This is a genomic window from Pectinatus brassicae (assembly GCF_014201835.1).
In the GTDB taxonomy this organism is placed as follows: Bacteria; Bacillota; Negativicutes; order Selenomonadales; family Selenomonadaceae; genus Pectinatus; species Pectinatus brassicae.
This window is the reverse complement of sequence record NZ_JACHFH010000004.1, coordinates 1-57,671: the sequence shown is the minus strand read 5'-3', so window position 1 is coordinate 57,671 and position 57,671 is coordinate 1. Positions and strand designations below refer to the sequence as shown.

Annotated in this window: 55 protein-coding genes and 2 pseudogenes (1 of these 57 running past the window's edge); 32 read left to right on the top strand and 25 right to left on the bottom strand. The window is 36.8% G+C overall.

Annotated elements, in window-relative coordinates; genetic code table 11:
- On the bottom strand, positions 1 to 54 hold the 5' portion of the coding sequence (locus tag HNR32_RS02455) for an alcohol dehydrogenase catalytic domain-containing protein (protein ID WP_183859318.1). The gene continues 375 nt to the left of window position 1, outside the view; 54 of the gene's 429 nt are visible here — the first part of the coding sequence; it begins with the start codon at positions 52 to 54; the stop codon falls past the left edge of the window.
- Between the two features lie 96 nt (positions 55 to 150).
- Positions 151 to 1,665: a CoA-acylating methylmalonate-semialdehyde dehydrogenase gene (locus HNR32_RS02450; RefSeq protein WP_183859316.1), complete on the bottom strand. Its 1,515-nt coding sequence runs from the start codon at positions 1,663 to 1,665 to the stop codon at positions 151 to 153.
- 289 nt (positions 1,666 to 1,954) lie between these two features.
- Here HNR32_RS02450 and HNR32_RS02445 point away from each other — a divergent pair, with 289 nt between their 5' ends.
- The 3 genes from HNR32_RS02445 (at position 1,955) to gnd (ending at position 5,086) form a co-directional block, all read left to right on the top strand.
- The gene (locus HNR32_RS02445; RefSeq protein WP_183859314.1) at positions 1,955 to 2,266 is read left to right on the top strand and encodes a PTS lactose/cellobiose transporter subunit IIA; all 312 of its coding nucleotides are present in this window, start codon (positions 1,955 to 1,957) and stop codon (positions 2,264 to 2,266) included.
- 72 nt (positions 2,267 to 2,338) lie between these two features.
- Positions 2,339 to 3,364, top strand: coding sequence for an inositol 2-dehydrogenase (gene iolG, locus HNR32_RS02440; RefSeq protein ID WP_183859312.1), 1,026 nt, complete (start codon positions 2,339 to 2,341; stop codon positions 3,362 to 3,364).
- A 309-nt stretch (positions 3,365 to 3,673) separates the two neighbouring features.
- Positions 3,674 to 5,086 (top strand): decarboxylating NADP(+)-dependent phosphogluconate dehydrogenase, encoded by a 1,413-nt coding sequence (gene gnd, locus HNR32_RS02435; protein WP_183859310.1) that lies wholly within the window; start codon positions 3,674 to 3,676, stop codon positions 5,084 to 5,086.
- Between the two features lie 53 nt (positions 5,087 to 5,139).
- Here gnd and HNR32_RS02430 read toward each other — a convergent pair whose 3' ends face one another.
- Complete coding sequence (locus HNR32_RS02430; RefSeq protein ID WP_183859308.1) at positions 5,140 to 7,968, bottom strand: DEAD/DEAH box helicase; 2,829 nt, start codon at positions 7,966 to 7,968, stop codon at positions 5,140 to 5,142.
- Between the two features lie 251 nt (positions 7,969 to 8,219).
- On the opposite strand from HNR32_RS02430, the gene hrcA reads away from it, so the two are divergent.
- The 4 genes from hrcA to dnaJ all read left to right on the top strand — a co-directional run bounded on the left by hrcA (position 8,220) and on the right by dnaJ (position 13,085).
- Positions 8,220 to 9,248, top strand: coding sequence for a heat-inducible transcriptional repressor HrcA (hrcA, locus tag HNR32_RS02425; RefSeq protein WP_183859405.1), 1,029 nt, complete (start codon positions 8,220 to 8,222; stop codon positions 9,246 to 9,248).
- A gap of 32 nt (positions 9,249 to 9,280) precedes the next feature.
- A complete protein-coding gene (gene grpE, locus HNR32_RS02420; protein ID WP_183859306.1) occupies positions 9,281 to 9,880 on the top strand; it encodes a nucleotide exchange factor GrpE in 600 nt (199 codons plus the stop codon).
- A 115-nt stretch (positions 9,881 to 9,995) separates the two neighbouring features.
- On the top strand, positions 9,996 to 11,855 hold the full coding sequence (gene dnaK, locus HNR32_RS02415; protein WP_183859303.1) for a molecular chaperone DnaK: 1,860 nt from the start codon (positions 9,996 to 9,998) through the stop codon (positions 11,853 to 11,855).
- A 99-nt stretch (positions 11,856 to 11,954) separates the two neighbouring features.
- Complete coding sequence (gene dnaJ, locus HNR32_RS02410) at positions 11,955 to 13,085, top strand: molecular chaperone DnaJ (protein WP_183859301.1); 1,131 nt, start codon at positions 11,955 to 11,957, stop codon at positions 13,083 to 13,085.
- A 113-nt stretch (positions 13,086 to 13,198) separates the two neighbouring features.
- On the opposite strand, the gene HNR32_RS02405 is transcribed toward dnaJ, so the two are convergent.
- From HNR32_RS02405 to HNR32_RS02390, 4 genes are all read right to left on the bottom strand, one after another.
- Positions 13,199 to 14,884, bottom strand: coding sequence for a carbon starvation CstA family protein (locus tag HNR32_RS02405; RefSeq protein WP_183859299.1), 1,686 nt, complete (start codon positions 14,882 to 14,884; stop codon positions 13,199 to 13,201).
- 260 nt (positions 14,885 to 15,144) lie between these two features.
- Positions 15,145 to 16,008 (bottom strand): ferredoxin-like domain-containing protein, encoded by an 864-nt coding sequence (locus HNR32_RS02400; protein WP_183859297.1) that lies wholly within the window; start codon positions 16,006 to 16,008, stop codon positions 15,145 to 15,147.
- Complete coding sequence (locus tag HNR32_RS02395; protein ID WP_183859294.1) at positions 16,005 to 16,427, bottom strand: M67 family metallopeptidase; 423 nt, start codon at positions 16,425 to 16,427, stop codon at positions 16,005 to 16,007. Before HNR32_RS02395 ends, HNR32_RS02400 begins: the two co-directional genes overlap by 4 nt.
- A 16-nt stretch (positions 16,428 to 16,443) precedes the next feature.
- The gene (locus tag HNR32_RS02390) at positions 16,444 to 17,238 is read right to left on the bottom strand and encodes a HesA/MoeB/ThiF family protein (protein ID WP_183859292.1); all 795 of its coding nucleotides are present in this window, start codon (positions 17,236 to 17,238) and stop codon (positions 16,444 to 16,446) included.
- Between the two features lie 243 nt (positions 17,239 to 17,481).
- Between HNR32_RS02390 and HNR32_RS02385 the strand changes: the two genes are divergently transcribed.
- Positions 17,482 to 17,847 carry a YezD family protein gene (locus tag HNR32_RS02385; protein ID WP_183859290.1) on the top strand — a complete coding sequence of 122 codons (366 nt, stop codon included), beginning with the start codon at positions 17,482 to 17,484 and terminating at the stop codon, positions 17,845 to 17,847.
- 69 nt (positions 17,848 to 17,916) lie between these two features.
- Here the strand turns inward: HNR32_RS02385 and HNR32_RS02380 are convergent.
- The 5 genes and pseudogenes from HNR32_RS02380 to nadE all read right to left on the bottom strand — a co-directional run bounded on the left by HNR32_RS02380 (position 17,917) and on the right by nadE (position 24,189).
- Positions 17,917 to 20,477 (bottom strand): annotated as a pseudogene (locus tag HNR32_RS02380) (TIGR03960 family B12-binding radical SAM protein).
- A 119-nt stretch (positions 20,478 to 20,596) separates the two neighbouring features.
- Positions 20,597 to 21,085 carry an ATPase gene (locus tag HNR32_RS02375; protein ID WP_183859288.1) on the bottom strand — a complete coding sequence of 163 codons (489 nt, stop codon included), beginning with the start codon at positions 21,083 to 21,085 and terminating at the stop codon, positions 20,597 to 20,599.
- Between the two features lie 84 nt (positions 21,086 to 21,169).
- Entirely contained in the window at positions 21,170 to 21,658 is a 489-nt protein-coding gene (gene coaD, locus HNR32_RS02370) for a pantetheine-phosphate adenylyltransferase (protein ID WP_183859286.1), read from the bottom strand.
- On the bottom strand, positions 21,655 to 22,224 hold the full coding sequence (gene rsmD, locus HNR32_RS02365; protein WP_183859284.1) for a 16S rRNA (guanine(966)-N(2))-methyltransferase RsmD: 570 nt from the start codon (positions 22,222 to 22,224) through the stop codon (positions 21,655 to 21,657). The genes coaD and rsmD overlap by 4 nt, the downstream gene beginning before the upstream one ends.
- 66 nt (positions 22,225 to 22,290) lie before the next feature.
- On the bottom strand, positions 22,291 to 24,189 hold the full coding sequence (nadE, locus tag HNR32_RS02360; RefSeq protein WP_183859281.1) for an NAD(+) synthase: 1,899 nt from the start codon (positions 24,187 to 24,189) through the stop codon (positions 22,291 to 22,293).
- A gap of 401 nt (positions 24,190 to 24,590) precedes the next feature.
- Between nadE and HNR32_RS02355 the strand changes: the two genes are divergently transcribed.
- From HNR32_RS02355 to HNR32_RS02315, 9 genes are all read left to right on the top strand, one after another.
- Entirely contained in the window at positions 24,591 to 25,562 is a 972-nt protein-coding gene (locus tag HNR32_RS02355; protein WP_231038144.1) for a polyprenyl synthetase family protein, read from the top strand.
- Between the two features lie 94 nt (positions 25,563 to 25,656).
- A complete protein-coding gene (locus HNR32_RS02350) occupies positions 25,657 to 25,962 on the top strand; it encodes a Sec-independent protein translocase subunit TatA/TatB (protein WP_183859279.1) in 306 nt (101 codons plus the stop codon).
- Positions 25,963 to 26,026: 64 nt separating this feature from the next.
- Positions 26,027 to 26,239, top strand: coding sequence for a twin-arginine translocase TatA/TatE family subunit (gene tatA / locus HNR32_RS02345; protein WP_183859277.1), 213 nt, complete (start codon positions 26,027 to 26,029; stop codon positions 26,237 to 26,239).
- A 10-nt stretch (positions 26,240 to 26,249) separates the two neighbouring features.
- Positions 26,250 to 27,014, top strand: coding sequence for a twin-arginine translocase subunit TatC (gene tatC / locus HNR32_RS02340; RefSeq protein WP_183859275.1), 765 nt, complete (start codon positions 26,250 to 26,252; stop codon positions 27,012 to 27,014).
- Positions 27,015 to 27,045: 31 nt separating this feature from the next.
- The gene (locus HNR32_RS02335) at positions 27,046 to 28,509 is read left to right on the top strand and encodes a menaquinone biosynthesis decarboxylase (RefSeq protein WP_183859273.1); all 1,464 of its coding nucleotides are present in this window, start codon (positions 27,046 to 27,048) and stop codon (positions 28,507 to 28,509) included.
- A complete protein-coding gene (locus HNR32_RS02330) occupies positions 28,502 to 29,350 on the top strand; it encodes a UbiA-like polyprenyltransferase (RefSeq protein ID WP_183859271.1) in 849 nt (282 codons plus the stop codon). The genes HNR32_RS02335 and HNR32_RS02330 overlap by 8 nt, the downstream gene beginning before the upstream one ends.
- A gap of 20 nt (positions 29,351 to 29,370) precedes the next feature.
- Positions 29,371 to 30,237 carry a bifunctional methylenetetrahydrofolate dehydrogenase/methenyltetrahydrofolate cyclohydrolase FolD gene (gene folD, locus HNR32_RS02325; RefSeq protein ID WP_183859269.1) on the top strand — a complete coding sequence of 289 codons (867 nt, stop codon included), beginning with the start codon at positions 29,371 to 29,373 and terminating at the stop codon, positions 30,235 to 30,237.
- 25 nt (positions 30,238 to 30,262) lie between these two features.
- A complete protein-coding gene (locus HNR32_RS02320) occupies positions 30,263 to 31,930 on the top strand; it encodes a formate--tetrahydrofolate ligase (RefSeq protein WP_183859267.1) in 1,668 nt (555 codons plus the stop codon).
- Positions 31,931 to 32,036: 106 nt separating this feature from the next.
- Complete coding sequence (locus HNR32_RS02315; protein WP_183859265.1) at positions 32,037 to 33,293, top strand: HD-GYP domain-containing protein; 1,257 nt, start codon at positions 32,037 to 32,039, stop codon at positions 33,291 to 33,293.
- A 53-nt stretch (positions 33,294 to 33,346) separates the two neighbouring features.
- On the opposite strand, the gene HNR32_RS02310 is transcribed toward HNR32_RS02315, so the two are convergent.
- The 5 genes from HNR32_RS02310 to rny all read right to left on the bottom strand — a co-directional run bounded on the left by HNR32_RS02310 (position 33,347) and on the right by rny (position 37,734).
- Positions 33,347 to 34,180 carry an Asp23/Gls24 family envelope stress response protein gene (locus HNR32_RS02310; protein WP_183859262.1) on the bottom strand — a complete coding sequence of 278 codons (834 nt, stop codon included), beginning with the start codon at positions 34,178 to 34,180 and terminating at the stop codon, positions 33,347 to 33,349.
- A gap of 125 nt (positions 34,181 to 34,305) precedes the next feature.
- On the bottom strand, positions 34,306 to 34,566 hold the full coding sequence (locus HNR32_RS02305) for a stage V sporulation protein S (protein ID WP_183859260.1): 261 nt from the start codon (positions 34,564 to 34,566) through the stop codon (positions 34,306 to 34,308).
- A gap of 144 nt (positions 34,567 to 34,710) precedes the next feature.
- A complete protein-coding gene (locus HNR32_RS02300) occupies positions 34,711 to 35,493 on the bottom strand; it encodes a TIGR00282 family metallophosphoesterase (RefSeq protein WP_183859258.1) in 783 nt (260 codons plus the stop codon).
- A gap of 119 nt (positions 35,494 to 35,612) precedes the next feature.
- The gene (locus tag HNR32_RS02295) at positions 35,613 to 36,125 is read right to left on the bottom strand and encodes a hypothetical protein (protein WP_221300540.1); all 513 of its coding nucleotides are present in this window, start codon (positions 36,123 to 36,125) and stop codon (positions 35,613 to 35,615) included.
- A 136-nt stretch (positions 36,126 to 36,261) separates the two neighbouring features.
- Complete coding sequence (gene rny / locus HNR32_RS02290) at positions 36,262 to 37,734, bottom strand: ribonuclease Y (protein WP_231038145.1); 1,473 nt, start codon at positions 37,732 to 37,734, stop codon at positions 36,262 to 36,264.
- Between the two features lie 601 nt (positions 37,735 to 38,335).
- On the opposite strand from rny, the gene HNR32_RS02285 reads away from it, so the two are divergent.
- The 6 genes from HNR32_RS02285 to rlmD all read left to right on the top strand — a co-directional run bounded on the left by HNR32_RS02285 (position 38,336) and on the right by rlmD (position 44,351).
- On the top strand, positions 38,336 to 40,555 hold the full coding sequence (locus HNR32_RS02285) for a RelA/SpoT family protein (protein WP_183859256.1): 2,220 nt from the start codon (positions 38,336 to 38,338) through the stop codon (positions 40,553 to 40,555).
- Positions 40,556 to 40,566: 11 nt separating this feature from the next.
- Complete coding sequence (locus HNR32_RS02280; protein WP_183859254.1) at positions 40,567 to 41,184, top strand: MBL fold metallo-hydrolase; 618 nt, start codon at positions 40,567 to 40,569, stop codon at positions 41,182 to 41,184.
- 10 nt (positions 41,185 to 41,194) lie between these two features.
- The gene (locus HNR32_RS02275; protein WP_183859252.1) at positions 41,195 to 41,539 is read left to right on the top strand and encodes a dihydropteroate synthase; all 345 of its coding nucleotides are present in this window, start codon (positions 41,195 to 41,197) and stop codon (positions 41,537 to 41,539) included.
- A gap of 29 nt (positions 41,540 to 41,568) precedes the next feature.
- Positions 41,569 to 42,057, top strand: coding sequence for a methylated-DNA--[protein]-cysteine S-methyltransferase (locus tag HNR32_RS02270; protein ID WP_183859250.1), 489 nt, complete (start codon positions 41,569 to 41,571; stop codon positions 42,055 to 42,057).
- Entirely contained in the window at positions 42,047 to 42,709 is a 663-nt protein-coding gene (locus HNR32_RS02265) for an HAD family hydrolase (RefSeq protein ID WP_183859248.1), read from the top strand. The genes HNR32_RS02270 and HNR32_RS02265 overlap by 11 nt, the downstream gene beginning before the upstream one ends.
- 262 nt (positions 42,710 to 42,971) lie before the next feature.
- Positions 42,972 to 44,351 carry a 23S rRNA (uracil(1939)-C(5))-methyltransferase RlmD gene (rlmD, locus tag HNR32_RS02260; RefSeq protein WP_183859246.1) on the top strand — a complete coding sequence of 460 codons (1,380 nt, stop codon included), beginning with the start codon at positions 42,972 to 42,974 and terminating at the stop codon, positions 44,349 to 44,351.
- 221 nt (positions 44,352 to 44,572) lie between these two features.
- Here rlmD and HNR32_RS02255 read toward each other — a convergent pair whose 3' ends face one another.
- Entirely contained in the window at positions 44,573 to 44,764 is a 192-nt protein-coding gene (locus tag HNR32_RS02255; RefSeq protein WP_512698935.1) for an integrase core domain-containing protein, read from the bottom strand.
- 139 nt (positions 44,765 to 44,903) lie between these two features.
- The gene (locus tag HNR32_RS02250) at positions 44,904 to 45,059 is read right to left on the bottom strand and encodes a hypothetical protein (protein WP_183859241.1); all 156 of its coding nucleotides are present in this window, start codon (positions 45,057 to 45,059) and stop codon (positions 44,904 to 44,906) included.
- 264 nt (positions 45,060 to 45,323) lie between these two features.
- Here HNR32_RS02250 and dcm point away from each other — a divergent pair, with 264 nt between their 5' ends.
- Both dcm and HNR32_RS02240 read left to right on the top strand, forming a co-directional pair.
- Positions 45,324 to 46,541: a DNA (cytosine-5-)-methyltransferase gene (dcm, locus tag HNR32_RS02245; protein WP_183859239.1), complete on the top strand. Its 1,218-nt coding sequence runs from the start codon at positions 45,324 to 45,326 to the stop codon at positions 46,539 to 46,541.
- A 51-nt stretch (positions 46,542 to 46,592) separates the two neighbouring features.
- Positions 46,593 to 46,757, top strand: a complete 165-nt coding sequence (locus HNR32_RS02240; RefSeq protein WP_183859237.1) for a hypothetical protein — start codon at positions 46,593 to 46,595, stop codon at positions 46,755 to 46,757.
- Between the two features lie 225 nt (positions 46,758 to 46,982).
- Here HNR32_RS02240 and HNR32_RS02235 read toward each other — a convergent pair whose 3' ends face one another.
- The 6 genes from HNR32_RS02235 to HNR32_RS02210 all read right to left on the bottom strand — a co-directional run bounded on the left by HNR32_RS02235 (position 46,983) and on the right by HNR32_RS02210 (position 51,781).
- The gene (locus tag HNR32_RS02235) at positions 46,983 to 48,449 is read right to left on the bottom strand and encodes a Sau3AI family type II restriction endonuclease (RefSeq protein WP_183859235.1); all 1,467 of its coding nucleotides are present in this window, start codon (positions 48,447 to 48,449) and stop codon (positions 46,983 to 46,985) included.
- Between the two features lie 224 nt (positions 48,450 to 48,673).
- Entirely contained in the window at positions 48,674 to 48,886 is a 213-nt protein-coding gene (locus tag HNR32_RS02230; protein ID WP_183859233.1) for an IS3 family transposase, read from the bottom strand.
- 100 nt (positions 48,887 to 48,986) lie between these two features.
- Positions 48,987 to 49,283: an IS3 family transposase gene (locus HNR32_RS02225; RefSeq protein WP_311636335.1), complete on the bottom strand. Its 297-nt coding sequence runs from the start codon at positions 49,281 to 49,283 to the stop codon at positions 48,987 to 48,989.
- A gap of 241 nt (positions 49,284 to 49,524) precedes the next feature.
- Positions 49,525 to 50,646: a hypothetical protein gene (locus HNR32_RS02220; RefSeq protein ID WP_221300539.1), complete on the bottom strand. Its 1,122-nt coding sequence runs from the start codon at positions 50,644 to 50,646 to the stop codon at positions 49,525 to 49,527.
- Positions 50,647 to 50,740: 94 nt separating this feature from the next.
- Positions 50,741 to 51,301: a hypothetical protein gene (locus HNR32_RS02215; RefSeq protein WP_183859231.1), complete on the bottom strand. Its 561-nt coding sequence runs from the start codon at positions 51,299 to 51,301 to the stop codon at positions 50,741 to 50,743.
- A 39-nt stretch (positions 51,302 to 51,340) separates the two neighbouring features.
- Positions 51,341 to 51,781: a MarR family winged helix-turn-helix transcriptional regulator gene (locus HNR32_RS02210; RefSeq protein ID WP_183859229.1), complete on the bottom strand. Its 441-nt coding sequence runs from the start codon at positions 51,779 to 51,781 to the stop codon at positions 51,341 to 51,343.
- A 332-nt stretch (positions 51,782 to 52,113) separates the two neighbouring features.
- On the opposite strand from HNR32_RS02210, the gene HNR32_RS14045 reads away from it, so the two are divergent.
- The 7 genes and pseudogenes from HNR32_RS14045 to HNR32_RS14425 all read left to right on the top strand — a co-directional run bounded on the left by HNR32_RS14045 (position 52,114) and on the right by HNR32_RS14425 (position 57,384).
- On the top strand, positions 52,114 to 52,239 hold the full coding sequence (locus tag HNR32_RS14045; protein ID WP_260162430.1) for a hypothetical protein: 126 nt from the start codon (positions 52,114 to 52,116) through the stop codon (positions 52,237 to 52,239).
- 136 nt (positions 52,240 to 52,375) lie between these two features.
- A complete protein-coding gene (locus HNR32_RS02205) occupies positions 52,376 to 53,236 on the top strand; it encodes a MurR/RpiR family transcriptional regulator (RefSeq protein ID WP_196611148.1) in 861 nt (286 codons plus the stop codon).
- Positions 53,237 to 53,432: 196 nt separating this feature from the next.
- Positions 53,433 to 54,821 (top strand): 6-phospho-beta-glucosidase, encoded by a 1,389-nt coding sequence (locus HNR32_RS02200; RefSeq protein ID WP_183859227.1) that lies wholly within the window; start codon positions 53,433 to 53,435, stop codon positions 54,819 to 54,821.
- A 21-nt stretch (positions 54,822 to 54,842) separates the two neighbouring features.
- Positions 54,843 to 55,328 (top strand): aldose epimerase family protein, encoded by a 486-nt coding sequence (locus HNR32_RS02195; RefSeq protein WP_183859225.1) that lies wholly within the window; start codon positions 54,843 to 54,845, stop codon positions 55,326 to 55,328.
- Between the two features lie 28 nt (positions 55,329 to 55,356).
- Positions 55,357 to 55,716: an aldose epimerase family protein gene (locus HNR32_RS02190; protein ID WP_183859223.1), complete on the top strand. Its 360-nt coding sequence runs from the start codon at positions 55,357 to 55,359 to the stop codon at positions 55,714 to 55,716.
- Positions 55,717 to 55,738: 22 nt separating this feature from the next.
- Positions 55,739 to 56,769, top strand: a pseudogene (locus tag HNR32_RS13815) (PTS transporter subunit EIIC); the annotation flags it as partial.
- A gap of 75 nt (positions 56,770 to 56,844) precedes the next feature.
- Positions 56,845 to 57,384 carry a glucose PTS transporter subunit EIIB gene (locus HNR32_RS14425; RefSeq protein WP_375782627.1) on the top strand — a complete coding sequence of 180 codons (540 nt, stop codon included), beginning with the start codon at positions 56,845 to 56,847 and terminating at the stop codon, positions 57,382 to 57,384.
- Positions 57,385 to 57,671: the final 287 nt, after the last annotated feature.

Below are 57,671 nucleotides of genomic sequence, written 5' to 3'. Positions count from 1 at the left end.
GGGAATTTCTTTTTTTATTATGCCTTGTGTAGAATTGAAAATAACAGCTTTCAAAATAATTCTCCTAAAATAGATAAAATCATTGTTATGCTGGAATCATATGTTAAAGGATATGTGATTCCAGCGTAACACAGTTCGCTTATCTAATAATTAGATAGTGCCATCCCAGGTAGAAACTTCTTTTTCTTTTTTTGCTTCTTCATCAAACCAGCGTGAAGTAACAACCTTGCTTTCAGTATAGAAGCGAACACCATCACGACCAAGGCAATGCAGGTCACCAAAGAAGGATTGTTTGTGTCCGTTAAAAGGGAACATGCCGATTGGTACAGGTATGCCTACATTTATGCCGACCATTCCGCCATCGGTGCGACGGGCAAATTCCCGGGCATAGTGACCATTTTGTGTAAAAATAGCAGAGCCATTGGCAAATGGATTGGCATTCATCATATTTAAACCGTCTTCAAAATCTTTGCAGCGTTTTATACATAAAACAGGACCAAAAATTTCTCTTTGTCCGACAGTCATGTCAGAAGTAACATGATCTAAAATTGTAGGCCCAAGGTAAAAGCCGTTTTCATAGCCGTCAACGATAATATTGCGTCCATCTAATACTAGTTTGGCCCCTTCACTTATACCTTTTTCAATCCAAGCAATAATGCGTTGGCGATGCTTATCATCTATTACTGGGCCGAGTTTGCTGTTTTTATCATAGGCAGGACCTATTTTCATGTTTTTGGCTTGGTCAACAATGGCAGCAACTAATTTGTCGGCAATACTGTCTTGAACAACAATTACAGGCAGAGCCATGCAGCGTTCGCCAGCACAGCCATAAGATGCATTGATTATACTGGCAGCAGTCCTATCGATAGGGGCATCCTCAAGAATTAAAGCGTGGTTTTTAGCTTCGCATAAAGCCTGGACTCTTTTGCCGGTTTTAGCAGCTTCAGAATAAATATGTAAGCCGACAGTTGTTGTTCCAACAAAAGTTATACCTTTTATATCAGGGTGTGATAAGAGCATTTCAGCTTCGTTGCGAGTGCAGGGCACTATATTTACAACACCATCTGGAACGCCGGCTTCTTTATAGAGCTCAGCAATACGCAGTGAGGTCATAGGTGTATTGCTGGATACCTTTAAGACAATAGTATTACCACAGGCAATGCACATTGGGGTCATCCAACCCATTGGTATCATTGCAGGAAAGTTAAAAGGAGCAATACCGGCAAAAACACCAAGTGGCTCACGATAACGGATGGTATCATAGCCGCGCGAGGCATCAAATAAAGCTTCTCCTTCGCTGGCAAGCAGGGAGGGAATACCGCAGGCAAGTTCTGTTGGTTCAATGGCTTTTAAAACATCGCCTTTAGCTTCTTCCCAACATTTACCATTTTCTTTAGCAACCATCATCGTGAGTTCATCTAAATGAGTATCAAGAAGTTCTTTGACTTTAAACATTATTGCAGCTCTTTTACTGGGTGCAGTAGTAGACCAGGATTTAAAAGCGTTTTTAGCAGCAGCTACTGCTTCGTTTACTTCATCTTCCGTGCAGCAAGGCATTTCAGCAATTATGCTGCCAGTACTAGGATCATAAACATTTACAATTTTGGTTGATTTTGAATCCTTAAATGTTCCATTTACGAAATACTGTAGTTTTTTTATTGCCATTGTGTTACCCCCATTAAATAATATTATTATCTATTGAACCTATTAAATAGGCAAATAGCAAACTTACTTACTATTAATTATAATATGGTTTTGTTTTAGTAATAAAATGAGTATGTATTTGTTACAAGTTTAGTATATTTAGTATAAATAGTCAATTGATAATAAAAATAAATTTTCTTTTTTTTATTATTGACATTGCATAAAAAAATGATATTTTATAATCAATAGTTGATCAATAAATAACCACAATATAATCAATTAAAGGTAAAGTTTAGAAAGGGGCATTAAAATGGAAAATTTAGATCAAATTGCTTACAGTATGATTGCAGGGGCAGGAGATGCACAGGCATTACAGTTTAAAGCGCTGGAAGATGTAAAAAAAGCTGATTTTGCAGCAGCAGAGAAGAAGCTGCAAGAAGCTGATGAACTTTTGATAAAGGCACATCAGCTACAAACAAACCTTATTAAAAATGAGGCAAATGGCGAGAAACATGAGTATTCAGTACTATTAGTACACGCTCAGGATTATGTTAGTTCTACAGTTTTAAATAAAAAGATTGTTGAACAAATGATTGATATATATAAGGAACTTCGTCAATAATTTGTTTTACATAAATAAAATAATCTGATTATATATATTTGTTTAAATAGTATTAATATAAAGGTGATATAAATGATAAATGTTGGAATTATTGGAATTGGTCGTATTGGCAGAGTACATGGTGAAAGTATTACAAAATTCGTAAAGAATGCAAAAATTAAGGCAGTAGCCGATCCGTATTTAAACGATGACGGAAAAAAATGGGCAGCTTCATTGGGAATTGAAAATGCATATACTGACTATAAGAAAATATTGGAAGATAAAGATATCTCAGCAGTATTAATATGTTCATCAACAGATACTCACTCTTCCATATCAATGGAAGCTATTAAAGCTGGTAAAAATGTATTTTGTGAAAAGCCAATTGATCATGATGTAAAGAAAATAAAAGAAGTACTGGATGTTGTTGAAAAATCTGGTCTAAAATATCAAGTAGGTTTTAATCGTCGTTTTGATCATAATTTTAAAGCAATAAAAGATGCAGTTCAGGCTGGAAAAATTGGAAAACAGCAGATAATAAAAATTACTTCACGTGATCCTGAAGCTCCGCCAATCGAATATGTTAAAGTATCAGGTGGTATTTTCCTTGACATGACAATTCACGATTTTGATATGGTGCGCTATTTATCTGACAGTGAAGTAGAAGAAGTTTATGCAGTGGGATCAGTGACAGTTGATCCTGAAATTGGAAAAGCTGGCGATATTGATACCGCGGTTATAACAATGAAATTAGCAAATGGTGCAACAGCTGTAATAGATAATTGCCGTAAAGCTGTTTATGGTTATGACCAAAGAGCTGAAGTGTTTGGAAGTAAAGGATCTATAGCCATTGGTAATGATAGCGATTCGTTGGCTGTACTGAGTAATGAAAATGGTGTTACTGGAGAAAAACCAATGTATTTCTTCCTGCAGCGCTATATGATGGCATATGCAGCTGAAATAGACTCATTTGTTGAAGCTATTGTGAACGATACTGCTACAATAGTAAATGCAAATGATGGGTTACAGCCAGTACTTATTGGATTGGCCGCTAAAAAATCAGTAGCGAAAAATCGTCCTGTAACTATTGCAGAAATAAAAAAAGATGCAGGATTATAAAAAGCTCTCCTAAGGTAACTTTTCTAATTATAATTTGCTTGACCACTCCCCTTGTACTATTTAGTTTAAAGTAAATTAATTTTTAGATGGAATGGTTGTGAAGTTTCTACGGAAATAGTAACCATTTATTGCCTATATTATAAATTATCCTCTTTATAAAAAAGCAGCGCAGGGATTAATTAATCCCTGTGCTGCTTTTTTTAGGTGTATATTATTGTTACAAATAGTGTTTAATGGTAAAATTTAACTAAAAAGAATGAATCTTTCCATATTTATAAATAAATGTCATTTGTAGAAAGGATTGATAATATGTCACAAATGGATATTGGTGTTATAGGCATGGCAGTGATGGGCAGTAATTTAGCACTCAATATGGCTGACCATGGTTTCAAGGTAGCAGCTTATAATCGTACAGCTGAAATTACTAAAACGGTTATAGAAAAAAATACGCATGAAAATATGCGGGGATTTTATAATTTGCCCGAATTTTTAGGATCATTACAAAGACCGCGGAAAGTAATGCTGATGATTAAAGCCGGCAAACCGGTTGATTTATTAATTGAAGAATTATTACCGCAGCTTAATAATGGTGACATTATTATTGACGGTGGCAATTCTTTTTTTCAAGATACCATAAGAAGATTCAATTATTTGAAGGAAAAAGGCATAAATTATTTTGGCGTTGGTATATCGGGCGGTGAAAAAGGGGCTAGGTTTGGGCCGTCGATAATGCCTGGGGGGAGTAAAGAAATATATCCCCATATACAGTCTATATTAGAAGCAATATCAGCTCATGTAGATAATGAACCATGCTGTACTTATATTGGTGAAAATGGTGCCGGCCATTATGTGAAAATGGTTCATAATGGCATAGAGTATGCCGATATGCAGCTTATCAGCGAGACGTATTTATTGCTTCGTCATGTTGGCGGATATGATAATAAAAAAATTGCGGAAATATTTAATGATTGGAATCAGGGAGAACTGCATAGTTACCTTATTGGCATAACAGCAGATATTTTTGCAGAAGATGATACAGCTGGTGGACAGATTATTGATAAAATTGTCGATAGTGCCGGGCAAAAAGGAACTGGTCGCTGGACAAGCATTGAAGCATTAAAGCAGGGGATAGATATTTCCATGATTACAGCGGCCTGTAATACAAGAGTACTTTCTAATTTACGAGCAGAACGGAAATTAGCCCAGCAGCAAATTGATACGCCTGTATATAAAAAAGAATTAGATAATGATTTTATAGAAGCTGTGCGAAAAAGCCTGTATGCTGCTAAAATAATTGCGTATGCTCAGGGGTTTTCCTTATATCGGTCGGCTGGTAAAGAATATAATTGGCAGCTTGACTATGGTAAAATAGCTGCAATATTTAGGGCGGGTTGTATTATTCAGGCCGAATTCTTAAGTAAAATTACAAAGGCATATAGTCAAAATAAAAATCTTGAAAATCTAATGTTTGATAAATTTTTCATGGAAAATATAAATAATAATCAGTCTGATTTGCGTAAAATCATATGTACGGCGGTGAATACAGGGCTTCCTGTGCCAGCATTTTCTAATGCACTGCAGTATATTGATGCGCATCGCAGTCCGCAGATCGGAGCCAACCTTATACAGGCACAGCGTGATTATTTCGGAGCGCATACCTTTGAGCGGGTGGATAAAGGTGGTGTGTTCCACCATGAATGGTCAGAGCATTATAAAAAATAATATTTGTTTAATTTCGTATGAATACTAAAGAAAAAATAGGATTAAAGGAATATTTATGATGTTAAGTAATTAAATATATCATCTCGTACAGGGTCAGCCAATTCATAAGTTGTTTTAAAGCCGTTAAACTCTGGAGCTGAAACAGGCTGCCCAACAGCTGTTATTTCGCCAAGAAAATAAAATTCTTTGCTGTTTTTATCTTCATATGGTTTACGTATAAACAGATAGATTTTATTTTTTTCAGTGGTAGCGTTATAAATATGCTGGGCATCAGTGGAGTCGAGTTTACGATTGAGTTTGGAATAAGCTGTTATCTGTTGATTCGATAAAAATTCATTGGTATAGGCAACACGTTTTTTATCAGCGGGGATATAGTTGATAAAGACAGGCATGGTATGGGTAGTTTTTTCATAAAAATAGCCGGCCATGGCATTGGGATTTATTTTATGCGGCCAATTTAAGAGATAGCAAACTTCTTCATAGGTGTATTTTTGATATAAGCATAAACAGGTATTGTTATAATGCTGCTGATAATTGTTGGTATAGCGTTCTTGGGCAAAATTTAATAAAGATAAAAGTTTATGTTTAAATAAAGGATTTTGCAGGCACTGCTGAAATTGCTCGCTGCTAGAGTAATCAGTGCCTGCATTTTTTATAAAAATACAATGCTGATATTTTTCCTGTTCATTTTTAATGGTGAATTTATTGGTAAGATTATTTATCAATGATGTTTTGGCTGCAACAGGTAAAATAAGCTGATAGTTTTGCTGTAAAAAATTTTCCAATCGGATGAATAAATTATTGGGATTGTTAATAAGCAAAATTAAAGCAGCTGTTTCTAAGATGCGTTTACCAGCAGCAAAACGTTTGCTGATATATAATAAAATTTCTTCTTCAATCTCATTTAATTTAATATTATACGCAGGTTCGTATTTTTGCAAAAAAGTATGATAAGAACCAAATTTTTCGATATATTTTAAGATATCAATGCTGCCAAAGTTAGAAAAATCATTAAATGATGGAATATGGTTCAATTTATGTTTTAAATCTTCATAACTTCTTTTTAATAGAGCAGTATCACTTAAACGGGCGGTATCAATTGCGTCATAAATACGTTTTTGGGCAATGGCATCAAAACTTACGGTAGAGGCACCATATAAAGTTTGCTTACCTTCTGTTAGGACACGGCGTAAATTATCCTTATTGTAGGAAGTATCACCAAATAAGGCTATGGGAATCATAAAGTTATTATTGTAATTGCCGATAAAATCAAGAATTACAACATAGTCTTTATTGTTATATTTGCGTAGTCCGCGTCCCAGTTGCTGGGTAAATATGATCGGTGAAATTGTGGGACGCAGCATAATTATCTGGTTAACAGCCGGAATATCAATGCCTTCATTAAAAATATCGACGGAAAATATATAATCAAGACCATTAATGCGGGGGACCTGTTCCAGTTTTTTTATAGCAGTATTGCGGGCAGCGGGAGTGTCAGTGGCAGATAAGGCAGTAGTAAAGAATCCCTGCTGATTAAAGTCTAGAGATAAAGCCGCTGCTTCAGCAACACTGCGGCAAAAAACAAGACCGCGTACCCGTTCAGAAGAATGTCCGTAAAATCTGGCTTTATCAATTATATGATTTACGCGTGCTGTTGCAGTTAGATCAGTAAAGGCGCTATTATCATCAATCGTTTTATTATTGATTTTAATATCAGCAATACCAAAATAATGGAAAGGGCAAAGGAGATTTTCCTGCATAGCCTCCTGCAGCCTGATTTCATAAGCAATATTATAATCAAATAATTTATTGATTATAAAGTTATCGGTCCTATTTGGTGTTGCGGTCATGCCCAAAATAAACTGCGGCTTAAAATATGCAATAAGCTGCTGATAGGTAGGAGCACCTGAGCGATGTGATTCATCGATGATAATATAATCAAAATGTGTCGGGGTAAAATGTTTTAAAACATCAGCCCGTCCGAGCATATTTATGGAAGCAAACAGATAATTGGCAGAATAATTTTTTTGCTGTCCTGTTAAAAAGCCGCTGTTAATATTATTACCAAGAACAAGTTTAAAACTTGTTTCGGCTTGCTTTAAGAGCTGTTCCCGATGGGCAATGAAAAGCAGTCGCTGTGGTTTAAATGATTTCACATCTAAAGCACTTAATATTGTTTTGCCGGTACCAGTGGCTGATATTAATAAAGCTTTATTTTCCTTATTATGCCGCAGGTTTTTTAGGGCGGTTAAAGCTTTTTGCTGCATAATATTGGGATGAAAAACAGCAGTATTTGTGAAAATATTTCCTTTATTTGTTGATGTGATAACTTTTTTATAGTGTTTTTTATATTCTTCCAGCCAATCAATAGTAAGTATTTGGGAATTTTGCCAAAGTTTTTCAAATTCTTTATATGTTTTTTGATGAAAAGATGAAGTGGTTTGGCAATTTAATTTTACATTCCATTCTTTATTGGCTTTTAAGGCATTTTGTGTAAGGTTAGAGCTGCCAATAAGATAGGTGAAACTATTGTCATACTCAAAAATATAGCCTTTTATATGGAAGTTTTCCTTATTGTAAATTCGTATTTTGATATTAGAAAATTGCTGCAGTTCCTCCAGCGCCTCCGGCTCGCTGAAGCAGAGATAGTCTGTTGTTAAAATACAGCCGGAAATATGCTTTTGTTCGAGGGCTTTAAGACAATCTTTTAATAGTAATACACCGCTTCTGGTGATAAAAGCAACGATAAAGTAAAATTTAGTACAGCTATAAAGAGATTTTTCAAGAATGGCGATAACACTTTTTTTGTCAACAGCATCATTATAAATAAGTTCTGAATGCATAGTGTCATTATTATTAGAAAGAAACTTATTTAAGTTCATATAATCCTCCAGAAATTTGTAATGTGTTCAATATATGTTATTATATAACATAGGATGTGATGTTTGTCACCTTGATAAAGATCACAGAGAAAAATTTAATATTTTATTAGAGAAAATATCAATAATTTTACGATGCTTTCTTGACATTTTGATTAAATGGTTGTATATTTTTAATTAGAAATTAGCACTCACTTATTGAGAGTGCTAATAAAGTAAAAAGGGCATTTCGTTCAATGTGAGGTGATGTCATGATGCTCAACGAAAGAAAACGACGTATACTGCAAGCGATTATAGATGATTATATATCAACAGCTGAACCTATAGGTTCGAGGACTATTGCCAGAAAGTATGATTTGGGAGTAAGTCCAGCTACTATTCGCAATGAAATGGCTGATTTGGAATTTTTGGGGTATATCGAGCATCTGCATACTTCTTCAGGACGCATCCCGTTATATAAGGGCTATCGTCTCTATGTTGATGATCTATTAACACCGACAAGACTTAGCAGTAATGAAATGGAATTGATTGGACAGTGGTATGATACCAAGGTAGAGAGTCTTGATGAGGTTTTTCGCGAGACAGCAAAAATTATTTCTCATTTGACGAATAATATATCCATGGTTATAACACCACAGCTGGCTGAATCAGTTTTTCATTATATAAAATTTGTGCCGCTTGATGATGAGCATGTTATTGCAGCCATTATGAGTGATACCGGCTATGTAGAAAATAAAATAATAAAGATACCAAATGGTGCGTCTGTTACAGATTTTGTTCAGATGGCGCAAGTGCTCAACGAATATTTATCGGGCAAGAAATTAAATGAGATAAGCATTGGTGCATTGCATTCCATGCGCACTGAAATGGTTGATACAGCTGCTTTTAATAAGATAATGGATGTAGTAGAGCAGTCACTGGCGGGTGAAAAGCGCAACCAGATATATAGAGAAGGAATGCCGCAGCTGCTTGATCAGCCGGAATTCCATGATATAAATAAAGTAAAAAATATCTTAAAGATGTTAGAAGAGGAACCTATACTGAGGGATATATTGTATAGTACAGCGCAGGGGACTGCAGGGCTCACCGTTACGATAGGAGAAGAGAATAAATATAGTACGATGCAGGACTGTAGCATTATTAAGGCTACTTATCATATCGATGGACAGCCCTTAGGTACAATAGCAGTTTTAGGTCCGACTCGTATGGAATATAGTAAGATAATGACATTACTGGAATTCATGAATGAAAATATGGCGCAAATGCTTAAAAAGTATTTGTAGCTGCTAATATTTAGAGAAAAGATGAGGTAAATATGCCGTATATGAAAGATGAAATGAAGAAAAAAGACAGTGATAGACTGGATGAAATGAAACAGGAAATCAATGAAGCGATATCTGCCGAAGATGAGTCTAAAGCTGCTGAGTCATCTGATAACGACACTGATACAAAGTCTTCGGATGAAAATAACGATGCAGTTGCAGATGCTGATAAGGCTTTAGCTGATGCGCAGGAGCAATTTAAGCGTTTACAGGCTGATTTTGTTAACTTCCGTCGTCGCAGTAATCAGGAAAAAGCAGAAATTTCTAATGTTATATTGCAGGGATTTGTTAAGGATATGTTGCCAATTCTCGATAATTTTGAGAGGGCAGTAGCAGCCGAGGGTGATGATAATGCCTTAAAAGAGGGCGTTAAAATGATTTTTACACAATTTAATGAAGTATTAGTGAAAAATGGCCTTGAAGTAATAAAAACTGAAGGCGAAAAATTCGATCCTAATTTCCATCAGGCTGTCATGCGTGTAGAAGATGCAGAAAAAGAAGATAATACCATTGACCAGGAATTGCAAAAAGGATATATGGTAAAAGGTCGTGTTGTTCGTCCAGCAATGGTAAAAGTAGTTTCTAATAATTAAAGATGAATATATTCCCTGCTAAGGGTAGAAATTTATTATAAATTGACTTAATAGGGGATATTAATAAGTAATCTATTATTTTTATAACACATAAAGATATAGGAGGAGTTTTATAATGTCAAAAATAATTGGTATCGATTTAGGTACAACTAACTCTGTAGTTTCCGTTATGGAAGGCGGCGAACCTACAGTTATCACAAATCCAGAAGGTAGCCGCATTACACCATCCGTAGTAGGTTTTACTAAGGATAACGAACGTCTTGTAGGACAGCTTGCTAAAAGACAGGCAGTATCCAATCCAGATAGAACAATTGCTTCTATTAAACGTCATATGGGTGAAAATTATAAAGTAAATATTGATGATAAAAGCTATACACCACCAGAAATTTCTGCAATGATTCTGCAGAAATTAAAAGCTGATGCTGAAGCATATCTTGGTGAAACCGTAACTCAGGCTGTTATAACAGTACCTGCTTACTTTAATGACAGCCAGCGTCAGGCTACAAAAGATGCTGGTAAAATTGCTGGTCTTGAAGTACTTCGTATTATCAATGAACCAACAGCAGCTTCCCTGGCTTATGGTCTTGATAAAGATCAGGATGAAACTATCCTTGTATTTGACCTTGGCGGTGGTACATTTGATGTATCTATCCTTGAACTTGGCGATGGTGTATTTGAAGTTAAAGCAACCAATGGTGATACCCGTTTAGGCGGTGATGACTTTGATATTGCTGTAATGAACTGGATGGTAGCTGAATTCAAAAAATCCAATGGTATTGACTTATCACAGGATAAAATGAGTGCACAACGCCTTATTGAAGCTGCCGAAAAAGCTAAAATCGAACTTTCCAGCATGACTTCTACCAATGTTAATCTGCCATTTATCACAGCTGATGCCAGCGGTCCTAAACATCTTGATTTAACACTTACTCGTGCTAAATTTGATGAAATTACCGGTGATTTGGTAGCGAGAACTATTGAACCTACCAGAAAAGCATTGCAGGATGCTGACCTTTCTATAAACGATATTGATAAAATCATTCTTGTTGGTGGTTCCACCCGTATTCCGGCTGTTCAGGACATCATCAAAAACGAACTTGGTAAAGAAGCAAACCGTGGTGTAAATCCAGATGAATGCGTATCCATCGGTGCTGCTATCCAGGGTGGTATTCTAGCTGGTGATGTAAAAGATGTACTTCTTCTTGATGTAACACCATTATCCTTGGGGATTGAAACTCTTGGCGGTGTATGTACTAAAATTATTGAAAGAAATACAACTATTCCTACATCAAAAAGCCAGACTTTCTCCACTGCTGCTGATAATCAGCCTTCCGTTGATATCCATGTATTACAGGGTGAACGCGAAATGGCTGCTGGCAATAAAACCCTTGGGCGTTTTGAATTATCCGATATTCCACCAGCTCCAAGAGGTGTGCCTCGTATCGAAGTTACCTTTAGTATTGATGCTAATGGTATTGTTAATGTATCTGCTAAAGATCTTGGTACTGGTAAAGAACAAAAAATTACAATTCAGTCCGACAGTGGTATGAGCAAAGATGACATTGACCGCATGGTAAAAGAAGCTGAAGCACATGCAGCTGATGATAAAAAACAAAAAGAACAAATCGAAACAAGAAATACTGCTGAAAGCATGGTATACCAGGCTGAAAAAGCAATTAAAGATCTTGGTGATAAAGCCGATAAAGCTGCAGTAGAGAAAATTCAGGCTGCCTGCGATAAAGTAAAAGAAGCATTAAAAGGCACTGATACTGAAGCTATTAAAAAAGCTACTGAAGAATTGCAAAAACCGCTTTATGAAATGAGTCAGGCTGCTTATCAGCAGGCACAACAGGCTCAAGGTGCTGCTGGTGCTGACGCCGCTGGAGCAGCTCAACAAAATGCTGGTTCTGATGCTAAGGCTGATGACGATGTTGTTGATGCTGATTATAAAGTTGTCGATGATGATAAAAAATAATTGACTGTTATTAATTTATAAATGTATTAATAAAATAAGTGACCTGATGACTTTAGTATAAAGTCATCAGGTTAGTCTATATATAACAAGGTGGATAAAGTGAGCGAAAAAAGAGATTATTATGAGGTCCTCGGTGTAAGTAAAAGTGCTGCTGAGGCTGAAATAAAAAAAGCATTTAGAAAATTAGCCCGCCAATACCATCCTGACCTCAATAAAGACAATCCTGAAGCGGAAAAGAAATTTAAAGAGGCTAATGAAGCTTATGAGGTTTTATCTGACCCCCAGAAAAAGGCTCAATATGACCAATTTGGTCATGCTGCTTTTGAAAATGGCGGCGGTGGTGGTGGCGCCGGCGGTTTCGGTGGCTTTGGCGGTTTTGGCGGCTTTAGTGATTCAGGCGATTTTGGCGATATTTTCGATGCATTCTTTGGCGGTGGTGGCGGACGTTCCAGCAGACGCCAAGGTCCGCAACGTGGTAATGATCTGCGCTATAATTTGGAAATTGAATTTGAAGAAGCGGCTTTTGGCAAGGAAATTGAACTGGAAATTCCTCGCACCGAAGATTGCAAAACCTGCCATGGGACAGGGGCAAAACCTGGGACACAGCCAGAAGAATGTCCTAAATGTCATGGTACAGGGCAGGTGCAGGATGTCCATAATACACCATTTGGCCGCATGGTAAATGCCCGTACTTGTGACAGATGTAATGGTACAGGCAAGATTATTAAAGATCCATGCCCAGATTGCAATGGACAGGGCAGTGTTCGTGTACGTCGTAAAATTAAGGTGAAAATTCCTGCCGGAGTTGATAATAACTCGCGCATCCGTGTATCTGGTGGTGGTGAAGCAGGCACACGCGGCGGTGAAACCGGCGATCTATATGTTTATATAACAGTTCGCCCTCATAAAATATTCCGTCGTTCTGGTGATGATGTCATTTGTGAAGTATCTGTTTCTTTTGTTCAGGCAGCACTTGGTGATAAAATTGAGGTTCCGACACTTGATGGCAAAGTTGAAATAACTGTGCCTGCTGGTGTGCAGTATGGTACTGTTCTGCGCTTAAAAGGCAAGGGAATTACTCATTTGCGCGGCATCGGCCGTGGTGATCAGCATGTAAAAATAAAAATTAAGACACCGGAAAAATTAACCAATCGTCAAAAAGAATTATTGGAAGAATTTGCTGCTGAAAGTGGTAATTCTCCTAAAAAAGAAACAAAAAAAAAACACTGACCGATAAAATAAAAGATTTTTTTAAATAAAAAGAGAGCCGTTTTAGCGAATGAGTGAAATTAAGTGAATTCGCATAAGTGGCTCTCTTTTTTTATTTTTTTTAGGGCGAAATACTATTTACTTAATATGGCATTAGAAGATTTTTTCTTATCACCAAAAAGCTCACCACGGCAGTGATTAACAACAGAAGCTGCCAGGAACATAAGGGCTAAAGTGATAATAAGCTGTAATCCGTCAGTTAAAAAGATAAAGTGTCCATCGAGCATATGAATAAATATATGGTATACTGCCTGGATTAAAGCAGTGAATGTTACAATAAACATTACAATGGTTGGAACAAACAGCATCCAGCCTTTGCGATTAGTCATGCGCAGGAACACTGCCATACAGATTAAGACTAAAGCACTTAAAAGCTGATTGGCTGAGCCGAATAATGGCCATATATTCATATAACCGATACGGCAGAGCAGATAACCAATACCAATGGTTAGTAAGGTAGCAATATATTTATTAGCACCAGCTTTTTGGACGATATTCATAGAAGCAGCATCATCCGATTGACAGAGTTCCTGTAAAGATAAGCGGCCGACTCTGACAACGGTATCAAGAGTTGTGAAAGCTAAGGCGGAAACACACATGGTTATTATACATACGGCATAAATTCTGGGCATACCCAGCATGCTTAAAAAGCCCGCAACGGAGCCGGAGAAAATTTGAAAAGGCGTGCCATGGGGCATTTGTCCATTTTTAGCAGCAGCACAAACAATTATTAGAGCCGCAACACCTAAAATACATTCCACAAGCATTGAACCATAACCGATAAACAACATGTCTTTTTCATTGGCAACGGTTTTAGAGGAAGTACCAGATGATACGAGGCTGTGAAAACCGGAAACAGCACCGCAGGCAATTGTTATAAATAAAATTGGGAATAAACTTTTGCCATGTACTTCAAAACCAACGAAGGCAGGCATATTTATAGAAGGATTAGCGATGATAATACCGATAATAGCACTGGCAATCATAGCAATTAATAAAAATGTACTTAAATAATCACGTGGCTGCATTAAAAGCCACATAGGCAGGACAGAAGCTATAAAAGAGTAGGTAAGTGCAACTATAATCCAAATATCACGGGAAAAATACATAGGAAAGGCGATACCTAGGCTTATCATGGCAAGTATTAAAATTATGGCAACGATAAAACGTACTGATTCCTTAGGATGGGATTTTTTTACAAAGATGCCAAACAGCAGTGAACCAATAATATAAATCATTGAGATTGAGGCAGCCGAAGCACCAGGCAAAAGTTTGCTGCCGTCAGCAGCAAAACCATTAAAGGTATTGGCAACAATATCAGCAAAGGCAGCAATTACCAGTAACGTTAAAAGCCAGGAAAATAACAAAAATAATTTTCGGCCGGTTTTACCGATATATTGTTCGATGAGAACACCCATCGATTTTCCTTCGTTTTTAACCGAGGCATAAAGGGCCACGAAATCCTGTACACCGCCAAAAAAAATACCGCCGATAACAATCCATAAAAAGGCGGGCAGCCAGCCAAACATCGCAGCAATAATAGGACCAGTAACAGGTCCGGCACCGGCAACAGAAGAAAACTGATGGGAAAAAGCCATAAACTTTGAAGTTGGTGTATAATCTTGCCCATCTTCGTGTTTATAGGCAGGGGTCAAGGCCTGGGCATCTATTCCCCAGGTACGGGCCAGCCATTTGCCATAAATAAAATAGCCAGCTAAAAAAATAATAATTGCAATACTGAGCATTGTTATACCATTCACGGAAATTAACTCCTTTATAAATAAATATATACCGCTATTGCGGTATGTGATTGATAATATAACACTTATATAAAATAAAGTCAATTATTATTTGTTAAGTTGTAAATGAAAGATACGCCGTAAAAATTAATATATTACGGCGGTATAAATAGTAAAGAGAATAAAATTAAATTAAAGTAAAACAACGAAAATTTAGGTTACTATTTTAATAATGACAAAAATAAAAACAGCGCATCATTTTGATACGCTGTTTTTAGAATTCATAATATTTGTTGCAAATCTTTTTCCAGTTTTTCCCAGCCTACTCGGTTTAAAGTATTGGCAAAACGTTCACCTTTATTGGCATTCTTGGCAAAAAAGTTTAAGGCAGTATCAACTGCTTTATATAAAATTTCCTGAGAAAGAATAATTGGCAGCAGATGCTTACCGACAGTTATGCGATTGCCATATAATCCGCCAAAGGATAGCAAAAAGCCTTGTTCGCCGGTCCAAGCTGAGGTAGGGCAGACTTTATTGCATTTACCGCAGTTTATGCATTTTTCTTCATCTAAGGTTAATGTTTTTGCTGATTTATCAACAGTAATCGCTTTACCTGGGCAGGCTGCAGCACACAGACCGCAGAAACAGCATTTATCTTCCAGCCAGAGTGGTTTTAATGCGCCCTTGATGCCGATATCATTTTGTTCGGCTTTTAGACAGTTATTAGGACAGCCGGTTACGCCCATTTTGAATTTATGCGGCAGTTCTTTGCCGCCGTAACGAATATCAAGCTCTTGGGCAACTTCAGCAGTATTTATAAGACCGCAGCGGCAAATGCTGTTGCCATGGCAGGCGGTTATGGTGCGAACTCTTGGACCGCAGGCACCCACTTCCATATCATTTTTATGCAGATAATCAATTACCGTTTCAATGTCAGCAAGTTTTATAAAAGGGATTTCCACACCCTGACGCGAGGTTAGATGAACAGTGCCATTGCCATATTTTTCTGCCACTTCCTGTATTGTTTGCAGCTGGGCAGCCGTCAAATGACCGCCAACTGATTTTAAGCGCATGGAAAAATTATCCGTTTGGATCTGCTGCATAAAGCCATTTTTCTTCAATTCTTTGTAGTTTACATTTGTCATCTTTTTTCCTCCGGTATAATATGTATGATTTCTTTTGTTATAAAGCCATTTTTTATTTTAAAACTATTTAATAGCGGGGTAGAATATTGTAATGATAATATTAGATAGCTTAGAGCAGGATCATAAGCCAATTTTATATCTTCAGTCGAGGGAACTGCCGCAGAAGATGGATGGCTATGCCAATTGCCTAATAATATATAATTGTTTTGCCGCATATCTTTAATGGCTTGAAACTGTTCCTGCGGGGCAAGGGAAAAATGTCTTACACTCTTATCAACATTATTTAGAAAATAAATTTTTTTTACTATAATATTTTCATTTTCTTTGATGCCGGCAATAAGGCCGCAGGCTTCAAGCGGCAATTGCTGGCGGGCATAGGCTGCTATTTGCGAAAAATAATTTTGTTGTAATATAAGCATAATTATTATCCTTGAATTAGATATTATGGCAGGTCATTATCTTAGTGATACTGGGATTTGTACCGCAGATAGCACAGTCATCATTGGCAGAAATTTTTATTTTCCTGAACTGCATGGATAGGGCATTATAGGTTAAAAGACTGCCAGTCAGTAAATTGCCAATGCCCAATATATATTTGATGGCTTCAGTGGCCTGAATACTGCCTATAATGCCGCCCATGACTCCTAATACACCTGTTTGGCGTGCAGGTGGGACTACCTCAGGTGGTGGTGGATTCTTAAAAATACAGCGATAGCATGGACCTTTTCCCGGTACATAAGTCATACTCTGCCCCTCAAAACGACGAATACCAGCATGGGAAAATGGTTTGTGCAATAAAACACAGGCATCATTAATTAAGAATTTTGTTGGGAAATTATCAGTGCAGTCAATGATAAAGTCATAATTTTTGTTATTGATTATGTCAGTAATATTATTTGCTGTTATCATTTCATTGTAGGTTATAATGTCGGCAGCAGGAGTCATTTCATTTAGGGTTTCTTTGGCTGATAGTACTTTGGCTTTGCCAATATCTTTGGTAAGATGGACTATTTGCCGCTGTAGATTGGAAAGTTCTACACAATCAGAATCGACCAGACCAATGTGACCAATACCAGCAGCTGTTAAATACATTGCTGTGGGTGAACCAAGTCCACCAGTGCCTATAATCAAAATATTGCTGTTTAATAATTTTTCCTGCCCGGCAATGCCTATTTCCGGCAATAAAATATGTCGGGAATAGCGTTTTGACTGCTCATCTGTCAGAGACATAATTATTCACCACTCATCATATATTTATAATAAATAAAAAAGACCAAGGTAAATAGATACAAAATACCTACTTGCCCCGGCCTTTAGTTTTCTAATAAGCCATTACATAAAATTTTACTAAACTGTATATAGAATAACATCATATGCTTATACTGTCAATATTATGTTGACATACAATGAAATGATTAATATAATTATGATACATTATAAATAATATAATATATCATAATATGAGGGATGAAAATGGCTGGGGAAAAAATTATCAATAAAAATAATAAACTAAGTTCTGCTGCATTAAAAATAATAACTTCGTTAATGCAGGAAATATTTCACGGAGAAATAAATTTAATAGTGCAAAATTCCTGTCTGATACAAATTGAACGCAATGAGAAAATGCGGTTGGTTGATATATCTAAATATGCTGCATATCACAAAAAAACGCAGCATATAGACTATACACCTGTTTGCGAAAAAATACAGCAGGAATTTTCTGATTTAGCTTTTGGCAATATTGCCATCATAATAAAGTCTGGCAAGGTAACACAAGTAGAAAAAACTGAAAAATATCGGTTTAGTGATTTTACCGGTATGGATGGCGAAGGAATATAAAAACTGGGACTGGCATATATTGTTATTAATGTGCGATAGGCCCAGTTTTTTATTTGTATATTATATTGTTTAGCGCGGGCTGATATTGATAAGCGGCTGTCCCTGTGATAATAAAGCTTTGCGGTTTATTAATACAGCAAAAATATCTAAATCAGCAATATGATCATTTTTTATTGATTCTAAAACTTCAATAGGTTTGATACTGCCATTAGGTGATACTTTTAATTTTAATAATAGACAGTGAGTTTCATCATTATATTGCAAAGGTACAGCAACATAATTCTTAATATCAATATCTTTTTTTACAATGCGTCCCTTTTGTGCTTTTTTGCCGCGACGCTGGCGGGTAAAAGTAATGGAAGAAGCAGCATTGAATTTAGTGATAGCGTCATTTATTAATTCTGATGAAATATCTTCCGGCATAATGAGCTCATAAACAGCCGTATCAGCCAAGGCGTTCATAGATTTAGGATGTTCGGTATTTAGTTTTTTTGCCTGTAATAACTGAATTCCCTCAGGCAAGGCACTGCTTAACTTATCAAAGAATTCCGGTTGACACATGTCACGGGTAAGCTCAATATCAGCATATTCGGCATCAGTAGTAACACCGAGAGCCAATGCCGAAGCAAATGATACTTTCATATGAGGATTAAAGCCTTCAGAATAAGCGGCTGGCAATTTGGCCCGGCGTATACAGCGCTGCAGCAGATTAGCATAATCAAGATGGGAAATATAACGTAACGATTCTTTTTTGCTGATTTCTATGCGAAAGATTGTCATTATTTTTCCCCCCAGTCGGTGACAGCAACATCGAGTTCCTGACAAATTCCGCAGCCTGTACAGCTGCCGCGGCGGCAGTCTGGTGTGAGCTGTTCGGCAGCAGCTTTTTTATATTCATTTATTAGAAATTGTTTATTTACGCCGGGACTGGTATGGTCCCAAGGTAGATTTTCCGCGAATTCACGTTGGCGCAGATTATATGGAGCTGTTTCAATATTGGCATCAGCAAAGGCCTGCATCCAAATATCATTATTGAACATTTCACTCCAGCCATCGAATTTTGCACCATTTTTATAGGCATTATAGATGACTTTTGCTAAACGGCGGTCACCGCGGGCAATAATGCCTTCCAGGCTGCTGGTAGCTGAATCATGATAGTTAAAATTAATAGCTTTATCTTTTATAGTGTCTTTTAATAAACGCTGTTTACGCTTAAATTCCTCCTGGGTATTTTGACCAAACCATTGAAATGGTGTATAGGGTTTTGGTACAAAACAGGATACGCTGACAGTGACCTTTACATCGCGGCGGTTTTTTATATTTTTATATAAATTTACTACTTTTTGGGCTAAATCAGCGATGCCGATAATATCTTCATCGGTTTCGGTAGGCAGGCCCATCATAAAGTATAATTTAACGGTTTTCCAGCCATGCTTAAAAGCAGCAGAGCAGGAATCCAGCAGATTTTCTTCAGTTACGCCTTTGTTAATAACATCACGCAGCCTTTGGGTACCTGCTTCCGGAGCAAAAGTAAGGCCGCTTTTGCGGGTCGCCTGTAATTTATGGGCAATATCAATGGAAAAGCTGTCAATGCGCAGGGACGGCAGTGAAAAACTCATTTTTTGCCCAGCGTATTTATCAGTCAGGTCATCAATAAGTGTTGGCAGACAGGAATAATCAGCTGAGCTTAAGGAGGTTAAGGACATTTCGTCATAACCGGTATTATCAATCATTTTTTCAGCTAGTTTAAATAATGTTTCTGAGCGGCGTTCTCTTACAGGGCGGTAAATTATACCCGCCTGGCAAAAACGACAGCCACGGCTGCAGCCACGAAACAGTTCGAGCATAAGACGATCATGGACAATATCTATAAATGGCACAATCGGTTTTTCTATGCTGGGAATACTATCTAAATCGGCTAAAACACGTTTATGGATAACAGCAGGAATATCGTCATATTTAGGTGTGATTTTTACAAAATTATTATTTTCATCATAATGCGGTTCATAAAAAGCTGGAACATAGATACCAGGGATTTTAGCAGCAATACGTAAAAATTCATGACGGTCACAGGTTGAGGTTTCTTTTTTCCAGGCAATAAAAGCGGAAATTACATCATTTATTACTTCTTCACCTTCGCCTAAAATAAAGAAATCAAAAAAGTCAGCGATAGGCTCAACATTATAAACGCAGGGACCACCACCAACAATAAATGGCATGTCGTTGCTGCGATCATTAGCAAATAATGGAATACCGGCAAGATCAAGCATATTTAATATATTGGTATAGCTTAATTCATACTGCAAAGTAAAGCCGATAAAGTTGAATTCATTAAGTGGGGTATAAGATTCAAGGCTATATAGTGGAATCTTATTTTCCCGCATTTTTCCTTCCATATCCGGCCATGGCGTATAAACACGCTCGGCAGCAGTATCAGTACGATTGTTGATAATTTCGTATAAAATTTTAAGACCGAGATTGGACATGCCGACTTCATAAACATCGGGCATAGATAATGCAAACTTACAATCTACAGTATTCAAATCTTTATGGATGGCATTTACTTCGCCACCAGTATAACGAGCAGGTTTACTAACCGTCTGTAAGATAGACGGTGAAAGCTTATTCATATAAAATTCATTCCTATCATTTCATTAAAAAAGCTGCTGCCAAAATCTGCATAGGCAGTAGCTTATAAAAAATACATATTTATTAGATAGCCAATAAATATTTTATTGACCTAGATAAGTTATTTTTGATTTTCCTTAACGGGAGTAATTGTCGGAGCAGCCTGAACATTTTCGTTAAGACCTGTTTGCGCTTCCTGGACAGCCTGCAGGGCACTGTTTAAATTGCCTAAAGCATATTCAAATACATCATTGGCATATTTAAGTGAATCTGTTCGTAATTGAGTAGAATTTTCAATGGTTTTATCCATGATTTCTTTGGCTTGGGTGCGGGCCTGTTCCATTATCTGGTCTTCGGCAGTTATTTTAGTAGCATATTCTTTAGCCTGATCCAGCATATTATCAGCATCTTTTTTGGCTTGATCAAGAATTTGCTGCTTATTGCGAATAACATCTTCAGCACTCTTTATGGTTTGTGGCAATTCTTTGCGCAGTCCTTCAACTAAACGCATTAAGTTGTCTTCTTCAATAACGCATTTATTGGTAAATGGAACACGATTGGAACCAACTACTAATTCTTCCAATTCATCAAGCAGTTCATTTATAGCCATTTATATTTCCTACCTTTACTTTATATTTATAATAATAAAATAAAAACTTACCTTTAATTATATCATATAACCTTAGCAATATCTCTAGTTATTGCTAAGGTTATATTTACTTCGTATGACATTTTCTACACAATCAGGCACAAGTCCTTTAATATCACCATGAAAATTAGCAAGTTCCCTGATAGCTGAAGAACTAACATAAGAGTACTGATGCTCACTCATAAGGTACATCATTTCAACATTTGGTGCCATACGTTTTACCATCAGCATCTGCGAAGTTTCATAAAAAAAATCATTTTGGTCGCGCAGTCCGCGAACAACAACATTAGCTTTTTTTTGGTTTATATAATCAGATAAAAGACCGTCAAAAGCATCAACGGTAACATTATCAATATGAGCGGTTGCCTGCTGTAATAATTGTACACGTTCTTCAATTGATAAAAAGGGTGTTTTGCGTACATTGTTAAAAACGGCAATTACTAGATGATCAAACATTTTGGCAGTGCGCTCAAAGATATTTATATGTCCATTAGTCACCGGGTCAAAACTGCCTGGGCATAATGCAAGTGTCATGATTTAATCCCCTTGATATATTTGTAAATATTGATTTTGGTTGTAGCACCATAGGTCTTGCTGCGTAATAATTCAAAATTACTGTTATCACTATTTAATTCTTCATCTTTGCCAATTTCAGCAATAAAAAGACAGTTATCGGCTAGGATATTACTGGTATTAAGTGTATCCAGCAGTTTCTGGCAAAGTCCTTTATGATAAGGTGGGTCGCAAAATATAATATCAAATGTATAATTCTTTTGTTCCAGTAATTTTACGGCATCAACGGCATCTAATCGCTTGATAACAGCTTTATCCTGCAAACGAGTATGCTGGACATTGTATTCAATAGCAGCAATGCTGTCAGCAGATTTATCAATAAAGACTGCGCTGGCGGCACCACGGCTCAAGGTCTCAAGGCCTAAAGCACCGCTGCCGGCAAAAATATCTAAAACATTGGTGTCAATGATATCATTTTGCAAAATATTAAAAAGCGATTCTTTTATGCGATCTGCTGTTGGGCGGGTATTCATTCCAGATGGAGTTTTTAATTTTGTTCCGCGGGCACAGCCGGTTATTATTCTCATTAAGTCACCTTTTTAAACTATTTTATCATCCTATAGTATAGCAGAAAAAATATATACTGCCAAAATTTATTTGCTTAATAATTCCTGCTTTAATTTTTTATATCTTCTTGTATAATAGGGACCGTTTTGTGCTTCACGCTGATCAAAACCGTAGGCACGCCGGCTTACAGCCATGATTGGCGGAGCTTGAATTCTTTTAGCAATGGCCATACCGGAAAAAAGATTCCACCAGCGTTCTAAGTCATTGATAAAGTCATTGGCTGTGGGGAAATATTTATTTATTAAACCATCAGCGCAGCCAATTTCTTTTTCAATGGTACCATCTTTATACCATTGCAGTATATCTTCCGGAGTGGCCTTATCCCAGCGCTCCACAAAAGAGCGGAAGAGATAATCGTGATAAAGATATTTAATTGGGTCGCCTTTTCCTTCATTGACATTTTGTTCGGCCGAAAGTTCTGCACTGGGAACAATATCAATTACAGCTTGGGGAATGACCTGCTTATGATAAATTTCATTATTTAGATATTCGGCTAATTCATATATCTGGTATTTCCATAAATCAGCCAGTGCAGCTAAAAAGCCGGATTGATCACCATAAAGTGTGGAATAGCCTACTGTAGTTTCGGCTTTATTGGCATTACAGGTAAAACCAGCGCCAATAGCAGCGGCTAAACCAGCTAAGATGCGGGCAGAACGGTCACGTGCCTGAATGTTTTCGGCAACAAATGATGAAATTTTTATTTTTTCGGGGATATTTTGCGAAAAATTTTGTATTGGTGTATTTTCAAATTGATTTATTGTAAAATCAATGACTTCCTGAATAGGCATAACGGCATAAGCACAATTAAGATTTTGGGCCATTTCTTTTGATAAGTCTTTGGTTGTAGCAGAATTGTAGATGCTGGGCATATTTACCAGAAGAACATTTTCTGGTCCAATAATCTGGCAGTATAGGGCAGCAGCAACAGCTGAATCAATACCGCCGGAAATGCCGATGACAACTTTTTTCATATGTATTTTTTGCAGAAATTTGCTGATGCCGTATGATAAGGCTTTATAGATGCAGCTTATATCGTTAGTCTCAATATCACTGTTAATGGGTTGCACAGCTGTAGTTTCATTATTGAGGGCAATATAGCTGGCAGCTTCGCTATAAGCGGGGGTATAAGAGGCAATTGAGCCGTCGACAGCATATACGGTGCTTGAACCATCAAAGGTATATACTGTTTTGCCATTGTTTTGGATACCAATTTTATTTACATAAAAGACAGGAATATTGTTTTTTTTAGCATGCTGCGAAAATACACGATGACGTTTATTGTTTTTACCGAGTGTATAAGGGGAGGCCGATATATTGATAATGGCATCCAGATTATTATTGGCACACAAAATATCAAGCGGCGATATGGGATAATCATCACTCCAGCCGTCTTCACATAATATACAGCCAAGCTTTAACTTTTGGTCATTTATTGTTACAGTAAATGGTTTTATAAGATTAGCTGTTTCAGTGTGTAGTTCAGTGGCCAGCATAGCAGTACTGTAAAAATAGCGGCTGTCATCAAATTCACGATAATTGGGATGCAGTGTTTTTATGGCAAAGGGGTATACGGAATCCATAGGAGCAACAATATGTCCATTTTGTGCCATGAATAAGGCATTATATTTGCGGCAGCGCCCATCACGATTTTTCTTTTTCCAATCGATAGCAATATTACCAAAGATGATAACAATATCAGTAGCAGCAGCAACAAGTTCCTGTCCACATTCTTCACATTCATGCAGGAATGCTGATGAATCCCAGGTATCACCAATAAAATAGCCGGGAATAGACATTTCCGGAAAAATAATTATATCGGCATTATTTCCTTTGGCTTCTTTAACAAAGCTGAGCATTTTTACCAAATTATCACTGGGTCGCCCTGCTTCAACTTCAAATTGACATGAACAAACTTTAATCATAATACGCCGCCTTTTGTATAAATATATAGTAAAGATATTATTTAAGTTATAAAACTTATATTTATTGAAATAAAAGTAAATTTTTGGTAAAAATTTTACCAATAGATAAATATAAAAATAGCATGAAATAGCTGTATTGACAAGTAAAAATGCAATTATTGCCGATATTAACTGTATATAATTTTTATTGTAAGTAAGAAGTTAGGAAATAAATAAAGTGATTACTTTATAAAAATGTTGCTAATTGTATTAAAAGTAACTTAATATATAATAAGAAGTTTATAAGTAAAATTTTACAAAAAATTTACAAAAAAAATTTTTTTATGGTTATGCTGGTTTACTAAAGGGCATGTTTTGTAGTAAACTTAATTAGTTATGAAATTACTTGTAGGTGATTAAATTTGTTAATAAACAAAATGTTATATGTTATAAAAAAAGATTTACAGGCTTTAGAGCAAGGGTTATACCACGAAGTTCATTCTGATGTTGATCTTATAACCGATATCGGTACACATCTGGTTAAGTCTGGTGGAAAGAGACTGCGTCCAGCACTTTGTATTTTGGCGGCCCGCAGCAAAAAAGACTATGAGCTAGAATATGTATTGCCATTGGCAATAACAATTGAGCTTATTCATATGGCTTCATTGGTGCATGATGATGTTCTTGATAATGCGTCAACCAGACGGGGGGCTGCAACGGCCAATGCTAAATGGGGGAATAATGTTTCCATACTAAGCGGTGATTTTTTATTTGCCAGAGCTTTTGCTCTAATAGCAGATAAGGATTATGATAAGCGTGTACTATTGCGTTTGGCGAAGATTATCTGTGGGCTTAGTGAGGGTGAGATACATCAAAATGAAAAACATTTTCGTTTGAGAACGGAAGAAGAATATTATGATGCTATAGCCAAAAAAACAGCTGATTTTATTGCTGCCAGCTGTGAAATCGGTGGCATATTGGCAGGACTAGGACGTGAGGATACTGATAAGCTGTATAAATATGGATTGTATTTAGGGATGGCTTTTCAGATAACTGACGATATACTAGATATTACATCCAATGATGAAAAAATTGGCAAACCCGCCGGCAATGATATACTGCAGGGGATAATTACGCTGCCGGTTATTCAGGCAACTAAAACAAGTCCCGTTAGGGAAGAACTTATAAATATTATAACAGATGAAAATTTAGATAAGGCTATGGTAAAAAGAGCTGTTGCCATAACAAGAGATAGTGATGGTCTTGATTATACCCGTAAAAAAGTTTATGATTATCTTGAAATGGCCAAAGAAAGTTTGCCGGCAGCATTACCAAAAGAAATTCGACAGTCATTTATAGAAATAGCTGAATTTGTGGGAAAACGTGATTTTTAAAAAACAGTATGCTATAATACGAATAGAATTTATGACTAGTTATATAGTTAATAATTTTTGTTTATAATCTTTTGTTTAAAAGGAGCGAATGAAAATGTTTGGCATTGGTGTTCCAGAGCTTATCGTCATTTTAATTATTGGTTTAGTGTTATTCGGACCAGGTAAATTACCAGAAGTAGGGCGTGCCGTCGGCAAAAGTATTAATGAACTGAAAAAAGCAACATCGGGTATAAATGATGTTGCCCAGCAGCCACAACAAAATGAGCAGCAGGTTCAACAGCAGCAAATGCAGGAACAGATGAAACAAATGCAGCAGCAGATGCAGCAAATGCAGGAACAGACTAAAAATGTACAGCCTCAACCAGCACAAACAAAGCAGGATACGACAAACGATAAATAAGCAAAAAGCGTCTTTGGATTTTAAAGACGCTTTTTAATATACAGTATTGTATGGGAGGTCAAAAATGTTTGATATAGGTGTGCCTGAATTATTACTTATATTGGTAATTGGTCTTATATTTTTTGGTCCAGGGAAATTGCCTGAATTGGGAAGAGCTATCGGCAAAAGCATTAATGAATTTAAAAAAGAAACTAATAAAGAAAAAGATGTAACTGATGAAAATAAATCTTTTGCAGAGACGACGATAATTGATGTAAAAGAAGAAAAGAAAAAGTGAGTAATTAACAATGCAAGAAAAATATCCTGCTGAAATAACAACTGAAGAAAATTTACCAGCTGAAGAATTGGCTGATATTCCTCAAGGCAATATGACATTGATACAGCATTTAGAGGAACTGCGTAAAAGAATTATACGCAGTCTTATTGCTGTCTGCGTAGGCGGCGGTATTTGTTATTATTATGTCCAAGACATAATGCATTATTTGACTTTACCGGCGGGAAAACTTTATTACATGCAGCCGACAGAGGCTTTTTTCACGTACATCAAGGTAGCGATATTCGCTGGGTTTATATTGGCATTGCCAATAGTTTTATATCAAATATGGTGCTTTGTACTGCCAGCATTGACAATAAGGGAAAAAAAGGTTTTGCTGCTGGTGGTACCAATGTCATTGATTTTATTTTTGGGTGGTTTGGCCTTTGCCTTTTTCCTGGTATTGCCTGCGGCAATGAAGTTTTTTATTGGATTTACTGACAGCACGCTTTTACCCATGTTTTCAGTCAGTCGATATTTTGGCTTTGTTATCGCATTTATTCTGCCTTTTGGCATTGTATTTGAACTGCCGCTTATTGTGGTTATTTTAGCGAAAATCGGCTTGGTTACTTCTAAATTTCTTATAAAGAAATGGCGGCTGGTAATTTTTTTGACATTTGTAGTGGGAGCTGTAATATCACCAACACCAGATATTTTTACACAGTGTATGATAGCTTTTCCCATGATATTTTTATATTTTTCCAGTTATTTTATTGTACGTTTTGCATTAAAGAAATAAATAGTTTTGCTTGAAATGTGAGGTTTAAATAATGGCTTTTAATGATTTACGTGAATTTATAGATCTGTTAGAACAAAAAAACCTGTTAAAAAGGATAAAGACACCGGTCGACTGTCATTTGGAAATAACAGAAATAACTGATCGCGTCTGTAAGATGGAAGGCAATAAAAATGTTGCTTTATTATTTGAAAACGTAAAGGGCTATGATATACCCGTTTTGATTAATGCCTTTGGTTCAATGGAAAGAATGGCTATGGCATTAGGTGTGGAAAAACTGGAAGATGTGCCTAATGATTTAAGAGAAATATTAAAACTGCCTTATATTTCTTTGCAGAAAAAGATGGATTTAATACATATTCTGCCTATGGCTAAACGGGCAATAAATTTTCCTAAATATGTAAAAAAAGCCTCCTGCCAGGAAGTTGTTCTTAAAGGGGACGATGTATCTTTGGATAAATTCCCTATTTTAACTTGCTGGCCGCAGGACGGCGGTCCTTTTGTAACTTTGCCGCTCGTGTTTACGAAAAATCCTGTTACAGGTAAACGGAATGTCGGAATGTATCGCTTGCAAAAATATGATAGCAAGACAACGGGAATGCATTGGCATATTCATAAAAATGGTGCTGAAAATTACCGTGAATATAAACGCTTGGGGAAAAATCGGTTGGAAGTGGCCGTTGCTATTGGTACAGATCCTGTTTTGACCTATGCAGCGACAGCACCATTGCCGCGCGATGTTGATGAAATGGTTTTTGCAGGATTTTTGCGGAAAAAATCAGTGGAAATGACAAAATGTGTAACGGTTGATGTTGAGGTTCCGGCAACCAGTGAAATAGTGCTGGAAGGCTATGTGGATATCGATGAAAAACGGCGTGAAGGTCCATTCGGTGATCACACTGGTTATTATTCATTGGCGGATGATTATCCGGTTTTTCATGTGACTTGTATCACTCATCGCAAAAATCCGATTTATTTTACGACCATTGTCGGCAAACCACCGATGGAAGACTGCTATTTGGCAAAAGCAACGGAACGAATCTTTTTGCCATTAATGCAGCAGATGCTGCCGGAAATTGTCGATATAAATTGTCCGCTTGAAGGTGTATTTCATAACTGCATGATGGTATCCATTAAAAAGACTTATCCGCAGCAGGCTAAACGAGTAATGAACGCTATCTGGGGTATGGGACAGGCTATGTTTACCAAGATGATTATTGTTGTTGACGAACATGTCGATGTGCAGAATCATAAAGAAGTATGGTGGCGTGTCTATAACAATATCGATGCGAAGCAGGATATTATTACAGTTGATGGACCTTTAGATGTGCTTGACCACTCTTCACCAATGGCTAAGTGGGGAACTAAAGTGGGGATTGATGCTACCAAAACATGGCCGGAGGAAGGTCATACCCGTGAATGGCCTGATGAAATAAATATGAGTGATGAAGTTAAAATGGCTGTAGACCAGAAATGGCAGGAACTTGGTCTTGAATAAAATAGCAGCTCATATTAATAACATAGCGTTGCACCATACGGTATTTGCCTTGCCTTTCGCCTATATGGGAATGTTTTTGGCAACGCTGGCTTTGCCAAGCTTATCTGATTTTATTTTTATAACCTTAGCCATGGTAGGCGCCAGAAGCAGTGCGCTTGTACTTGATAATTTTATCGATTTAAAATATGACCGATTGCAGCCGCGTTTGGCGAAAAGGCCAATGGTTACAGGTGATGTTAAGCCCGCAGAAGCAATAGTATTATTATGTATTAGTCTGGCAATATTTATCTATGCGGCATTGCAATTAGCTCCGATTTGCATTTATCTAGTGCCGGTTGCAGTAATTGTATTAGTTTTGTATCCTTATACTAAAAGATTTACATATTTATGCCATTTTGTTTTAGGTGGCGCTTTGGCTATGGCACCGATTGGCAGCTATATAGCAATAGAGGGAACAATCAATATACCGATTGTAGTACTTGGTATTGGTGTATGCTTGTGGATTGGCGGTTTTGATGCTCTTTATGGCAGTCAGGATGAGCAGTTTGATAAAGAACATAAGCTTCATTCATTAGCAACTAAATTTACGGCGCGTCGTGTTTTTACCATAATATGGTTTGTTCACGCCGCTAGTATAATTTGTTTTATAGTAGTTGGACTTTGGTATCAGCTAAGTTTTTGGTATTATATTGGTATAGCTGTGGCTATAGCAACACTTATCTATCAGCATTCGATTGTTTCATATAAAGACTATAGCCGATTGACGCAGGTTTATTTTATGCGCAATGGCATAGTGTCCATAGTAATATTTATATTTACGCTTATAAGTATTTTAGTATAATAATTTTTAGGAGGCTGTCGATGTCAGCTGTAATTTTATCAGGAAAAGTATATGCAGAAAAATTAAAAGCCGAAGCTAAAGTTAAATTAGATGCTTTGGTGGCAAAAACCGGCATAAAGCCAGGTCTTACCGTAATAATTGTGGGAGAAGATCCTGCTTCACAGGTTTATGTAAGAAATAAACATCGTACTTGTGAAGAAATGGGTATAAATTCTCAGGTTGTGAATTTACCTCAAGATATATCAAAAGAGGAACTTATTGCCAATATAGAAAAACTGAATAATGATACTGCTGTGCATGGTATTTTACTGCAGCTGCCATTGCCTAAAGCATTGCAGCAATATGAAAGTGAAATACTCTATAAGATTATACCAGAAAAGGATGTTGATGGTTTTCATCCAGTAAATGTCGGTAAATTATCCATTGGCGAAAAATGCATGGTACCATGTACTCCGTTGGGCTGCATTAAAATGCTGGAACTTGCCGGTATTGATATTGATGGCAAAAACGCAGTGGTAATCGGCCGCAGCAATATTGTTGGCAAACCGATGGCCAATTTACTGTTAGCACGTAATGCTACTGTCACCGTATGTCATTCCCATACTAAAAATTTGGCGCAAATAGCAGCAAGCGCTGATATTCTTATAGCTGCTGTTGGCAGACCGGAATTTGTTACAGCTGACATGGTAAAAGAAGGCGCTGCCGTAATTGATGTTGGCATAAATCGTATTGCACCAAAAAAATTAGTCGGTGATGTTGATTTTGCCAGTGTATCAGAAAAGGCTGGTTTTATAACCCCGGTTCCTGGCGGTGTAGGATTACTTACAATTGCCATGCTCATGCAAAATACTGTAGAAGCAGCACAGGCACAATTGATAAAAGAATAAGTTAAATATGTGGAGGGATTAGCAGATGAAAACTGATGTGGAAATTGCTCAGGCAGCAAAAATGGAGCATATTGAAAAGATTGCAGCACAGCTTGATCTTGATGCTGATGACTTGGAATTATATGGAAAGTATAAGGCAAAATTATCAATAAATACATGGAATAAGATTAAAGATAATAAAAATGGTAAATTGATTTTAGTTACGGCTATTAATCCGACTCCGGCAGGGGAAGGTAAAACTACTACCAGTATCGGACTTGGCGATGCCCTTCATTCCTTAGGTAAAAAAGCAGCATTGGCTTTGCGTGAACCTTCTTTAGGCCCATGTTTCGGCATTAAAGGCGGTGCAGCTGGCGGTGGTTATGCTCAGGTTGTTCCGATGGAAGATATTAATCTTCATTTTACCGGTGATTTTCATGCTATAACATCAGCACATAATTTGCTGGCAGCAGTTCTCGATAACCATTTACAGCAGGGCAATCAGCTTGACATTGATGTTCGTCGCGTTACCTGGAAACGTGTTGTAGATTTAAATGACAGAGCACTGCGCAATATTATCTGCGGGCTTGGCGGTAAAGCGCATGGCGTACCGCGCGAAACCGGTTTTGACATTACTGTAGCTTCAGAGCTCATGGCTATTTTATGTTTAGCCAGTGATTTGCAGGATGCTAAAGAACGTATTGGTCGTATTGTTGTTGCCTATAATCATGCTGGACAGCCTGTTCATGCCGATGATTTAAATGTAACAGGTGCGTTGACATTACTGCTCAAGGATGCGATAAAACCAAATCTTGTGCAGTCTTTGGAAAAAACACCAGCATTTATTCATGGCGGTCCATTTGCTAATATTGCACATGGCTGCAACAGTGTCATGGCTACTAAACATGCCCTGAAATTAGCTGATTATGTTGTTACGGAGGCTGGCTTTGGTGCTGACCTTGGTGCCGAAAAGTTTATGGATATCAAATGCCGTTTTGCTGGACTTGAACCTGATGCTGTAGTTATTGTAGCAACCGTACGTGCCCTTAAAATGCATGGCGGTCTTTCCAAACAGGAGCTGGCAAAACAAGACCTTAAAGCTTTAGCGGCTGGTATGGAAAACTTGGCTAAGCATATTGAAAATATCAATCAGTTTGGCTTGCCGGCAGTCATTGCTATCAATAAATTTCCGACTGATACTGACGAAGAAATAGCATTTTTAGAAGAAGAATGCCAGAAAATGGGAGCGCAGTTCTCCTTATCGACCGTTTACAGTGATGGCAGTAAAGGTGCACTTGATTTAGCTGAAAAAGTAATAAAGGCAGCTGATGCACCTTCTAAGATGAAACTTATATATAGCGATGATATGTCAGTACAGGACAAAATAGCGGCTATTGCCACTAAAATATATGGTGCTGATAGTGTTGAATATACAAAGGCTGCTGAAAAATCAATCGCAGAAATTAATGAATTTGGTTTTTCTAACATGCCGGTATGTATGGCGAAAACCCAGTATTCATTAAGTGATGACATGGCAAAATTAGGTCGTCCAACTGGTTTTAAAATAACAATTCGTGAAATTCGCCTTTGTGCTGGTGCAGGATTTATTGTTGCACTTACAGGTAATGTTCTTACTATGCCGGGATTGCCGAAAAAACCAGCAGCAGAAAATATGGATATCGATATAAATGGTAAAATAACAGGATTATTTTAATATTATATTGCATTTAAGCTGAGTATATATGATAATATCAGTAAGGATACAAAAGCGGTCGGACTATTAGTGTCTGACCGCTTAGTTTTTTATAAGGAGATTTTTTATGTGGGAACGTCATATAAATCCATTAAATGTAATAAAATCATTGTCAATGGCCTTGGAATTATTATCAAGCCATTTGTCTTTTCATCATTGGCGAGTGGCCATGATTGCTATGGAAATAGCTGAGGAAATGAAGCTGTCCTATGAAGATAGTGCACTTTTACTGCAGGCAGCATTACTGCATGATATTGGTGCAGCACCCAGCTGGAATATTCGCATGAAGCTGCGTCTAAAGAGTCAGACCTATAAAGAAAAAAAAATAGAAAACCGCTATATAGAACATGCCTATAAAGGCTATGAATTTTTAAAGGGCTCAGATAGATTCAGTAATATTGCCAAGATAATATTGCATCATCATGAAAGCTGGCGAGACAGCAAAAATGATAAAAATATACCTATCCAATCGCGTATATTGCATTTAGCCGATTGGGTTGATCTGGCAATCGATTCCGAGAGAAATGTTTTATTGCAGGCAGAATGTATTAGAAATGATGTAAAAAAAATGTCAGGCAGATTATTTATGCCTGAACTGGTAACAGCTTTTTTGGCAGCATCAGGTAAAGAAAGTTTCTGGCTTAATATTGTCAATAAATTTTATGCAGAAACATTTTTTGAGCATAATGAATATTATCGTATGACTATGCCTTATACAGAAGAGGACATAATTGATATAGCTGGTATATATGCTAATATTATCGATGAGGCCAGTGGTTTTACTTATAATCATTCACGCAGTGTATCGAAGATTGCAGTGTTTTTAGCCGAAGAAAGAGGATTTTCGGAAAATGAAATAAAGGATATAATGATTGCAGGATTATTGCATGATATTGGCAAGTTATCAATTCCTAATTCAGTGCTGGAAAAACCAAGTGGTTTAAACGATGAAGAATTTGCCCTTATGCGTCAGCATACTTACTATACGTATCGTATACTTGAGCAGATTGACGGATTTGAGCAAATAGCCCAGTGGGCAGCTTATCATCATGAATATTTAGACGGTAGCGGCTATCCGTTTCATTATACGGCAGAAAATTTGCCAATGGGTTCGAGAATTATGGCTGTGGCTGATATTTTTGTGGCATTGCGTGAAGACAGGCCTTATCGAAAAGGGCTGTCAGAAGATAAAATTTTGACTATAATGAGAGAAATGGTCAATAATAACAAAATAGATAAGCGGCTGGTAAAAATAATAAGCCAAAATTATAAAATAGTTTCATTTCTGGTAAAGGGGAGTGGAACAGGTCAGGATATACGATAAAAAAGCAGCTATTTTCATTATTGAAAATAGCTGCTTTTTTATCGATCTAATATTTAAGTTGTTATTTGCAGTGCATTAACAGTGATATCAACTTTCTGAACGACCATTCCAGTCATATGTTCAATGCAGTCCTTAACTCTTTTCTGCAAATCATGCAGAAGGGTAGGTATGTGTTTGCCATAAGATAATATGACCTTAAAGGATATGGAAATTCCCTGATCTTCATTATTTTTAAAAATATGGCTGATATGGATTGCAAAAAATTTACATATGGACTTTTTGGCAGAACAAATCTGTCTTATAATTGACAAAATAGCGGAATCATCAATTATAAGACGACCATAATAACTGAATATTGGTCGGACAATAGATTTTTCGCCTAATTTACGTCTTTTTGTCCGTGATTTTTTGAAAATTGATTGTATGGGATCAATGAGATAGCCAGAAAAATGTGGTTTAAGCTCAATTGTAGGAACAGGAATAATATGCTTACCCTCTTTCATACGACAGATATAAGCTTTTTTCATTTCAACTTTAGTGGCAATATCCTCAATATTAATAATTTTTACTATTGGTGGCAGCTGCAGTATCTTGCAAATTTTATGAGCCATATTTTCCGATGTACCCAAGACTAAAATGCGACGAGGCTTTTCTTTTTGGATAGCAGCAGTTACTTCTTCGGCATGACCAGGTAAAATAAAAATAGCCCGTCTAACAGCCATAATTTTGCTGGATTCACGTTTGGCAGAATGACCAGCAATAATCTTGCCATCTTTTATTAAAATGCCATCATCAATTATAGCATCAGCGTTATTTTCGTGGGCAACTATCAGCGCACGGTGGCTTTTTCCTGTGCCGCTTGGCCCAATTAATGCAATAACATCCATCGTTCGGCGTCTCCTCAAAATGTTTATTATAAATAGTACTTTAAAATATTATATACTAAATGAAACTTTTTATCAATAAAACATTGTGAGGAGAAATAATAGAAAATAATAATATTTTAGTAAATTTAGCGAGGCTCAACAATTAATTTTATTGCGGTGCGTTCTTCACCGTCAATTTCTATATCAGTAAAAGCGGGAATACATATTAAATCAATTCCATGCGGTGCGACAAATCCTCGGGCAATAGCAATTGACTTTATTGCCTGATTTATAGCCCCGGCGCCAATGGCCTGCATTTCAGCACTCTTGGTTTCACGCAAAACACCGGCTAAAGCTCCGGCAACAGAATTTGGATTGGATTTAGCTGATACTTTTAATACTTCCATTATTAGCACGCTCCCTATAATATAACTAAAATAAATAAATACTGGATATATTAGAATTATTCGCTATAAAAAACATATTCCCTTTATTTATTGCAAATATAATAAATATTTACAAAATGGAAAAGATAAAAAGAAAACGAGCCATTAAAAAGGCTCGTTTATCAATATGCGTTTTATAGCAGTTGTTTTATTAGTTTGGTCATCTACATCGATAAGCATAGCACTAAAGACAGCGGGACCTTCGGCTGCTTCAAAACGTACTGGACGTCCATACTTGAAACGTTCAAGAACAGCATCTTTTTTCATACCAAGCACAGAATCACGTGGACCAACCATACCAAGGTCAGTGATATAGGCTGTGCCTTGGGGGAGAATTTGTTCATCGGCTGTTTGAACATGGGTATGTGTACCAAAAACGCATGTGGCACGACCGTCAAGATACCAGCCCATAGCAATTTTTTCGGAAGTAGTTTCAGCATGAAAATCGAGAATGATGATCTGACATTCATTTTTGATTTTTTTTAGGATGTAATCAACTTTTTGAAACGGGCAGTCCATAGGCGGCATAAAAGAGCGGCCTGATAAATTTATAACGCCAATATTTTTAGCCTTAAATGGATAAATACAGTAACCTTTGCCCGGAGCCGGTTCTGGATAATTGGCGGGGCGAACTAAAAATGGTTCATCATCAATAAAATTTACGACTTCTTTTTTATCCCAAATATGATTGCCAGAGGTTACGATATCAGCACCAGCCCGATAAATTTCATCTAAGGTTCGTTTGGTTATGCCTCGGCCTGAAGCAGAATTTTCGCCATTAACAATGGCAATATCAATATTGTTTTCTTTTTTTATTCCTGGCAGATATTTTAACAATGCTGTGCGTCCCGTACGGCCGCAAATATCGCCAACCATTAAAATTTTCATAAGTTTTTTGTAATATAATTGGACTATATTACTATCCTTTCCTATTATGTGTTGCAAAATCAATAGCGGATAGTTAACAATAGAAAATTATTAACCTATCCGCTTTCTTAATACGGTGTTTAATTATTAAAGACAAGAACACGGCCTTCTTCCCAAATGCCGATAATTCGTTCGCTGACATGATTAAGTTTTACGCTGCCCAGCATATGGTCAATGATATCTTCCTGCATACTTTCATTTTCAGTAGAATTTGTTGAGCCTTTTATAATGGCGTCACCAAAATGTTCGTTCATAAGCGTGCTGATAAGTTTTATTTCATTTTGAGAAACAGTATCCATATCACGCAATATATGCATAAACAGAGTGTTTTCCTGAATATCAGTATTGATAGATACCTTGGCATCTTGTATGTTTTCCAAATAATGGTAGGCAGATATGCTGTTTGTTAATAAAGTCTTGAAATTTTCAAATTCATCGGATACAACCATTTTATCCAGGGTAAAGGTAATTTTTAAACAAGTTGTTTCAGGATCAAAACTTATTGTGCCTATTTCAGGGTAACGCAATAAGATAGATACTAGCAAATTAACTCCATCCATGTTAACCGTATTTTCTTCTTTGGGTTTTTGCATGATATTCACCACCTTTAAGACTAAATATATTAGTCAATATTATTATAACAAGGCTGTATCCTACAAGCAATATGCAGATAAAAAAACAGGCATGGCAAAGTAAAAAAAATTGCACAATACCTGTTTTAGAAAAATCTTATTTAGCGTAATCAACAACACGAGTTTCACGTATAACAGTGACTTTTATCTGTCCTGGGTATTCGAGCTCGCTTTCCACTTTTTTGACAATATCATGGGCTAAACCAACTGAGGTAACATCATCAATTTTATCAGGTTTAACCATTATGCGAATTTCACGACCGGCCTGAATGGCAAATGAACGTTCAACACCGTCAAATGATTCAGCAATTTCTTCCAGACGTGTCAAGCGCTTGAGATATGATTCAAGACTTTCACGGCGGGCACCTGGACGGGCTGCCGAAATAGCATCAGCAGCAGCAACAAGTACTGCTTCAACTGTTTTTGGTTCTTCATCGCCATGATGGGCGCCAATAGCGTTTAATACATTGGCTGATTCACGGTATTTACGAGCCAGATCCATACCGATTGTTACATGGGAGCCTTCAACTTCGTGGTCGACGGCTTTACCAATGTCGTGTAAGAGTGCAGCTCTTTTGGCAAGCTGCACATCAACACCAAGTTCTGATGCCATTACACTAGCTAAATGTGCAACTTCGATGGAATGATTCAAAACATTTTGACCATAGCTGGTACGATATTTTAAACGACCTAAAAGACGAATGATTTCAGGATGCAGTCCATGTACGCCAGTATCGAAAGAAGCTTGTTCGCCAGCCTCTTTGATGCGCTGGTCGACTTCTTTTTTTGATTTTTCAACCATTTCTTCGATACGAGCTGGATGAATACGGCCATCAGTAATGAGTTTTTCCAAAGCGATGCGGGCAATTTCACGCCGTACCGGATCAAATCCTGATAAGATAACGGCTTCCGGAGTATCGTCAATTATGAGATCTATACCGGTAAGAGTTTCTAAAGCCCTTATATTGCGTCCCTCACGACCAATTATGCGGCCTTTCATTTCATCATTAGGCAATGCTACAACAGATACAGTCGTTTCTGCTACCTGATCGGCGGCACAACGCTGTATTGCTTGGGAAATAATGTTTTTTGCTTTCTTTTCGCCTTCATCTTTGGCTTGCTGTAGATATTCTTTTATCATAAGTGCTTTATCATGTTTTATGGCGGATTCAGCGTCTGCTAAAAGTATTGATTTTGCATCTTCCATTGTAAACCCGGATATTCTTTCGAGTTCAGCAAGCTGTTTTTCATGCATAGCATTGACAGCTTCACGAGTTTTATCGAGTTCATTTTCCTTGCGGGAAAGTGATGCTTCCTTTTTTTCTAACCCCTCTATTTTACGATCAAGGTTCTCTTCTTTTTGCATCAGGCGTCTTTCCTGACGTTGAAGATCATTTCTACGTTCACGTGTTTCCCGTTCAAGATCTTGTCTTAAACGATGATTTTCTTCCTTGGCTTCGAGTATAGATTCTTTTTTTCTGGTATCAATTTCTTTTTGTGCTGAATCAATAATACGCTGCGACTCGACTTCAGCTGAACCAATTAGTTCCTCAGCTTTTTTCTTGCGCATAACGTAGCCAACAGCAAATCCTAAGATAATAGCAACAAGAGCTGCTAAAATTATCTGGATAATAACCTTCGTCCTCCCTTCAAATTTTGGTTTGTATTCTTAAAATATAAGAAATACATTATTGATTGATAAAAAATTTACAAGTATTCAAAATATTACTTGATAGTGATTACTTAACCACCTTTGGCAAAGTTTCTGCACGATGCCACTATTAATGCCTGATATAGTTATTATAATTAAAAAAGTTATCAGGTTAACGGTTTTCCAATTATACGATATAAAATATAATTAAAGTTTTATTTACAAATGTATCTGCAAAGTACAGTTTGATAGCTGATTTTATAAGTATTTAAACTATAGTAAAATCCCTGCCATATTTGGTCAAATATACTAGTATCACATAATAAATATTTTAAAGGTTTTTCGCCATAGTGTCAAGCAATCATAATCCCCGCTGTGATGCTTGTTAAAGAGATTAAAAGATAACAGCTAAACATGTCTTTTCTATTGCTATAAAAGTATTTAATATGATACAATCAATAACAAAAGTTTAATTTGAATAACTTGTAATACCAGCCAGCCAAAATATGAGGGTGATAATATGATTGATGACAATGAGATAGTAGTAACTATTGATGATATTAAAAATACGGTAAAAGCCAATCAGCCCAATGCTGATTTAGACATTATCCAAAAGGCCTATGATTTAGCTTATGCAGCTCATTTTGATCAAAAACGTGCTTCTGGTGAGCACTATATTATTCATCCTCTGCATGTAGCGGCAATACTGACTCAGATGAATATTGATGAAGTGACAATTGCTGCAGCTATTTTACATGATGTGGTAGAAGATACCACCTTCACTCTCGATGAAATGAAGAAAAAATTTGGCGAAGAAGTGGCGGTATTAATTGATGGTGTTACCAAATTAAATAAAATTCATTTCCAGTCCAAGGAAATTCAACAATCGGAAAATTATCGCAAAATGTTTTTGGCGATGGCCAAGGACATACGCGTTATTATGATAAAACTGGCTGATAGACTGCATAATATGCGTACATTAAAATATGTACGTGAAGAAAAACAAAAACGTATTGCCAGAGAGACTCTCGAAATATATGCACCACTTGCTAATCGTCTTGGTATATCCAATATTAAATGGGAACTGGAAGATTTATGCTTTCGCTATTTAGAGCCCGAAGAATATTACGATCTGGTGGAAAAGGTAAAACAAAAACGCCAGGAACGTCAGCAGTTTATTGATAGTTCAATAAAAGAAATGAGTGCTGAAATACGAAATGCAGCAATTCAAGCGGAAATCCAGGGCAGGGCAAAACATTTTTACAGCATTTGGCGCAAGATGAAGCGTGACCATAAAGATATCAGTGAAATATATGATTTATCGGCTGTACGTGTTCTTGTGAATACAGTGCAGGAATGTTATACGATTTTAGGAATTATCCATAATATATGGAAACCAATTCCGGGACGTTTTAAAGATTACATTGCGATGTCTAAAAGCAATGGCTATCAATCATTGCATACGACGGTTATTGCTGCCAATGGCTATCCCCTTGAAATTCAGATCAGAACATTTCATATGCATCAGGTGTCTGAATACGGGATTGCGGCCCATTGGAAATATAAGGAATCAGGCCGAAGCGCTGATGCCAATAACAGCTATGATAAAAAATTGTCATGGCTGCGTCAGCTAATATCACTCCAGACGGAACTTAGCGATCCTGACGAATATGTTGAAGCCTTAAAGGTGGATATTTTCTCCGATGAAGTATTTGTATTTACGCCGCAGGGCGATGTTATTGGTCTACCTAAAGGCTCAAATCCTATTGATTTTGCCTATCGTATCCATACAGAAGTTGGTAATCATTGTGTGGGAGCCAATGTAAATGGGAAAATTGTGCCGCTCGAATATAAGCTGCATAATGGCGATATTATTTCTGTAATAACCAATAAGCAAAATAATGGTCCGAGTCAGGACTGGCTTAATATCGTAGCATCTTCGGAAACACGTACCAAAATCAGACAATGGTTTAAGCGCCAGCGTCGTGAAGAAAATATTACGTCGGGTATGGCACTTATTGAAAAAGAAATTAAACATTTAGGGTATGAGGCCAAAAAACTACTTAAAGATAATCGTTTATCAATTGTAGCGCAAAAAATGAATATCCAAAGCGATAATGATTTATTGGCTTCGCTTGGCTATGGCGGCATAACAGTTAATGGTGTTATATCACGTCTTATAGAACTGCATAAAAAAGATTTAAAAGAAGTTACACCGCCGGATATTTCGCAGATGCTTGAACAGATAAAACCACAGGGCGAAAAGAAAAAAGGCAGTCATGGAATTTTAGTTGATGGCGAAACTGGGTTTCTGGTTCATTTGGCACGCTGCTGTAACCCAATTCCCGGTGACCCGATAATTGGTTATATAACAAGAGGCCGCGGTGTGTCAGTGCATCGGGCTGATTGTCCCAATATTATTCGTGATGATAATGACTTATCGCGTGTTGTGGATGTTAGCTGGGATGTTGGTCTTGATAAGAATTATACAGTAACCATTGAAATAAGCTGCAATGACCGTCCCGGTGTATTGACCAGTCTTTTGGCAATTCCATCGGAATCAAAGATAAATATACATTCAGTCATGGCCCGTCCTAATAAAAAGAATAAAACATCTACTATATTTATGAGTCTTGAAGTCAGAAGTATGGCTCAGGCTGAAATGCTGATGAGTCGTTTCCGCCGCAATAAGGATGTTTTTCGCGTGGTCAGAGCCTTGGGCGGGATAATAAAAGAATAGGGGAGCTATATATGCGAGTAAAAACATTGGCAAATGGACCACTGGAAGAAAATTGCTATCTGGCCATTGATGAAACTTCTAATGAAGCTATTGTAATCGATCCAGGCTCAGAGCCGCAAAAAATTATTGAGTGGATAAAAAATACAAATATAACAGTTAAATATGTTATTAATACCCATGGACATAGCGATCATATTGGAGCTAATACGGCTGTCTGTCAGGAGTTTTCCGTTAAGCTCGGCATTCATGAGCTTGATGCGCCAATGCTTACTGACGCTAAATTAAATTTATCAGCATTTATGGGAATCGAAATTTTATCGCAAAAAGCCGATTTTACTTTAAAAGAAAATGATAAAATACAGGTTGGACAAAGTGAATTCACCGTAATTCATACACCAGGACATAGCCCCGGCGGCATTTGCCTTGTCAGTGGCGATACAATGTTTTCTGGTGATTCTTTATTTGCCCAGTCAATTGGCCGTACAGATTTCCCCGGCGGATCAATGGAGGATTTAGTAGGCAGCCTGCAAAGCAAGGTATTGGTATTAGATGAAAAAACAAAAGTATATCCAGGTCATGGACCGGCTACGACAATTGGTTATGAAAAGCAATATAATCCGTATTTTTAAAGGGTAAAATATGAAGATACTGGAAATAAATAATACAGAGGATGCCAAAAAAGAAATTGCCGCTATTGACTGCACTGTTGAAGGTGTAAATATGATGGCGGAAAAAGCGGTGTTTCGTGTGGTGAAACTAGCCGATGTAAATACCAAGGCCGCCAATATACTAAAACAGACAATGCTCAGTAAAGGCGGTGAAGCGGCTCTTTCCCGGCATTGTGTTGATTTAAGCCATGCCACATCAGATGTTATACTTATGGCAACATTAAAGCAGTATCGTATGGTAATTCCTGTTCTGTTGATGCAGCCATGGGGATTAAAAAAAATTGCAGCTGATTTAAAGACACTACTAGGACTATAATTTACAATTTTTTTTGGAAGGAGTTTACATTGAAAAAAAGATTTTCCTATCAGACAAAAATTGGTAATATATATATAACTGAAGACAAATCATCTATTGTTGGCATTAATTTTAAGAAGCCACTGACGCCGGCAGAAGAAGTAGAAACCCTATTGATGCGAGAAGCCTTTACCCAGATAGAAGAGTATTTAGCAGGAAGACGGAAAGAATTCCGCTTGCCGTTAAAGCCTAAAGGGACATATTTTCAGGAAAAAGTTTGGGAAGAGCTGCAAAAAATTCCTTATGGGCATACAGTTTCCTATAAGGAGATAGCGCAGGCTATTGGTCAGCCTAAAGCCATGCGGGCTGTGGGACAGGCCAATAATAAAAATAATATTGCTATTTGTATACCGTGCCATCGTGTGATTAGTGCTGATGGTAAATTGTCCGGTTATGCCGGTGGTGTGAAAGTAAAACAATTTTTATTGGACTTAGAGCGGGAAGTTATAAAAAAAGAAGGTATAAAAAATGCAATATAAAGCCGTAATTTTTGATTTGGATGGAACACTGATAAACTCGCTGGAAGACTTGGCTGACAGCGCCAATGCCGTCATGCGTGAGTATAATTTTCCTACTTATTCATTGGATGACTACCGAATGAAAATCGGTAATGGTGTAAAAAAACTAATCGAGCGGGCTGTGCCATCAGGTACCAGCGAAGAAACAACAGCTGCTGTATTGGCTAGATATCGTGAAGTGTATAAGCAGAATAATATCAAAAAAACTGCGCCATATGCTGGAATAAAGCAAATGCTGGCTGATTTGCAGCAGAAGAATATTCCAGTGGCTATCTGTACCAATAAACCTGATGCCGATGCCAAAAATATTGTAAATATATTATTTCCCGATGTTGAATTTGTCGAAGTAATTGGTGATTTGCCAGGATTTAAGCCTAAACCAGATCCTAAAAAAGTACTGATGATTGCCGAAAAAATGCAGTTACAGCCGCAGGAAATAGCCTATGTTGGTGATTCCTCAGTTGATATGCAGACCGGCGTTAATGCCGCTATGCTGCCAGTCGGTGTAACCTGGGGATTTCGTGATGAAGAAGAACTTATAGCTAATGGTGGTCAAGTGATTATTAATAAACCAGCTGAGCTTTTAGATAAAGTGGATTTTATCAATCAATAATAGTAACTAAAATATCCGCTCTTTATTTGCCAAAAGGCAAAATTAGAGCGGATTAATTATCGTATAGATGATATTATATTTTTATTGTATTAGTGAATATGATGCTGTTTGTAAATGGCTCCCATTTAGGGGAGCTGTCAGCGATAGCTGACTGAGGGGTTACTGCATAAACCTTTTGAATTGAATAGGGGCAATAATATATTCTAGCTAGTACAATATAATTAGTATATAACTTAAGAAGAAAGATGGAGTTTTATAAAATATGAAAGAAATACCTGTACAAAAAAATGGCAAATATACAATAACAATAGACCGATTGGGAACAAATGGCGAAGGTGTCGGCCGTGTCGATAACTTTACCGTATTTGTGCCCGATGCTTTAGCCGGCGAAAAAATAGAAGCGCAGGTGCATACAATTAAAAAAACATATGCCATGGGGAAAATTGTCCGCATTATTGAAAAAAGCCCACAGCGTGTAGAACCGCAATGTAAGCTGTACTATACCTGTGGTGGCTGTCAGCTGCAGCATTTATCATATGAAGCACAGCTCGACATTAAGCGTCAGCAGGTAGTTGATGCCGTAGAACGCATTGGCGGACAAAAAAATATTCCTATATTGCCGACCTTGGGCGCAGAAAATCCTTGGAATTATCGCAATAAAATGCAGTTCCCTGTTGGCATTAATAATAAAAAAATAATAATTGGCTGTTTTGCCCAGGGCAGTCATAAAATAATCGATACCGAAAATTGCTATATTCAAAAAGAATTAAATAATGATATCGTAAATGCTGCCCGTGAAGTAATACAAAAACTTGGTATCAGTGTCTATAATGAAGACCGTCATACTGGGACAATGCGCCATGTAGTAGGTCGTGTCGGCAAAAACGGCGAATGTATGATAGTCCTTGTTACTGCTACGCAGGAATTACGCCGCAGCAGAGAAATCGTAAGCCTTTTGCGCAAGCGTCTGCCAAAACTTGTCAGCGTGCATCATAATGTACAGACTTATCGTAATAACGTTATTATGGGCAGAGAAACCAATCTTATTTGGGGTCGCCCAACTATAAAAGATTCTATCGGGCCACTTTCCTTCCATATCTCACCGCGTTCCTTCTTTCAGGTAAATACAGTCCAGGCCGAAAATCTCTATAAAAAAGCCTTGGAATTTGCCAACCTTACCGGTGATGAAACGGTAGTCGATGCTTATTGCGGTACCGGAACAATAACCCTGTTCTTAGCAAGAAAAGCTCGTAAAGTATATGGTATAGAAATAGTAAAACCGGCAATCTATGATGCCCAGAAAAATGCCCGCGACAATAATATAAAAAATGCTGAATTCATCGTTGGTGATGCTACTGCTGTAATGCCGCGCCTTTATAAACAGGGTGTGCGTGCCGATGTTGTAGTCGTTGACCCGCCGCGTGCCGGCTGTACACCAACCGTATTACAAACCTTTGCTAATATGAAACCAAAACGTATTGTTTATGTATCCTGTAACCCGGCATCCTTGGCGCGCGATATCGCTATATTGACTGATTTAGGCTATAAAGCTAAAAAAATCCAGCCGGTTGATATGTTCCCGCAGACTAGCCACGTGGAATCAGTGGCATTACTAGAGCAAAAAGCATCGCCAAAACGTTGATTTTTATTAAAGAAAGTGGGAAGGCTATCCTACAATAGTATAGATTTTAAGTCGTAGACGTTTGATATTGGACGATATTGAACGTCTGCTTTTTTATCCATTTTTATGAAAAAGGACTAGAAAATATTAAGATAAAGTAGGATTAATCTGTTTAGAACGGAGTCTCCTGTTCCCTTTTTTAATTTTAAAAAAACAAACAAGTTATATATGTACTAAATAATTCATGCAATAGGAAAAAGATAAAATTTTTTTAAACCATTGGGAGCCTTCCAACCAATACCACTGTGTGGACGAACAGCATTATAATAAGTTTCAATATAACGAAAAATAGCGGACTGTGCTTGTTTGCGTGTATGGAAATGGTCAACAAAATAAATCTTTTGTTTCATGGATTGGAAATTATTTCGAGAAATTTTTTAGGGTTTTAATGACATCATCTTTATAATCGACCTTTTTATTAAGAATGCGAATTTGAGTTTCAATGTCATGAAATTTTTTATTTAATGTATTACTGTGATTTTCAATAACTGTATCAAGGCCTGATTTTTTTAGTCAAGAACGTAAAGTGTCTATGCAAATGCCAAGTTCTTTGGCAACTTGTTTAACGGGATGCTTTTGTTCAATAAGCATTTTTATAGCACCTTCTTTAAATGCATCATCATAATGTGCATAGTGAGGTGCTAATTTTTTAGTAGATTGTTGTTCCATAGTAAAAAACTTCTTTCTCTTTATTATAGTACCTAATTTTTGTATAGCAAATCGAGAAAGGGGGCATATGGGGAGTAAATAAAATTTGCATGCTGGCAGGCCAATAAAAAGTGCATTTATGTGTAGTCTGTGAAAAAGGGCTATGCCCGAAAAAGAAAAACTACCTGATACGTGGGTGGATATTTATTTAAAAATAAACCTTGATCCACAGGGTAAATGATGGTAAGATAGATAGACTAACATGTGTAGGAAAGAGGATCGATAATGCTTTTAGATAAGACTATATGCGAATTGTTTGCTGGTGTTGGCGGTTTCCGTGTTGGGCTGGAACGTGCTGATGCTGCATGGCAAACGGTTTGGGCAAATCAGTGGGAGCCAAGTAGAAAGAGGCAGGATGCCTTTGAGTGCTATTGCAGTCACTTTGGTGGACATAAGGATATTTATGTAAATGAGGATATTGGAACCATCGATAAGTTTGAGATTCCTAATCATAATTTGCTGGTAGGGGGCTTTCCTTGCCAAGACTATTCAGTAGCTGCAACCGGTGCAAAGGGAATCGAGGGTAAGAAGGGGGTTCTTTGGTGGCAGATTTATGATGTGTTGGAGAAAAAGAAGCCAGCTTTTGTGTTGCTGGAGAATGTGGATCGGCTGCTGAAATCTCCAACCTCCCAGCGTGGCCGTGACTTCGGTATTATCTTAGCATCATTTTGGAAATTCGGTTATAGTGTTGAGTGGCGAGTTGTAAATGCTGCTGACTATGGTTTTGTGCAGCGTAGACGGAGAATCTTTATTTTCGCCTATCGGAACGATACCGAGTTTGGTGAAAGGCAAGCAAGCAAAAATCCTATGGCTATCATGAATCATGAAGGTTTCTTTACGAACACCTTCCCAATGCAGGAACAGGAAAATGTAACTGAAGGGCAGTTGACTTCTCAGGATTTGCTTGATATTACAGAGTGTTTTGCCTTTGGTTTTGAAACGGCTGGCTATATGACTAATGGCCATATAGCAACGACTAAGGCCGTGCCGGTGTATCATGGAAAGCGTATGGTTCTTCGTGATATCATGGATCATGATGTGGATGAGAAGTATTTTCTCGGCGAAAATCTTGCTCAATGGGAATATCTCAAAGGGGCGAAGCATGAAGAGCGCATGGCTAAAAACGGACATAAATATTTCTATTCGGAAGGCCCTATTGCTTTTCCAGATCCGACTGACAAGCCAGCACGGACGATGCTTACAAGTGAATCCTCTGTCAATCGCAGTACGCATGTGGTGGCTGATCTTGACAATGGAAAGTATCGGTTGCTTACACCGGATGAAGCTGATCGAATCCAAGGTTTCCCAAAGGGTTGGACGAATACCGGCATGAGCGAGCGTTTCCGTTATTTCTGCATGGGGAATGCACTAGTCACGGACGTAGTTTGTGAAATGGGAAAGACATTGAATAAAATTTTTGAGGGAAAATATTTTCATAAATGAGGCATAAAATTGGAAGAACTAACTGAAGAAGTGAACTAGGCCGAGACGGTTATGGTGGAGACTATCAGAGAGTTGAATCTCTCTGATATACAGATTAATATGAGTCGGTGTCGACCAAACATGGGGCAAAAAGCTGATAATTATCCAACAGGAATTGTTATATATTTGCAGAAAGTAAATTCGTTGGAAGATTTTTGTATCAGTATTCGTCATTAACTTCGGTATGCATGGCAGAGAATCCATTATCCTAATTATACTGAATGATGGAATTTTTTTTTGGACACTTCAAAATCCATTTAGAAAATAAAAAAGAGCTTCTTTAGGAGCACCAAAGTCTTAAAGGCAATAGAGGATTGAACAAAGTTAAGGCCAGCGCCTTTAGACGCTGGCCTAACAATAACGGTTTACAGCCGTAGAGCAAACCACCCGTTTTACGGGTCGTTATGATTTGAATTTCTGATTGAGCTGATTGTAAATATAGCTGTTGTTCAACCAAAAGCAATGCTTTGGATATGTGTTAGGATCGTCCCAGCCAATGAATCCTTCGGCAACAATGTTGAGCTTTGTACCAACTGGTAATGGGTACCGATCTTGTTTGGTAAGTGCGTGAGGACGCACATGGGAGATTGGATGTTGGCTTTGCTTCGGAAAGTTGTTGGTGGCTCGGCCATTCGAATCAATCACAATTTGGATTCGGCCATTTTTTACAATATCATGGGTTTCCTGCCATACCTCACGTACATCGCCCTCAATATCTTGTGTCGGCATATTCCAAAATTGGCAGCCGGCAAGATGGAAGTTTCCTTCAGCATCAGCCTTGTAAATCACAAAGAAGAAGCGTGTTTCCTGCAGGTAGTTTCCGAAGGTGCTGTTTTTCCAAGTTTCCTCGGCCAAATCTTGATACTTGAAGGCTGGAAAGGAGATATTTTCTTTGATTTTGCCGTTGCTGCCAATTCTGATTGCCTTCATGACGATACCAGCCTTTTCAAATTCTGCAGCATGGTTTCCCTTCAACCCAAGGATTCGGAAGGCAAGCATGGATGGAATTGACTTTGATTTATTTTTAATTTCAAATCGTTTGCAGAGTTCTTCAACCGTTGATCCTTTGAAGGCATCAATCTTGCTAACAACATACTGCTCAAAATTCGTGACAGGTTCTCCGGCACGCATAATCAGCTCATAGGTAGCTTTATGTGGCATGATATAGTTATTTAGCACATACGTCATGTAGCAGCCTTTGAGAGAGAAGGCTCTAGGTTTGGCTGGCTCATCACTGAATGGCTGATCTCTTCGAACCTTGGAGGATGATGCTTTTGTGCATGCACCAAGGTAGAGAGTATCGCTTTCTGATAGTTCGTGAGCTTTGCCAGCACGTATTTTGGACAGAATCTTTGCGTAGTCTGCTCGGATGATTTCCAAATCTTCAGCTGGTGGCGTAAAAAGTTGGACATAGTCAATCGTGCTATTGATATCATTCTGTCCTTTGATGTGCAGATACCATACCAGCAGCATGAGCTTTGCCTTTTTCCATACATGGCTATGATTGAAGTCACGTTCTTTGACGATATCCATATAGTTGATCATCGTAAGAACCAAGCGTTCTTTGGCTTTGTAGCCATTCTTGTTTTGCTGATATGGTGTTACTTTTAATTCGACACCGGCATCAGCGAAGTCTGCTGCGGAATCACTATTGGCAGCGTAGCCGAAGTAGCACTCTTCGACAATATTTCCCATGCCGCCTTTATAGTTTTTGCTTGCATGTTTTGTGGAGTATTCTGCTGATGCTTCTCGTAAAATCCCCTGATTTAAGGCTGCATTGTATAAATCATGGAAGGTTTTGCCAATCATCCCTTTTCCATAGGTTTCAATGCTTTGTGAATCTGTCTGATCATATTGTTCGATAACCATAAGCTATGTACCTCCATGCCTTTATATGCTTTATTATAGCAGCGTTAAAGAGGAGTGTATATAGGTTCTGATTTTATAGAGGTTGGAGAAATAACTTGCTTAAGACCTATTTGAAGATTAAAAAGATGGAGTAGGACGAAGTTTATAAAAATGGTAAAAGTATGCAAGGAAGTGAGTGCGATTAAAAATATAGCTTGGATTGTCAACACTTAGTCGGACAATTTTTATAAGGTCTGTCGTCGAAATTCAGCTGGTGTTAAATAATTTAACGAACCATTAATTCGCTGGTTGTTAAACCATTTTACATAATCTGCCAACTCTCGGCGTAACAGATACAGAGTTTTAAAGTTTTTTCCTTGTACAAACTCGGTTTTAAAAATCTTAAATATTGCTTCAGCAACGGCATTATCGTAGGGGCAACCTTTCATACTTAGCAATTGTTTAATTGAAAATGCTGAAATAACTTCATCAAGAAGTTCATTTTTAAATTCTCTGCCTCAATTTGAATGAAAGATTTTTATTTTTCTTAAATCTGTTTTAACTTTGGGAAATGCATACGTAAATCCATTTGTAATTAACTCGAACATAGGTCAAGTAACTTATTACAACAGCATATGGTTTTTGTCCATTAAATTGGCGATTTAATTCATTTTTTATTGGTTCTTCATTACAGGTTTGGCGATGAGTTTTAAATTGAGCTATAGTATATTTTCCTAGCTTTTTCATTAGGCGCCCAATACGACGACGTGAAACAATATCACCTAAATTTTTTAGTTCCTGCTTAATTTTTCTTGTGCCATATACGTCATGATTATCATGAAAAATTTGTTGGATTTTTTCTTTAAAATCAGATTCAAGATACTTATAAATATCTTGAATATATATTTAAAAAGCTGCCTAACCAGCCAATTATTCATAATCCTGCGCTGATAGAAAATTATCTGCCATGGAGTGACGAAATAAAAAATAACTGTAGTCAATAATTATAAAGTTATAAAATGCCGCTAGTCCTTGTATGTAGAATACAGGATTAGCGGCATTTTTTCTATACACTCTTTGATTAATCGCTTACCCTTTAATCCCCAAAAGAGGATTTTTTTATTAGATTCATAATGTCTCTTCTCATGCTTCGAGGAAATTCAGCAACTGGTTTTCCTATTCTGAAAAACATTTGAATTGTGTTTTCATTACTTGCATAATCTTTATGAATCTTATTATATTCTTCCTTCATCTCAGGATATTCTTCAAGAACTTGACTCATAGGCTGTACTACCAATCCTAATGAGTGTGCTTTTAATACAATATGGCTATAAAGCATACCACTTTTTACTTGTTCTGCGCGGCTATTATTTTCAGTAATAATTAATCCATAAGCAGGGGTATGAGCTACTTCGTTCTTTACAGTCTTAACATACATGTCTGTAACATATTTTTCATTGTTGATAAACGGAAACAAAGTAAGTAGTCCTTGCACAATATGTTTTTTGATTCCAGTTATGCCTTGTCCTTCCACAGAAAAGCCATATCTGTATTTATTCTTTTCGTATTCATTTTTTTTGAATACATATTCTGATTCTTTACTAATACGATGAATACTAGATTCAATCTCTGCTCCTCTCAAAGCATATCCATCTAAATTTTTTTTATTTTTCTCATCTTGAAATATACTTATTTTCTCATTTTTACTCGAACTTATATTTAAAAGTTGTTGCAATTCTTCATCGGTCAATTTATTGTTTTCATACGCCCATCTATTAGTATCTGCTTGAAATATATATTTATAAAGATCATTTTTAGATGAATCAATTGTAGATATAGTTACTTTGGCTACCGGCTTATCCTGCATACTCTTAATAAGATTATTTTCATCATATTCTCCTTCTGGAAAGAGAACATATGTTGCCTTATATCCTATGTAATTTGCAGCAACGCGAACATATTCCAAGAAAGTTCCCTGTGCTATCATCGTTTGACGTGCATCGGTATCTACCATTGGAGTTAAACGACTACTATCCGCAAATAAATAAAAAACATTTTTATCTTTATCAAGATAAATTTTCCATGGTTGCATATTATGACCATTAGCTGCCAATAATCCACATGCTACTAATTTAATTCTTGGATCAGCAAACTGCTTACTATATGACTTCTGCCATGGTTGCAAGTAGGTTGGAGTAAGAAAAACACCATCTGCCATAAATATTGCAATTACAAGTATACCTATTCCCCAGGCAATAATTCGTATCATATTCTCCATCTCTTTTCCATTAATGCAACATGACATTATAGTTTTATTTCTTATTCGCTACTTTACTTTTTGCAGTATCTTTTATCACATTTTCTTTCAACTCTGAATAAATAATATTATTTGCTACTTTTAAATCAACTACTAGTCCTTTTTTTATATTTACATTCTGCCCACTGATCAATACACCTAACAATGAATATTTAACAAAAAAATTTGGTTTTTTACCCTTTACATCGAGTTTTCCTACTACTGGAATAAGTTGTCCATTTTTAGCCTTTATTTCAGAAAAAACTAAATCAATCTCACCAGAACTCCCCCATGGTCCTCTGTGTTTTGCCTTTATTACTGTCGTTTTAACTAAAGTATCTGCAGAAATTACAATTTTACCGTCGGCTTTTATATCATTTTTTGACTTAAAAAATATTTTTTGTCCTTTTCTACAGTTTTTTGAACTAATCGTTTCAACCGATTCAACAGGAATAATAGTCCCCTCATCAAGAATGCTTACCACATTATTATGTACCTGTTCTCCTTCTGAGGCAAATGCTATACCTGAAAACAAAAACAATGATAATACAACGCCTGCAAATGATTTTAATATCATAATTATCTCCCTAAACTTTACTAATTTTTATATATACATTTATTTTTTTATATTATCTGTAATAATTTTTAAAATCTCAGTAAACTTTTTTTTCTGATCTTCATCTAGATATTGAGTCATTTTCTTTGCAAAGCCAAAATAGCCCATATTTTCAACGGCTAACAAATCTTTTCCTTTTTGAGTTAAATATATATGAAATACACGTAAGTCTTTTTGGGATTGTTGTCTAAATACAATGTCTTTCTGCATAAGTCTTTTAATATTTTCCGTTACAGTTGACTTCTGTACAGAAAATTTTTCTGCCAATTGTTTGAATGTAGGACCATCTATTTCTTGTATAGCATGTAGGTAATGAAGCTGTGTTATAGATAGATTAAAGAGAGCCGAATATTCTGTCTGTTGATTATATTCACGTGTAGTCTGTCGCATATATTCAGATAATATATTTATATATTGTACAATTAAAGCTTCTGTTTCCATAATTTTCTCATCTCCTTTTAAATACTATAAACTATCTTAAAAACAAATAGTCTCGTATATAGTTTGTTGGTATGAACTAACTATATACGAGACTATTATATTTGTCAATATAGACAAACTATTTTTCTTTAAATTATTAGCTTAACATTTTACCCCAATCACCATATTTAAGATATTTTTCATACTTTATTATGACTTTATATATTCAAAGACCTTTTTATTCTGTGACTTTACTAGATTCTTAATACTTGCTGAATAGATTGTCAAAAAATAAACTGGACAAAAAAGATAGGGTCATGTATAAATGAATTAAAAAGCAAAGGATGATTTATATGATGGAAAGACGATCAAAAAGAACATTTACTAATGAATTTAAACACCAAATGGTAAAAGGTATAACAGAAGAAAAGCACGGGCTGAAATTATCAAAGAATATGATTAATATCATCTTCATTTGACAAATGGGGCACTTGCATTAATTATACTGGTTCTACAAAAGAAAAAGACAATCGTACTCCACAGAAACTTAAATTAATGAAATTGCGGAAAGATAGAAACCTGCAAAGCAAATAAGATACTACAGAGAGAGGGAAAATGATGGATATAGAAAGTAAAATCAAGTATTGCATGGATTTGACACCGTCTGAATTGCAATTTTCTAAGTATTTTTTAGAAAATCGACAAAAAATTTTAGATTTTACAATGCAGGAAATTATTTTGGAAACATTTGTTTCTAAATCGCTTATACATCGTTTTTGTAAGAAACTTGGATTGAGTGGTTTTAATGAATTAAAAGTACGCTTGGCAAAAGACTCAGCAGATATAAGAAGTCTGGCAACGGTTGATGTTAATTTTCCTTTTTCAGAGCAGGATAGCCAGCAAAAAATTGCTGAAAAGCTTTTACATCTTTATGAGGGCACCGTGCGTGATACCCATGCCTTTATTGATTTGGAGGAACTATGGGAAATTGTCCGTATTTTGTATAAGGCTAAATACATTGATATTTATACACATGCACATAATAGTAGCATTGCTGAAAATTTTCAGGATAAAATGCTCTCTATTGGTCGATTTGTAAGTTGTCAGGAATCATCATATAAACAACGTAGGCAAGGATTGCTTTCAACTAAAGAGCATGCAGCATTGATTTTGTCATATTCTGGTAAGGCAACATTTATTCCCTCAATTATTGAAATATTACATGAAAGAAATGTGCCGATTATTTGGATTGGTCGGGCAGGTAATCTTAAGATGGAACGACAGTCGGATTATCAGCTTTATATTAGCGATCAGGAAAATTTTCGTTCAAGGCTTTCACAATTTTCGTCACATATTGCAATGCAGTATACGATGGATTTGTTATTCAGCTGTATCTTTAAAATAGATTATAAAAAAAATATGGTATATCTAAATGATTCAATAGAATTGATCGATGACCGCAATTTAGAAAAATAATGGAAGTATAAGAAAACCTTATTAGTAAATTATAATTTTACTGGTAGGGTTTTCTTTTGTTTCAAAAAATATCAGATAATTTGTAATGAACATCAATAATTTGAATCTTTTATTCCAGAATGTTTTGAGAATATTGTAACTAAATTAGGGGATTTATATAATTTAGTTGTAAAAAGAAAGATAGGAGCTGAGTAAAATGAAAAAAGGATTAAAAATTGTTACAATCGGTGGTGGTAGCAGCTATACTCCTGAACTTATGGAAGGTTTAATCAACAGGTATCATGAGTTGCCGGTTCGTGAGATATGGTTAGTTGATATTCATGATGGTGAAGAAAAGCTAAAGATTGTCGGTGCACTTGCAAAACGTATGTGGGCAGCGACACAATATCCGGTTGAGGTTCATCTTACGCTGGATCGTCGAGTGGCACTCAAAGACGCAGATTTTGTTACAACACAGTTTCGGGTGGGGTTGTTAGAGGCAAGAATTAAGGATGAACGTATTCCACTTTCACATGGTATGTTAGGACAAGAAACTAATGGTGCTGGTGGCATTTTTAAAGCATTTCGCACTATACCTGTGATGAAACAGATAATAGAGGATATGCAAGATCTTTGTCCAAATGCATGGTTGATTAATTTTACGAATCCGAGTGGAATAATTACAGAAACTGTTATAAAACAATTTGGCTGGGAAAAATGTATTGGCCTTTGTAATGTGCCAGAAATATCAATGATTAAGGAACCGGCAAAGATTGGATGTAAAAGAGAAGATTTACAGTATCGGTTTGCAGGATTGAATCACTTTCATTGGCACAAGGTTTTTGATAAAGATGGACATGATGTTACAGGAAGTTTACTGGAACATATCAATGATAAAGATGGGGGAACACCGAAAAATATCTATCAGGCGGATTTTCCCGTTGATCTTTTGCAGACGATGAATCTTCTGCCATGTGGCTATCATCGATATTATTTCTTGAAAAAAGAAATGTTACAGCACAGTATTGATGAATTTAGAGCAGGGGAGACTCGAGCTGAGCAGGTAAAAAGTGTAGAGAATGCCTTATTTGATTTGTATCGTGATACGAAGCTGCATGAAAAGCCAAAAGAATTGGAAAAACGTGGTGGCGCTTATTATAGTGATGTTGCTTGTGAATGTATCAATGCTATCTATAATAATAAACGTCAACCAATGGTTGTAAGTACAGTTAATTGTGGCAGTATTTCATGTTTACCGGCTGATGCAATTGTTGAAGTAACCAGTTTGATTTCCGCCAAGGGAGCTGAACCACTAGCTTGGGGTGAGATGAAATCACATGAGCGTGGCTGGTTACAGATGATGAAAGCGATGGAAGAATGTACTATTGAAGCGGCAATTAAAGGTGATTATGGAGTGGCTTATGAAGCATTTAATCTTAATCCATTGGTAGAAAATGGTGCAGTTGCTGAAAAGGTTTTAAATGAACTATTGGTAGCACATGAAAAATATTTGCCGCAATTTGCGAATATAATAGCTAATATTAAGGCTAAGGGTGTCTATCCGCAAGATAAGACAGTACAAGATTTATTAGCGAAGGGAAAATAATTGTAAGGGAGCTTGTAGGAAATGCGATATATTTTAGAAAATGAATCTATCAGAGCATCGATTGATACCTATGGAGCAGAGCTTTGTTCATTGTCTGGCATTAAATCAGGCCGTGAATATCTTTGGCAGGCAGATCCTGTGTACTGGAATCGTACTTCTCCGGTATTGTTTCCGTTTGTAGGGCGGTTGCGGAATAATCAATATCGATATCAGGGAAAAACCTATCCGATGAAGCAGCATGGTTTTGCCCGAGATAGAGAATTTACTGTAGTATCTTATTCGGCAACTAAAATTGAATTTATATTACAGGATGATGAAGAGACACGTAATGTTTATCCATTTCAATTTCAACTAGTCATTAGTTATGAACTTGCGGGTAGTAAAATTATCGTACATTGGAAGGTAAGGAATACTGGAAATAAGATGATGTATTTTTCAATTGGTTCGCACCCGGCATTTATATGTCCATTTACTGAGTCGGAAAAAAAAATGCAGGTTATCGTTTGATAAGGAAGGACCATTAAATTATCAGCAATTGGATGATAACTATCTTTGCAAGGAAACATATTATAAGTTGCCCCTTCAAGATAAGACATGGTCCTTTGAAAAAAATATTTTTGATGATGATGTACTGATTTTTCCCGATTATCAAATAAAACAGGTTTCAATTTTAAGGGAAAATGGAAATCCATATTTGACGCTGGATTTCCATGCACCTGTTGTAGGTATCTGGTCACCGCCGAAAAAAAATGCACCGTTTATTTGTATCGAACCATGGTTTGGACGTTGTGATTCTGCTGATAAGGAATATTGCTTGAAAGAACGCGAATTTGATAATGCACTTTTGGGAGGAGCTGAATTTGCAACATCTTATGGAATACAGATTAGCGAATAATATTTAATAGGAGGTATACAACATGAAGCGTATTACTGATGGAAAAGCCTTTGCTGTATTACAACAGATTGGTACGGCATTTTTTTTACCGGTTTCTATTTTACCGGGAGCAGGGTTACTTTTGGGCATAGGTGCATCTTTTACAAATCAGAACACGGTAAATGCATATGGGTTATCTAATTTATTGGGACCAGGAACGATGCTCAATGGACTATTGATGATTATGTCACAGGTTGGCAGTACAATTTTTGGAAATTTGCCAATTATATTTGCAATGGCAGTAGCGTTGGGATTAGCCAAGCAAGAAAAAGCAGTAGCTGTTTTAACAGCGGGTATCTCTTTTTTTGTTATGCATTCAAGCATTAATACAATGTTGAAGATTACTGGACAGATTCTTCCAAATGGAAAAATTGCCGATACGGTTATGGCTGGTGCTATTACCAATGTTTGTGGAATAAATTCCTTGCAGATGGGGGTTTTTGGTGGCATTTTAACAGGAATGATAGTTGCTGTACTGAATAATCGGTTTTATAAACAGCAGTTGCCAGCAGTGTTCTCCTTTTTTGCTGGAGTTCGTTTTGTACCGCTCATTTCAATGTTTGTTTTTATTGGTGTAGGTATTATAGCTTTCTTTATATGGCCGGTGATACAAAAAGGAATTTTTGCTATTGGTAATTTAGTGCTTACCACTAGTTATTTTGGTACATTTATTTTTGGATTTGTTGAGCGAATCCTAATTCCATTTGGTTTGCATCATGTTTTTTATATTCCATTTTGGCAAACTGGTATGGGGGGACCGCTGTTATTGATGGTATTCATGTTTTTGGTGCCCAAAACATTTTTTTTGCGGAACTCGCTTCACCTAATACAAAGGTATTCAGCGTAGATGCTTGTCGCTTTATGACGGGAAAATACCCATTTATGATGGCTGGTTTACCTGGGGCTGCGCTTGCTATGTACCATTGTGCAAAACCAGCCAATCGAAAAATTGTTGGGGGTCTCTTGCTTTCAGCGGCGTTAACCTCCTTTTTTACAGGAATTACAGAACCAATTGAGTTCACATTTTTATTCATTGCACCTGCTTTATATGTATTGCATTGTGTTTTTGCTGGTATATCGTTTTTGCTTATGCATCTCCTTAATATATGTATAGGCACAACGTTCTCTTGTGGTTTAATTGATTTTACTTTGTATGGTTTGTTGCAAGGATCGGCAAAGACAAATTGGCCGATGATTTTGCCAGTGTTTGCAGGTTATTTCATTTTGTATTATGTGGTATTTAAGGCTGTTATTTTGAAGTTTGATTTAAAAACACCAGGACGTGGTGACGATGGAGAAGAAGTGAAGCTTTATACAAAGAAGGATTATAAGGAAAAACAGACTGAAAAGACAGTGAGAACAGAAGTCGGAGGAGTGGAAGAGGATCCTTTGTCTAGAGATATTGCAGCAGGTCTTGGCGGTGTTGATAATGTTGTAAACATTGCTTGTTGTGCAACGCGTTTGAGGCTAACGCTAAATGATCTGAATAAAGTTGATGAAGGAATTTTGAAAAGTACTGGCGCAGTTGGTGTCATCAAGAAAGGCGAGGGAATACAGGTTATTTATGGTCCGCAGGTAAGTGTTATAAAGAGTAATTTTGAAGAATATGTAGATCGTTTACGTAAGTAAAAGTTAAGCAGCAAAAGATAATTTTTTAGCCAGAATTTTACATAGTTGTGTAGATCAGGAGTAGAGGATGATTAATCGAAAATTAAAGAAATTTAATTTTTGTGATGGTAGTATTTGAACACTTTTATAAAAAGGAACTACAAGGGAATATTACAAACAGAACTAATAAATGGCTGAACTATAAGCTTATATACTCAAACTTCGCAGTCGTGAAATAACCTGTGTACCTTGAAAATTCAATAATAATTGGTATAAAAATAGCATGATCCTCTCGTTTTTAGTATAAT

Excerpts from the sequence above, each read along its gene's own strand:
- coaD (WP_183859286.1), bottom strand. The coding sequence starts at position 21,658 with ATGACACTTGCATTATGCCCAGGCAGTTTTGACCCGGTGACTAATGGA.
- grpE (WP_183859306.1), top strand. The coding sequence starts at position 9,281 with ATGCCGTATATGAAAGATGAAATGAAGAAAAAAGACAGTGATAGACTG.
- HNR32_RS02220 (WP_221300539.1), bottom strand. The coding sequence starts at position 50,646 with ATGGCAGATGGTGTTTTTCTTACTCCAACCTACTTGCAACCATGGCAG.
- HNR32_RS14045 (WP_260162430.1), top strand. The coding sequence starts at position 52,114 with ATGATGGAAAGACGATCAAAAAGAACATTTACTAATGAATTTAAACAC.
- HNR32_RS02350 (WP_183859279.1), top strand. The coding sequence starts at position 25,657 with ATGTTTGGCATTGGTGTTCCAGAGCTTATCGTCATTTTAATTATTGGT.
- HNR32_RS02280 (WP_183859254.1), top strand. The coding sequence starts at position 40,567 with ATGCGAGTAAAAACATTGGCAAATGGACCACTGGAAGAAAATTGCTAT.
- rlmD (WP_183859246.1), top strand. The coding sequence starts at position 42,972 with ATGAAAGAAATACCTGTACAAAAAAATGGCAAATATACAATAACAATA.
- HNR32_RS02285 (WP_183859256.1), top strand. The coding sequence starts at position 38,336 with ATGATTGATGACAATGAGATAGTAGTAACTATTGATGATATTAAAAAT.
- tatA (WP_183859277.1), top strand. The coding sequence starts at position 26,027 with ATGTTTGATATAGGTGTGCCTGAATTATTACTTATATTGGTAATTGGT.
- gnd (WP_183859310.1), top strand. The coding sequence starts at position 3,674 with ATGTCACAAATGGATATTGGTGTTATAGGCATGGCAGTGATGGGCAGT.
- HNR32_RS02210 (WP_183859229.1), bottom strand. The coding sequence starts at position 51,781 with ATGGAAACAGAAGCTTTAATTGTACAATATATAAATATATTATCTGAA.
- nadE (WP_183859281.1), bottom strand. The coding sequence starts at position 24,189 with ATGATTAAAGTTTGTTCATGTCAATTTGAAGTTGAAGCAGGGCGACCC.
- HNR32_RS14425 (WP_375782627.1), top strand. The coding sequence starts at position 56,845 with ATGCATCTCCTTAATATATGTATAGGCACAACGTTCTCTTGTGGTTTA.
- iolG (WP_183859312.1), top strand. The coding sequence starts at position 2,339 with ATGATAAATGTTGGAATTATTGGAATTGGTCGTATTGGCAGAGTACAT.
- HNR32_RS02295 (WP_221300540.1), bottom strand. The coding sequence starts at position 36,125 with ATGCAAAAACCCAAAGAAGAAAATACGGTTAACATGGATGGAGTTAAT.
- HNR32_RS02430 (WP_183859308.1), bottom strand. The coding sequence starts at position 7,968 with ATGAACTTAAATAAGTTTCTTTCTAATAATAATGACACTATGCATTCA.
- HNR32_RS02195 (WP_183859225.1), top strand. The coding sequence starts at position 54,843 with ATGCGATATATTTTAGAAAATGAATCTATCAGAGCATCGATTGATACC.
- HNR32_RS02235 (WP_183859235.1), bottom strand. The coding sequence starts at position 48,449 with ATGGTTATCGAACAATATGATCAGACAGATTCACAAAGCATTGAAACC.
- HNR32_RS02385 (WP_183859290.1), top strand. The coding sequence starts at position 17,482 with ATGGCTGGGGAAAAAATTATCAATAAAAATAATAAACTAAGTTCTGCT.
- HNR32_RS02305 (WP_183859260.1), bottom strand. The coding sequence starts at position 34,566 with ATGGAAGTATTAAAAGTATCAGCTAAATCCAATCCAAATTCTGTTGCC.
- hrcA (WP_183859405.1), top strand. The coding sequence starts at position 8,220 with ATGCTCAACGAAAGAAAACGACGTATACTGCAAGCGATTATAGATGAT.
- dcm (WP_183859239.1), top strand. The coding sequence starts at position 45,324 with ATGCTTTTAGATAAGACTATATGCGAATTGTTTGCTGGTGTTGGCGGT.
- folD (WP_183859269.1), top strand. The coding sequence starts at position 29,371 with ATGTCAGCTGTAATTTTATCAGGAAAAGTATATGCAGAAAAATTAAAA.
- HNR32_RS02200 (WP_183859227.1), top strand. The coding sequence starts at position 53,433 with ATGAAAAAAGGATTAAAAATTGTTACAATCGGTGGTGGTAGCAGCTAT.
- HNR32_RS02320 (WP_183859267.1), top strand. The coding sequence starts at position 30,263 with ATGAAAACTGATGTGGAAATTGCTCAGGCAGCAAAAATGGAGCATATT.
- HNR32_RS02390 (WP_183859292.1), bottom strand. The coding sequence starts at position 17,238 with ATGTCTCTGACAGATGAGCAGTCAAAACGCTATTCCCGACATATTTTA.
- dnaK (WP_183859303.1), top strand. The coding sequence starts at position 9,996 with ATGTCAAAAATAATTGGTATCGATTTAGGTACAACTAACTCTGTAGTT.
- HNR32_RS02315 (WP_183859265.1), top strand. The coding sequence starts at position 32,037 with ATGTGGGAACGTCATATAAATCCATTAAATGTAATAAAATCATTGTCA.
- HNR32_RS02375 (WP_183859288.1), bottom strand. The coding sequence starts at position 21,085 with ATGGCTATAAATGAACTGCTTGATGAATTGGAAGAATTAGTAGTTGGT.
- tatC (WP_183859275.1), top strand. The coding sequence starts at position 26,250 with ATGCAAGAAAAATATCCTGCTGAAATAACAACTGAAGAAAATTTACCA.
- HNR32_RS02335 (WP_183859273.1), top strand. The coding sequence starts at position 27,046 with ATGGCTTTTAATGATTTACGTGAATTTATAGATCTGTTAGAACAAAAA.
- HNR32_RS02205 (WP_196611148.1), top strand. The coding sequence starts at position 52,376 with ATGATGGATATAGAAAGTAAAATCAAGTATTGCATGGATTTGACACCG.
- HNR32_RS02395 (WP_183859294.1), bottom strand. The coding sequence starts at position 16,427 with ATGCTTATATTACAACAAAATTATTTTTCGCAAATAGCAGCCTATGCC.
- HNR32_RS02240 (WP_183859237.1), top strand. The coding sequence starts at position 46,593 with ATGGTGGAGACTATCAGAGAGTTGAATCTCTCTGATATACAGATTAAT.
- HNR32_RS02300 (WP_183859258.1), bottom strand. The coding sequence starts at position 35,493 with ATGAAAATTTTAATGGTTGGCGATATTTGCGGCCGTACGGGACGCACA.
- HNR32_RS02265 (WP_183859248.1), top strand. The coding sequence starts at position 42,047 with ATGCAATATAAAGCCGTAATTTTTGATTTGGATGGAACACTGATAAAC.
- HNR32_RS02445 (WP_183859314.1), top strand. The coding sequence starts at position 1,955 with ATGGAAAATTTAGATCAAATTGCTTACAGTATGATTGCAGGGGCAGGA.
- rsmD (WP_183859284.1), bottom strand. The coding sequence starts at position 22,224 with ATGAGAATAATAACCGGCTGTGCCCGCGGAACAAAATTAAAAACTCCA.
- HNR32_RS02310 (WP_183859262.1), bottom strand. The coding sequence starts at position 34,180 with ATGGATGTTATTGCATTAATTGGGCCAAGCGGCACAGGAAAAAGCCAC.
- rny (WP_231038145.1), bottom strand. The coding sequence starts at position 37,734 with ATGCGCAAGAAAAAAGCTGAGGAACTAATTGGTTCAGCTGAAGTCGAG.
- HNR32_RS02215 (WP_183859231.1), bottom strand. The coding sequence starts at position 51,301 with ATGATATTAAAATCATTTGCAGGCGTTGTATTATCATTGTTTTTGTTT.
- HNR32_RS02400 (WP_183859297.1), bottom strand. The coding sequence starts at position 16,008 with ATGACAAATGTAAACTACAAAGAATTGAAGAAAAATGGCTTTATGCAG.
- HNR32_RS02450 (WP_183859316.1), bottom strand. The coding sequence starts at position 1,665 with ATGGCAATAAAAAAACTACAGTATTTCGTAAATGGAACATTTAAGGAT.
- HNR32_RS02250 (WP_183859241.1), bottom strand. The coding sequence starts at position 45,059 with ATGGAACAACAATCTACTAAAAAATTAGCACCTCACTATGCACATTAT.
- HNR32_RS02275 (WP_183859252.1), top strand. The coding sequence starts at position 41,195 with ATGAAGATACTGGAAATAAATAATACAGAGGATGCCAAAAAAGAAATT.